The sequence below is a fragment of the Chelonobacter oris genome (assembly GCF_000772535.1).
Classification (GTDB): domain Bacteria; phylum Pseudomonadota; class Gammaproteobacteria; order Enterobacterales; family Pasteurellaceae; genus Chelonobacter; species Chelonobacter oris.
Genome location: NZ_JSUM01000017.1, coordinates 1 through 45,113, shown reverse-complemented (window position 1 = coordinate 45,113; position 45,113 = coordinate 1). Strand labels below are relative to the sequence as shown.

Annotated in this window: 33 protein-coding genes; 14 read left to right on the top strand and 19 right to left on the bottom strand. The window is 44.1% G+C overall.

The genetic code is table 11. The features are described 5' to 3' along the window. Window positions 1–89: 89 nt before the first annotated feature. The 4 genes from OA57_RS11125 to OA57_RS11110 all read right to left on the bottom strand — a co-directional run bounded on the left by OA57_RS11125 (window position 90) and on the right by OA57_RS11110 (window position 5,612). A complete protein-coding gene (locus OA57_RS11125; RefSeq protein WP_034617828.1) occupies window positions 90–920 on the bottom strand; it encodes a MurR/RpiR family transcriptional regulator in 831 nt (276 codons plus the stop codon). Between the two features lie 310 nt (window positions 921–1,230). Next, window positions 1,231–2,469 carry a sigma-54-dependent transcriptional regulator gene (locus OA57_RS11120; protein ID WP_034617836.1) on the bottom strand — a complete coding sequence of 413 codons (1,239 nt, stop codon included), beginning with the start codon at window positions 2,467–2,469 and terminating at the stop codon, window positions 1,231–1,233. Then, window positions 2,456–4,408 (bottom strand): ATP-binding protein, encoded by a 1,953-nt coding sequence (locus OA57_RS11115; protein WP_034617825.1) that lies wholly within the window; start codon window positions 4,406–4,408, stop codon window positions 2,456–2,458. The genes OA57_RS11120 and OA57_RS11115 overlap by 14 nt, the downstream gene beginning before the upstream one ends. Beyond that, on the bottom strand, window positions 4,392–5,612 hold the full coding sequence (locus OA57_RS11110; protein WP_034617822.1) for an ABC transporter substrate-binding protein: 1,221 nt from the start codon (window positions 5,610–5,612) through the stop codon (window positions 4,392–4,394). The genes OA57_RS11115 and OA57_RS11110 overlap by 17 nt, the downstream gene beginning before the upstream one ends. A 464-nt stretch (window positions 5,613–6,076) precedes the next feature. On the opposite strand from OA57_RS11110, the gene OA57_RS11105 reads away from it, so the two are divergent. Then, the gene (locus OA57_RS11105; RefSeq protein WP_034617819.1) at window positions 6,077–7,441 is read left to right on the top strand and encodes an MFS transporter; all 1,365 of its coding nucleotides are present in this window, start codon (window positions 6,077–6,079) and stop codon (window positions 7,439–7,441) included. Between the two features lie 173 nt (window positions 7,442–7,614). Here OA57_RS11105 and kdgK read toward each other — a convergent pair whose 3' ends face one another. The 4 genes from kdgK to OA57_RS11085 all read right to left on the bottom strand — a co-directional run bounded on the left by kdgK (window position 7,615) and on the right by OA57_RS11085 (window position 12,477). Further along, window positions 7,615–8,544 (bottom strand): 2-dehydro-3-deoxygluconokinase, encoded by a 930-nt coding sequence (gene kdgK, locus OA57_RS11100; RefSeq protein ID WP_034617818.1) that lies wholly within the window; start codon window positions 8,542–8,544, stop codon window positions 7,615–7,617. A gap of 9 nt (window positions 8,545–8,553) precedes the next feature. Continuing rightward, entirely contained in the window at window positions 8,554–9,957 is a 1,404-nt protein-coding gene (gene uxaC / locus OA57_RS11095; RefSeq protein WP_034617815.1) for a glucuronate isomerase, read from the bottom strand. A gap of 3 nt (window positions 9,958–9,960) precedes the next feature. Next, window positions 9,961–11,409, bottom strand: a complete 1,449-nt coding sequence (locus tag OA57_RS11090; RefSeq protein WP_034617813.1) for a mannitol dehydrogenase family protein — start codon at window positions 11,407–11,409, stop codon at window positions 9,961–9,963. Between the two features lie 78 nt (window positions 11,410–11,487). Next, the gene (locus tag OA57_RS11085; RefSeq protein WP_034617811.1) at window positions 11,488–12,477 is read right to left on the bottom strand and encodes a TRAP transporter substrate-binding protein; all 990 of its coding nucleotides are present in this window, start codon (window positions 12,475–12,477) and stop codon (window positions 11,488–11,490) included. Window positions 12,478–12,723: 246 nt separating this feature from the next. Here OA57_RS11085 and OA57_RS11080 point away from each other — a divergent pair, with 246 nt between their 5' ends. Genes OA57_RS11080 through OA57_RS11055 form a run of 6 tightly spaced genes read left to right on the top strand, consistent with a single transcriptional unit; the run spans window position 12,724 to window position 19,607 of the window. Beyond that, window positions 12,724–13,200 carry a TRAP transporter small permease gene (locus OA57_RS11080; protein ID WP_034617809.1) on the top strand — a complete coding sequence of 159 codons (477 nt, stop codon included), beginning with the start codon at window positions 12,724–12,726 and terminating at the stop codon, window positions 13,198–13,200. Between the two features lie 31 nt (window positions 13,201–13,231). Then, a complete protein-coding gene (locus OA57_RS11075; protein WP_034617806.1) occupies window positions 13,232–14,533 on the top strand; it encodes a TRAP transporter large permease in 1,302 nt (433 codons plus the stop codon). Window positions 14,534–14,550: 17 nt separating this feature from the next. After that, window positions 14,551–16,935 carry a glycoside hydrolase family 31 protein gene (locus OA57_RS11070; RefSeq protein ID WP_034617803.1) on the top strand — a complete coding sequence of 795 codons (2,385 nt, stop codon included), beginning with the start codon at window positions 14,551–14,553 and terminating at the stop codon, window positions 16,933–16,935. Between the two features lie 12 nt (window positions 16,936–16,947). Next, window positions 16,948–17,697, top strand: coding sequence for an FCD domain-containing protein (locus tag OA57_RS11065; RefSeq protein WP_034617799.1), 750 nt, complete (start codon window positions 16,948–16,950; stop codon window positions 17,695–17,697). A gap of 20 nt (window positions 17,698–17,717) precedes the next feature. Then, window positions 17,718–18,902, top strand: a complete 1,185-nt coding sequence (gene uxuA / locus OA57_RS11060) for a mannonate dehydratase (RefSeq protein ID WP_034617795.1) — start codon at window positions 17,718–17,720, stop codon at window positions 18,900–18,902. Between the two features lie 57 nt (window positions 18,903–18,959). Continuing rightward, window positions 18,960–19,607, top strand: a complete 648-nt coding sequence (locus OA57_RS11055; RefSeq protein WP_034617793.1) for a bifunctional 4-hydroxy-2-oxoglutarate aldolase/2-dehydro-3-deoxy-phosphogluconate aldolase — start codon at window positions 18,960–18,962, stop codon at window positions 19,605–19,607. Between the two features lie 77 nt (window positions 19,608–19,684). Here the strand turns inward: OA57_RS11055 and adhE are convergent, their stop codons facing one another. Next, window positions 19,685–22,306, bottom strand: coding sequence for a bifunctional acetaldehyde-CoA/alcohol dehydrogenase (gene adhE / locus OA57_RS11050; RefSeq protein ID WP_034617792.1), 2,622 nt, complete (start codon window positions 22,304–22,306; stop codon window positions 19,685–19,687). A gap of 245 nt (window positions 22,307–22,551) precedes the next feature. Here adhE and rraB point away from each other — a divergent pair, with 245 nt between their 5' ends. Both rraB and OA57_RS11040 read left to right on the top strand, forming a co-directional pair. After that, on the top strand, window positions 22,552–22,983 hold the full coding sequence (gene rraB / locus OA57_RS11045) for a ribonuclease E inhibitor RraB (RefSeq protein ID WP_034617790.1): 432 nt from the start codon (window positions 22,552–22,554) through the stop codon (window positions 22,981–22,983). Window positions 22,984–23,327: 344 nt separating this feature from the next. Beyond that, complete coding sequence (locus OA57_RS11040) at window positions 23,328–26,234, top strand: S8 family peptidase (RefSeq protein ID WP_034617788.1); 2,907 nt, start codon at window positions 23,328–23,330, stop codon at window positions 26,232–26,234. A gap of 50 nt (window positions 26,235–26,284) precedes the next feature. Here the strand turns inward: OA57_RS11040 and shiA are convergent, their stop codons facing one another. Beyond that, a complete protein-coding gene (shiA, locus tag OA57_RS11035) occupies window positions 26,285–27,610 on the bottom strand; it encodes a shikimate transporter (protein ID WP_034617786.1) in 1,326 nt (441 codons plus the stop codon). A 212-nt stretch (window positions 27,611–27,822) separates the two neighbouring features. Further along, complete coding sequence (locus OA57_RS11030) at window positions 27,823–28,440, bottom strand: MarC family protein (RefSeq protein WP_034617783.1); 618 nt, start codon at window positions 28,438–28,440, stop codon at window positions 27,823–27,825. 69 nt (window positions 28,441–28,509) lie between these two features. Here OA57_RS11030 and OA57_RS11025 point away from each other — a divergent pair, with 69 nt between their 5' ends. After that, entirely contained in the window at window positions 28,510–30,411 is a 1,902-nt protein-coding gene (locus OA57_RS11025) for an ABC transporter ATP-binding protein (RefSeq protein WP_034617781.1), read from the top strand. Here the strand turns inward: OA57_RS11025 and OA57_RS11020 are convergent. From OA57_RS11020 to recA, 3 genes are all read right to left on the bottom strand, one after another. Then, window positions 30,408–30,902: a GNAT family N-acetyltransferase gene (locus OA57_RS11020; RefSeq protein WP_034617779.1), complete on the bottom strand. Its 495-nt coding sequence runs from the start codon at window positions 30,900–30,902 to the stop codon at window positions 30,408–30,410. The genes OA57_RS11025 and OA57_RS11020 overlap by 4 nt on opposite strands. Before the next feature lie 126 nt (window positions 30,903–31,028). Next, entirely contained in the window at window positions 31,029–31,463 is a 435-nt protein-coding gene (recX, locus tag OA57_RS11015; RefSeq protein ID WP_235424671.1) for a recombination regulator RecX, read from the bottom strand. 108 nt (window positions 31,464–31,571) lie between these two features. Beyond that, on the bottom strand, window positions 31,572–32,621 hold the full coding sequence (gene recA / locus OA57_RS11010; protein ID WP_034617776.1) for a recombinase RecA: 1,050 nt from the start codon (window positions 32,619–32,621) through the stop codon (window positions 31,572–31,574). 223 nt (window positions 32,622–32,844) lie between these two features. Between recA and mutS the strand changes: the two genes are divergently transcribed. After that, window positions 32,845–35,448 (top strand): DNA mismatch repair protein MutS, encoded by a 2,604-nt coding sequence (mutS, locus tag OA57_RS11005; protein ID WP_034617834.1) that lies wholly within the window; start codon window positions 32,845–32,847, stop codon window positions 35,446–35,448. A gap of 38 nt (window positions 35,449–35,486) precedes the next feature. Here the strand turns inward: mutS and OA57_RS11000 are convergent, their stop codons facing one another. Then, window positions 35,487–35,714, bottom strand: coding sequence for a DUF2892 domain-containing protein (locus tag OA57_RS11000; RefSeq protein WP_034617773.1), 228 nt, complete (start codon window positions 35,712–35,714; stop codon window positions 35,487–35,489). Between the two features lie 227 nt (window positions 35,715–35,941). Continuing rightward, window positions 35,942–36,862 carry a recombination-associated protein RdgC gene (gene rdgC, locus OA57_RS10995; protein WP_034617770.1) on the bottom strand — a complete coding sequence of 307 codons (921 nt, stop codon included), beginning with the start codon at window positions 36,860–36,862 and terminating at the stop codon, window positions 35,942–35,944. Between the two features lie 75 nt (window positions 36,863–36,937). On the opposite strand from rdgC, the gene proC reads away from it, so the two are divergent. The 3 genes from proC to clpB all read left to right on the top strand — a co-directional run bounded on the left by proC (window position 36,938) and on the right by clpB (window position 41,607). After that, window positions 36,938–37,753, top strand: a complete 816-nt coding sequence (gene proC / locus OA57_RS10990) for a pyrroline-5-carboxylate reductase (protein WP_034617767.1) — start codon at window positions 36,938–36,940, stop codon at window positions 37,751–37,753. Next, on the top strand, window positions 37,753–38,919 hold the full coding sequence (locus tag OA57_RS10985; protein ID WP_052122481.1) for a 3-phenylpropionate MFS transporter: 1,167 nt from the start codon (window positions 37,753–37,755) through the stop codon (window positions 38,917–38,919). The genes proC and OA57_RS10985 overlap by 1 nt, the downstream gene beginning before the upstream one ends. 105 nt (window positions 38,920–39,024) lie before the next feature. Next, the gene (clpB, locus tag OA57_RS10980; RefSeq protein ID WP_034617764.1) at window positions 39,025–41,607 is read left to right on the top strand and encodes an ATP-dependent chaperone ClpB; all 2,583 of its coding nucleotides are present in this window, start codon (window positions 39,025–39,027) and stop codon (window positions 41,605–41,607) included. A 244-nt stretch (window positions 41,608–41,851) separates the two neighbouring features. On the opposite strand, the gene OA57_RS10975 is transcribed toward clpB, so the two are convergent. The 3 genes from OA57_RS10975 to OA57_RS10965 are packed head-to-tail and all read right to left on the bottom strand — an operon-like array spanning window position 41,852 to window position 44,594. Continuing rightward, window positions 41,852–43,156, bottom strand: a complete 1,305-nt coding sequence (locus OA57_RS10975; protein ID WP_034617761.1) for a TRAP transporter large permease — start codon at window positions 43,154–43,156, stop codon at window positions 41,852–41,854. Then, complete coding sequence (locus tag OA57_RS10970) at window positions 43,146–43,610, bottom strand: TRAP transporter small permease (RefSeq protein WP_034617757.1); 465 nt, start codon at window positions 43,608–43,610, stop codon at window positions 43,146–43,148. The genes OA57_RS10975 and OA57_RS10970 overlap by 11 nt, the downstream gene beginning before the upstream one ends. A gap of 15 nt (window positions 43,611–43,625) precedes the next feature. Continuing rightward, the gene (locus OA57_RS10965; protein ID WP_034617754.1) at window positions 43,626–44,594 is read right to left on the bottom strand and encodes a TRAP transporter substrate-binding protein; all 969 of its coding nucleotides are present in this window, start codon (window positions 44,592–44,594) and stop codon (window positions 43,626–43,628) included. Between the last annotated feature and the right edge of the window lie 519 nt (window positions 44,595–45,113).

Below are 45,113 nucleotides of genomic sequence, written 5' to 3'. Positions count from 1 at the left end.
CAATGGATTAACACTGAAGCCTATGCCGATAAATTTAAGTAATCGCAACCACCGCACTTTGAAAGAAATCGAAGGGCGGTGGTATCATATTATTCTTGCTTGCGCTTAAATGCCAATGAAATTGCCAGCGTTTGCACCAACGTCATGGTGGCGCATTGTGAACGGAAGCCGCTGACCTGCGCCTCTTTCACAATAAAGGCTTCATCGCTGAAACTGATCAACGGGCTGATTTGGCTGTCGGTTATCGCAATTTGTTTTACCCCGTTTTTGGCGGCGGCATTCATGATATTCAGCGTTTCTTTGGCATAAGGGGAGAAACTGATCGCCACCACCACATCGCCGGGTTTGATCAGGTTCAACTGTTCTTCAAACATGCCGCCCAAGCCGTCGATAATGTAGGAATGGCAGTTTAAATGATGCAATGCATAGTTCAAATAACTTGCCACGCTGAAGGAACGTTTCAGACCGATAATAAAAATATTATTGGCCGAGTCCAGAATATCCACCGCACTTTCCAACTGTTCACGGCTAATTTGCGTGCTGAGCTGCAATAATGCCTGATTGTTGGCTTGAGCAAAAACGCTTAATATTTCATTCGGTGCGCCCTGGGTCGCATTCTCCGGATCAATTTTATCGAACAGCAACGCCCGTTCACTATAATTGACGGTTTCTTCCATCAAATTTTCACGAAATATTTGTTTCATTTCATTAAAACCGCTGTAGCCGAACGCATTGGCGAATCGGATTAACGTTGACGGCGGCACATCAGCCCGCTCGGCAATCACTGCGACGGTATCAAAAACAATGCTGTTTGAGTTATCTAGAATATATTTGGCAACCTGCTTCAAACGTTTGCTCAAATTGTCATAACGATCCCGGATTTGACTTTCCAGCTGCTCCAGCGCTAACGATTTATTCATGTTCTTTTCTCAATAGATGGACTTGTTAATATTATAAGAGCTTTTGTGCCTAATTATAAGTCATTAATTGCTTATTTTTTAATAAAATTGGAAAATTTATTTCATTAGATACCGCTGTTTGAGAAATTTTCCCGGAAGGCTAGGGTAAAGTGCAGTGTAAGCACCCGATCCGATTATTGCCGACAAAATTAGCGATAACTTCCACCATTTCAGTAAACAGTTTGACAGATAATAGTTACAAAATAAATCACCAGCGGTATTTTTCAATTCAGAACAAAATGAGTAGTCAATATTTTTTTATGTTTATGCACTATTCTTTATAATGTTTCTTATTAAGCCCATACTTTTTCATTCTCAAATAAAGTTTTTTACGTGGAATTTGTAAATAATCAGCTGTCGGTTGTACCTTTCCTTGAAAGCGATCTAAAATTTCAATAATAACTTTTTTCTCATATTCATCAACCAGCATATCGAGTGGCAACGTATTCTGTTCATTTTCAGTAATATACACTTGATTATCAAGAACAACCGCACCAACGGCAAATAATTCTGCGGCGTGTATTAATTGATGGACATTTCCTGTCCAATTCTGGATTAATAGATTATGTAAAATATCTTCATTAATAATAGGCTTTTTCTTACCGATCCGTTCACAGGTTATTTTTACAAAATGGCGAAATAAAACCTCTATATCATTCAAGCGTTTTGATAATGGCAAACATTCTAATTGAGTCAAAGAAAATAAATAGCAGAATTCCGGTAATAATTTCTTATGTTCTAATAGCTGACCAAGAGAATGTTTACTGATAAGAATCAAGCGAAATAATTTTTCATTATGCTCATTACGTAATAAAAATCGTTGTGCGGAATCAGATAAGTATTCACTGTTTTTAATAACCAAGGTAGCGTATTGTCCAATTGATAACTGATCTTGTAAAGATTCGAGTGAGCAATAATTAAATAATTCAATTATTTTAATAGGATCGGCAACTCCTGAAATTCGGTGTAAGTATTTTGCAGACAGTGTTTTCCCTGTACCGGATGCACCAAAGATAAAAACAGGCAATAGCGTTTCAGCTAATTGTTGTAAATGCTGCCTATGCGATTTTGCCCAGCCGCTTATCCCAATAAAATTTAAAGCTAATTCTTCTTGCTGCCAAGATTTCCGTTGAATATATAAACAACGTTCATTCAGTGCGCTACGAATACAATTTATCAATTGTTCCGGATTAATCGGTTTTTCTAGAAAATGGAAGGCTCCTTTTCTAACAGCCTCTATCGCCATAGGCACATCACCATGACCGGTAATTAAAATAACAGGTAGGTTTTTATCAAACTGCTGTAATTGCGCCAATAATTCCAAGCCGGAAAGCTCCGGCATAGAAACATCGGTAATAATGACGCCAACCCAATCATCCATAATTTGATTTAGAACCTTGGTCGGATTATTTTCTATACATATGGCATAGTCTTCTTCTAACAGACTTTTGTAAGCGTACAGTACATCAAGATCATCATCAACCAGTAGAATAGTATTATTCGCTATCATTTTGAGCCACACTGTTTTGAAAAATAAGAATAATTTGCGCATGTTTATCTAAAGTAGAAGCAATATACAATTCTCCGTTACATTGCTTTAAAATAGTTTGACAGACTGATAATCCTAATCCGAGCCCCATTTTTTTAGTTGTCATAAAAGGTTTCAGCAGATGCTCGGCATGAAGCAAGCTCCAGCCGATACCATTATCGGTTACGAATACTTGAGTTATATTAACCTCACGCCGGATCTCTATAACCAAATGGGGAACGACGGAATGGCAGGCTTCTAACGCATTACTAAAAAGGTTAACAAAAACTTGTTCAATACGAATGGCATCAGCCAGAACTGTACTTTCACCTTGTATATCTAAGCGGGCATTTTCAATTTTATGTTGTAATTTCAATAGATTCCAAGCAGTCATAATACTTTCTTTTAAATTGAATTCAGCCAGCGTGTTATTACTATCGCTACGCTTGGTAAACTGACGTAACTGCTTAATAATATAATTTATTCGTTCAATTAATAATGCCATTCTGTTTAATTGCTCATGTACTTTAGTGTTATCCTCTTTTTTATGGATTAACTTATTAATATTAAAAAGATAGATGGATAATGCGTTTAAAGGTTGATTAATCTCATGTGCTAAAATTGTCATTGTTTTACCGACCATGGCTAATTTTGCCGATTGAATTAATTCATCTTGTGTATCACGCAAGTTTTGCTCAATCTCGCTACGCTCTTGAGTCATTTTCAGAAATATCTGTAAAAATTTAGCAATTCTGGTAATCTCATCATTACCGTCTACTGTAATTTGAGTGGTTAAATTTCCTTGGCTTAACGATTCTACCGATCGGCTAAGTGCGGTAAAACGTTTAATCAAATTTCCTTTAATATAGGTTTTATTAAAAAAGTATAGGAATAAAAGAGAGAATATAATAGACATTAAAATCAATCCGCCGCTGATATACGTTAACTTTTTTAATGATTCATTTAATAAATTTAAATTTGTATAATTAATTGAAACTTGTTTTCCTACAATTTCTTTTGCTTTATCTAATAAAATATCCTTTTCCTTAATAATTTGGTTAAATTCCTGTTTTGATTCTTGATATTGGGAAAACACAAAGGGGACACCATCCTCTTCTGATAATAATTCAAAGAAAACGTTTAATAGTTGATGCAACGTTACTATACTAGGGTAATTATCAATATATCTGTCGTTTAATATCTTTTTAAGATCCGCTATTGAATCAGAAAAAGAGTGATTTTTATTATAGTTATTTGGGTCTGCATTAAGTAATGTTAATAGTTCACTTCTTAAGTTTTCTTTAATATAAGATAAATTATGGATATGCTGTAATTCGAGCTGTAGTTTGTCCAATTCATTATTCATTGGATTCTTGTTATTGGAATAGCTTTCAAAAATACTAGATTGCTGCCAATTTATTTCTTGTATTAATGACAATGCCTCACTATTAAAATCATCATGCAGCCAATCTATTTTAGTATTAAGTTCATTCATTTTTTGTTTTAATAAAATGGTTTTATAAATATTTCGATCCATAATAGAGAGTATTTTACTTAATTCTTCTGATTGTTCTAATAGTCTAATTTTACTATCTTCATCACTAATGTTACCGGCTAAATATTGAATATTATTCACTTTATCCAGTAGTTTTTGGTGGATTTTTGTTCTGGAAATATTGCTATTCACATTCGTAAGGTGGTTAAAATCATTGATAAAAGCGTTGAAGCCGTCTTCTAACTTAAAAATGAGTTTATCCTGCGGTAGATAATTTTCCAAAATATAGTTAACCTGCCTATTCTGCTGATACCATGAAAGTAATCCTGTTAATCCGACAATAATCGTTAATATCGTGCTGAATCGTAAAGCCTGCCGCAATTTATCTACGATTTTGCTTTCTGGTTTTTTATTCAAAATTTTCAAGATTTTTTATTGCCTCATCATTTTTATTTTGAAAAAAATTAATCCATTCAGACTCTTTTTTAAAAAAGAAGTTCTTATCTTCCTGAACTTTAATTAAGAAATCCTGATTAATATCATCTTCATTAATCGGCATTTGAGTTAATAACTTCCTAATATCAAGTAAACCATGTCCCTGTAGCTTCTCTTTTTTATATAATTCATGCCAAGAATCTTGCAACTGCTTTAATCTAAAAGTAATAGCAAGATCAAATAACTTTTTTACTATAGCTTGTCGTTGCATTAATAATAAATGATTTAATTTTGGTTGTTGTAATAGTCTTTGTTGTGGAAGAAATAGGGAGTTGTTTTTCGATAGATTATCAATTGGGAATTTACCGGAATTTGAATTAAAAATAAAACACTGTCCTTCTTTACTCAATAGAAAGTTGATAAATTCATTTGCTAATTTCTTATTGTGAGATTTCTCATTGATAGCGACAAATGTCGCGGAAGCGATAGAATTCGGAAAATAGTTAAAACCTAGATTTTTATTCTTCAAAACAATATTGGCGTAGCTATCAATGGTTAACCCGGCAGAATCCAGTCCCACTTTTACTTTCTCTGCTACGCCGAAGCTACGGGATGAAATCGTTGAAAAATTAGATGCCATTTCTAACATGGTCGCCCAACCTTGCTGCCATCCTTGTTGCTGTAACAACATCTCCAACATCAGATGAGTTGTTTCTGAACGTGAGGGAGAACTAATAACAAGACTGCCGCCGTATCGCGGATCCAATAAATTATGCCAATCCGTCGGTATATCCAACCCCCTGCTTTTTAACAAGGATTTGTTATATAAGATACCGAAACCGGAAAATGCGACCACCACAGAATGATTTTGTAGTGACTCCGGAACTAACGCATTGTTCTGGCTATTTTTTATTGTATTTCTTGCCAATATCCCTTTATTTTTTAAGTTTTCTAATAAAATAGGAGAAGAACTAAAAATAATATCAATATCATTAGGCTGCATTAAACGTTTTTCTAATGAGAAGGCCGTACGGTTTACTGTTTTTACTTTACTGCCGGAACTTGTACTTTGCCATTCTTCAATCAAATATTGCAATGAATCGACAGACAGTGTTGTGCCGATAGTCAAGACCTCAGATTTAGCCGGCAATATTAAAAATGATAATAGGCAGATTAAAAATCGATATACCGTCATGCCGCTTTCCCTTCTTTAGTTGTGATTAAGATCACAATTTATCAAATTATTTCTGTTTCAACTTTATATGAGAATTCATGCCGGCAACTCGAATTCAAGGTTAAGAAAAAATTTCTCTGCCAGAATCCATAATAATTCTTAGAATTGACACTTTATTTTTTATAAATGAGTCAAAATTGACTCAATATAACCCGGTTGCAGTTAATTCTCAAAACATTAATATAGCCGAAAGTGACATGATTTCAATCTATTTTAAACATAATTAAAGGCGTTTCATATCGGCATATTCAATTTTTTACTGGCTAGACGCTATCGGTTTTCTATTCTATGCCTTTGTTATAAGAATTTTTATTAACTGTAATTTTATCCAGCTGAAAAACAGATATATTTATACTAATTTATAACAGTATATTATTTCTGTTTGATAATAAATACACTACATCTTATTTAATACGGAGTTCAAAATGATTTCATTACTAAAGTCTAGACCGGGAATACCTGTTGCAGATAAAAATATTCTAGTGGAATATAATCGATTAAAATGGAGGGCATTATTTGGAATTTTTATTGGTTATGTCGCTTATTATATTGTGCGTAATAATTTTATTCTATCCACCCCTTACTTGATCAGTGAATATCATTTCACAAAATCCGATATAGGATTGATGTCCGGCGCCATGCTGATTATTTACGGATTGAGTAAAGGCTTCATGAGCGTGTTGGCAGATAAAGCCAATCCGAAGCACTTTATGATTTTTGGTTTGGTACTATCCGCTATCGTTAACCTACTGATGGGTTTCAGTAATGCATTCTGGATGTTTTTTATCTTAGTCATGTTCAACGGTTTGTTTCAAGGTATGGGCGCCGGCCCCGCCTATGTAGTCTTGGCAAACTGGTTTCCTCGTAAATCAAGGGGAATTACAACCGCACTTTTTAATATTTCACATAATGTTGGTGGTGGTTTAATTGCACCGATTGCCGGTGGTGCAATAGCTTATTTAGGCACTGACTATTGGCAAGCCGCCAACTTCACGATTCCGGTGATAATTGTATTTATTATTGCCGCGATTTTTTATTTTTTTGGCGTGGGTAAAACGTATAATGAAGGTCTTCCAGCATTAGTTGATATTCTAAAAAATGAAGATGAAGAGCTCGTTATCAATAAACAAGATACATCATCACTGACCTCTTGGGAAATATTCAAAAAGTATATTTTAAGAGATATTAATGTATGGTTTGTTTCTTTTATCGATGTTTTTACGTATATGATTCGATTTGGCGTACTGACTTGGTTGCCTCTGTATCTATTGGAGACGAAAGGTTTTACCAAGGGAGAGATGTCCATTGCATTTGCGATTTTTGAATGGGCAGCCATTCCTTCAACCATCTTGGCCGGCTGGATAACAGATACCTACTTTAAAGGAAAAAGAATGCCGCTGGCAATCATCACGTTAATCGGTGTCGGAATTGCCATTTTCGCTTATTGGGGAGGGCAGGATTTGTTAACGGTGACAATTGGAGCCGGCGTTATCGGTTGTTTAATTTATGTCCCGATGTTTTTGTCTTCTTTGCAAACCATAGAGCTGGTTCCCCCATTTGCGGCAGGATCAGCCACCGGATTACGCGGGCTACTAAGCTATGTTGTCGGCAGTTTTTCAGGAACCGCACTCTTTGGTATTTTAGCGCAAAAATTTGGTTGGAATGCCGGCTTTTATTTACTGCTCTTTGCTGTTTTCGGTTGTATTTTCTGCTGTATTATGACTCACAGAGGTGTAATAAAGTTAGAGCACAAAAAAGCAGAACGTTTAAACGGGCTAAACGATAACTAATTTTCTGCCGTTAAATTGTATAACAGCCGAGTAACTGGTGGATTTTAGCAAATAAAGCGTTCTATTTGATAATTAACGAACAGTAACTCGGCTGAAATAGAAAACCGTTACGTTTATGTGTAAGGTAAAAGCGTAAATAAATAACCCTGCCATAGTGGCAGGGTTTTGCTTGATTACATCACCTCCAACGGAATAATCGCCCCCCGATGTTGAATCACTGTACTGGCGAGACGATGTCCCTGTTTTGCCGCTTGTTCGGCGGATTCACCGCTTAAGCGTGCTGCCAGATAACCGGCACTGAATGAATCGCCGGCGGCAGTGGTGTCGAGTATGTTTTCAGCGGCGATTTTATTTGCCGGAATATCAAAACGCTGTTCACCAAATGCGACGATGCAGCTTTCCGCTCCCCGTTTAATCACGATTTCAGCGACGCCGTAACCTTGCGTGCGTGCGATAATGTCCTCAACCGCACTTTGCGATTGCGCAGCCCAAAGTGCGGTTTCATCGTCCAATGTTAAAAAAGCAATGTCGGTCAATGACAAAATCCGTCGGTACACTTGTTGTGCCGTGGCGACGTCTTGCCACAGGCGCGGGCGATAGTTGTTATCAAACATGAGTTTGCCGCCATTGCGCTTAAATTCGGTAAGAAAAGCATATAACGTTTCACGGCTGGATTGATCCAAAATCGCCACGCTGATGCCGCTTAAATACAGGTAATCAAAGCCGAGCAGTTGTTGCAGCAGTTGCGCACTGTCGGCGGTTTTCAGCAGATAGCGAGCCGCCGAGTCATTGCGCCAGTAATAGAAACTGCGTTCGCCTTGTTCGTCGGTGACGATTGAATACAAGCCCGGCAATTTATCCGCCAGTTGCTGCACAAGTGCGGTTTGAATGCCTTCCTGCTGCCAATTTGTCAGCATTTGTTCGCTGAACGGATCTTGCCCGAGTGCGGTGACATAATAAATATCAACCGCACTTTCACGTAGTAATCGGGACAAATATACTGCGGTGTTTAAGGTGTCGCCGCCAAACCCGAGTTTGGGTGACTGTGTATCTTTCAATGCCAGCTCAAGCATACACTCGCCGAGAATCGCTATTTTTTTCATGCAAACACCTTATTTAAAGTAGTTTTTTGCATTATTAAAACAAATGTCTTGCACCATATTGCCTAATAAGCTGAGATCATTCGGTGCTTCACCTTTTTCCACCCATTGTCCCAACATTTCGCATAAAATACGTCGAAAATATTCATGGCGGGTATATGATAAAAAGCTGCGTGAATCAGTCAGCATGCCGACAAACCGGCTTAACAAGCCTAGTTGCGAAAGTTGTTGCAGTTGCCGCTCCATACCGTCTTTTTGATCATTAAACCACCAACCTGAACCAAACTGAATCTTGCCTGCAACACCGCCGCCTTGAAAATTGCCAATCATACTGGCGATCATTTCGTTATCTCGTGGGTTTAAGCAATAGATAATGGTTTTCGGCAGTTTGCCGTTTTTATCGATGTTGTCCAATAAACGAGATAACGGTTCGGCAAAAGTGCGGTCGGCGATGGAGTCAAAGCCGACATCCGCGCCTAACAGCTTGAACATTCGGGTGTTATTATTGCGTAGTGCGCCAATATGCAGCTGCATAATCCAATTCAGGCGATGATATTGTTCACCCAGCCACACTAAAACAGCCGTGCTGAATTGTGCGATTTGCAGTTCGCTTAACGGCTGATTATTTCTGCGTAATTTCAGAATATTATCCAGTTCGCTTTCTGCCGGAATAGGTGCATAACGTAAAATTTCAATACCATGATCGGCAGATTTGCAGCCGTGTAAATCAAAATGTGCCAAGCGACTCAATACGGCTTGTTGCAAATCGGCAAAGGTTATAATCTCCACTTCACTGACCGCACTAAGTTGCGCTAAATACTCATTAAATTGCGGTAATTCGATTTTGAAGATTTTATCCGGACGGAAACTCGGCACGACTTCAATATCAAAAGAAGCATCGTCGGCGATGTCTTTATGATATTGCAGCGTATCAATCGGATCATCGGTTGTGCCAGCCAGTTTAACATTCATTTGTTGCATAATGCCGCGTGCCGAAAATCGACTATCTTGCAGCATTTCGTTGCATTGCTGCCAAATTTTATCGGCATTTTGCGGATTAAACAGAGTATTGTTAATACCGAACGGACGGCGCAGCTCTAAATGTGTCCAGTGATAAATCGGATTGCCGATACACTGCGGCACCGTTTTTGCCCATGCTTGATATTTCTCATAATTGCTTGCATTGCCGGTGATCAAACGTTCTTCTACACCGGCAGTGCGCAATGCACGCCATTTATAATGATCGCCCTCTAACCAAATTTCGCTTAAATCTGCAAATTGGCGATTTTCAGCAATGTCTTTTGGATTTAAATGACAGTGATAATCGAAAATTGGTTGTTCGGCGGCATAATCATGATACAAGCGGCGCGCAGTTTCGGATGACAGTAAAAAATTTTCACACATAAATGCTTTCATATTTTACTCCTGCACTAAATAGGCAGCCACCGCTTGACGGGCACCTTGTTCAAGCAACGTTTGGTATGCCATGTGTACTTGTGCGACAAAAGTCGGATTGGCAGCCAAATCAGCAGGGAAAATATTCTCCAATTTCAGTAATTCATCCACCACCGCGACATTCAAACCGCACTTGGCATAAATCGCTGCAAACTGTTCTGCCATTGGATCTTTAACTTCAATTGGCTGATTATTTTCATCAGTGCCGCTGACATAACGAATCCAACCTGCGACAGTCAGAGCCAACAATGGGAATGGCGTTTGGTTTTCCAGATGAAAAGCGATGGATTCCAATAAGCGCGGCGGTAATTTTTGGCTACCGTCCATTGCAATTTGCCAAGTGCGGTGCTTCAGACTCGGGTTGGTGAAGCGCTCGATCAGTAAATCGGCATAACGGCGCAAATCGATGCCTTCCGGCATTGAAAGCGTCGGCGCCTGTTCATTCAGCATTAGGTTTAATGCTGCCCGCCGATAATGAGGGTCTTGCATGGTATCGGAAATATGTTGATAGCCGCCCAAATAGCCCAGATAGGCCAAGAATGAATGGCTGCCGTTTAGCATACGTAATTTCATTTGCTCAAACGGACGCACGTCTTGTACCAGTTCGGCACCGACCCATTCCCACTGTGGGCGACCGGCAACAAAATTATCTTCAATGACCCATTGTTTGAATTCTTCACAGGCAATGCCGCACGGATCGTCATAGCCTAAAATATCAGCAATCTCTTGCAAGGTTTCTTCCGTTGCCGCCGGTACAATCCGATCCACCATGGTGCAAGGGAAAGTAACATTCTGTTCAATCCATTGTGCTAACGCATTATCAATTTGGTATGCCAATCCTAAAACCGCACTTTTGGCAATATGCCCGTTTTCCATCACATTGTCGCAAGACATTACAGTGAACGGTTCGAGATTGCGTATTTTACGGCGGCGCAGCGCTTCGACAATATAGCCGATAGCCGAGACTGGTTGTTGCGGATGGGCTAAATCCTGCTGAATCAACGGATTATTCAGATCCAGTTTTCCGGTCGCCAGATCGGTGCAATACCCTTTTTCGGTGACGGTCAGCGACACAATGGCGATCTGCGGCTCCGCCATTTTTTCCAACACGGCTTCAACACCGTCCAGTTGCGCGTGTAACGCTTCACAAACCGAATTGATGATTCTTGCAGTACTTTTGCCGTTGCCTTTTTCCAATACGCAATATTGTAGATTCTGCTTTTTCAGTAAGTTGATCAGGCTTTCGCCACCAATTAAATTTACTTCGGCATAACCCCAATCACTGTCTGAAATCCGTGCCAGTTGATCGGCAAATAACGCTTGGTGCGCACGATGGAACGCCCCGAAACCGAGATGGAGGATTTTGCTTTGCAGGCTGTTTTTAGCATAGGTCATTTGTTGGGTTTCATTCATACCATTTCCTTAATCCGTTGTTTTATAAAAAGAGGATACTGTTCTAAAAATCAGTATCCTCTTGATATATTTTGTTATTTATTCCACTAGAGCATCAATTTTTTGGATGTATTCACCGATAGTCGGATTGCTTAACGCTTTATCGTGCATACTTTTTACCGCATCGATAAAGGGTTGCTTTTCAACTTCAACAAATTCAACTCCCATTTTATCTTTGGCTTCCTGAACATTTTCCGCAATCATTTTTATCCATAAATCTTTGTGATACATCATTGAAGCATCAGCAGCTTGTTTTAATGCATGTTGCTGTTCTGGCGTTAATTTAGCCCAGGCTTTTTCACCGATAACCAACACATCGGGAATCATGGTATGTTCGTCCTGACTGTAATATTTTGCTACTTCGCCGTGACGTGCCAACGTTAATGCCGTCGGGTTGTTTTCAGCGCCATCAACGACTTTCTGTTGTAAGGCGGTATAGAGTTCCCCGTAAGCCAGCGGCGTTGGTGAAGCACCCATTAATTTAATCATTTCAACCGCACTTGGGCTTGGTTGTACACGGATTTTCATGCCGACCAAATCCGCCGGAGAAAGAATCGGTTTATTGGCGTAAAAACTGCGCGCACCGCCGTCATAGTAAGTCAAACCGATAAATCCTTTGCCTTTAGAAGAGGCTAAGATCTTTTGTCCGATGTCATCATCGGCCAGAACTCGGTAATAGTGATCCGCATTACGGAATAAATAAGGCAGGTTATATGCGCCATATGCGCTTTCAAATGTTTCCAATTCACTGGCATTGGATTTTGCCATATCCAGCGAGCCGGATTGTAACAATTCCATTGATTCGCGTTGAGTGCCGAGCTGGCTATTCGGATAGATACGAACAACCACTTCGCCATCGGTTAATTTTTTGACTTCATCGGCCATATACTGCATGGAGATATGCACTGGATGTGTTTTATCGTTGTTATGGCTTAATTTTAATGTCGTTTTTGCGGCGGCACTGAAGGCGAGGCCTGTCGATAAAATGGCGGCTAAAGCACATGAAAGAATATTTTTCTTGGTAAACATAAAAGAGTCTCCGTTTTGGTTACTGCTCAGTATAGTTAAGCGTTTTGCCCACAATCCTGATCTGTTTCTTTGGTCGTGGTTAGCCGAAATCGTACAAGCTATTCTCAAGAGATCAAGCCAATATAAGCATATTGGTGAACCAGATCACAAAATAAATAATTTCCAATTGCCTAAAAATCCCCTTTCTGTATATTTTGGTATGCCAAAATAAAACAAAACTACTATTATTTTTTATTAAGGGATATTATGGCTAAATTCATATCAACAATAGATAAAGCGCTATCCGCCCTATGCGTTACGTTAAGCGTTCTTTTGGTCGTTTGTGTGGTGTGGCAGGTATTTTCACGCTACGTGCTGAGTCAACCGAGTACTTATACCGATGAGATTGCCCGCTTCTTGTTTATTTGGGTCGGGCTAATCGGTGCAGCCTATGCACTAGGGCAAAAAAAGCATCTTGCAATTGATTTGCTTCTAACAAAATTGGATGCATTTCCGAAAAAACAAAAATCTCTTAATCTCTTTATCCATATTGCCAGCCTATCATTTACGGTGCTGATTATGTGCTATGGCGGTGGAAAACTGGTATTGGATACGATGGGCGGGGGGCAAATTTCGCCCGTTTTAGGCATTCAAATGGGGTGGGTTTATTTTGCTATTCCGCTCAGTGGGCTTTTTATGCTGATTTATCTCATCAGAGATATTTTGAACGATCTACGCTTTTAACCCGTATCCTAATAAATAAAAGGTAAATAATATGGAATGGTCTACCGTTATTGTACTTTGCTCTACATTCTTTTTCCTTCTCTTTGCCGGCGTGCCGATATCGTTTTCTATCGGGCTCGCTTCTTTAATCACCATCATGCTGTCAATTCCTTTTGATGCTGCGATTACCGTTATTTCACAAAAAATGGCTTCAGGTCTGGATAGTTTTTCATTGTTGGCCATTCCGTTTTTTATTCTGGCCGGCAATATTATGAATCGAGGAGGGATCGCACTCAGATTAATTGAATTTGCCAAAGTAATAGGTGGTCGCTTGCCGGGGTCGCTGGCTCATGTCAATGTCTTGGCAAATATGATGTTCGGCTCTATTTCCGGTTCCGCCGTTGCCTCAGCCGCAGCTGTCGGCGGTACGATGGCGCCGTTGCAAAGAAAAGAAGGATATGATCCGGCTTTTTCCGCGGCGGTCAACATCACCTCTTCCCCGACAGGATTATTGATCCCACCGAGTAATACGTTTATCGTTTACTCTCTGATTTCCGGCGGCACGTCTATCGGCGCCTTATTCTTGGCCGGCTATATTCCGGGCATTCTGATGGGATTATCCATCATGTTGGTTATAGGGTTTATTGCTAAAAAACGAAATTATCCCGTCTCACCAAAACCCAGTAAATCGGAAGCGATCAAAAAAACCTTAGATGCCTTACCAAGTCTCGGCTTAATCGTCGTCATTATGGGCGGGATTGTCGGCGGTATTTTTACCGCAACGGAAGCCTCTGCGTTTGCCGTAGTTTATACATTGGTTCTGGCGGTTATTTTTTACCGGGAAGTCTCACTCAAGCAGCTCCCAAAAATTATTCTGGATTCCGTCGTCACCACATCGATTGTTCTTTTATTAATCGGTACGTCAATGGGAATGTCATGGGCAATGGCAAATGCCGATATTCCTTATACTATCAGCGATGCTTTATTGAATATCTCAGAAAACCCTATCGTGATTTTGTTGATCATCAACATTATTTTATTGGTGGTCGGTATTTTTATGGACATGACGCCGGCACTGTTAATTTTCACACCGATCTTTTTCCCGATCGTGACCGAATTGGGCATGGATCCGGTACATTTCGGGGTATTAATGGCGTTTAACTTATCTATCGGCATCTGTACTCCACCGGTCGGCAGCGCGTTATTCATCGGCTGCTCAGTCGGTGGCGTCAGGATTGATCGAGTGATCAAACCCCTACTACCGTTTTATGCAGTGCTGATCGTAGCATTGATGTTAGTCACATTTATTCCTGAATTGAGTTTAGCGCTTCCACGTATTTTCTTAGGATATTAATTGGGCGGGATATCAAAATGAAAACATTGAAAAATTGGCAGTTACTGAATCAAGACAATAATCGTATTGATATACAGTGCGAATACCATTGGAAATTACATATTTTTGTATTGGAAGACGATATCTTCCGTGTTGTATTTAGTCAGCACGATAATTTCAGAGTTCCACAAACCTGGGCGGTTACCCCAAATCAGACGGATATTGCGTGGCAAGGGCGTGATCGCTGGCTTCCGGATCACTTCTCACTGCCTGCCTATTCGGTAACCGAGCATAAGAGCGGTATTGCAATTGAAACCGGACGGCTTAAAGTGATTGTACACCGGCCTCTATGGCTAGAATGGCAATATAACCATGACGGTGAGTGGCGAACGTTTGTTGCGGATCGCAAAACGGGCGCTTACTTATTCGGTATTTCCAGTCCTCAAATTTCACATTTTTTACAGCGAAACGTATCCGAACACTATTATGGTTTGGGCGAAAAAACAGGCAATTTGAATCGCCACGGACGGCGTTTTGAAATGCGTAATTTAGATGCGATGGGTTATAACGCTGAAACGACTGATCCGCTGTATAAACACATTCCTTTTTATATTACCCACACAGAAGAGGTCAGCTACGGTTTGTATTATGATAATTTGGCCTCTTGCTGGTTCAGATTAGGCAGCGAAATTGATAACTATCATAGTTATTACCGCAGTTATCAAGCGGAAGACGGTGATCTTGATTATTATATGATGTTGGGGCCTCGAATTCTGGATGTGACCAAAAAATATACGGCATTAACCGGAGGAACTGCTTTTGGCCCTAAATGGAGTCTGGGGTATAGCGGCTCCACCATGCATTATACCGATGCCCCCGATGCGCAAGAGCAATTAAAAAAATTTGTTGATTTATGCCATCAACATACGATTCCGTGTGACTCATTTCAGTTATCGTCCGGCTATACTTCAATCGGCGATAAGCGCTATGTCTTCCACTGGAATCATGACAAAGTGCCGCAGCCGAAAGAGATGAGCGCTTATTTCCACAACGCCGGAATGAAATTGGCTGCCAATATCAAGCCTTGTTTATTACATGACCACCCCAAATACAATGAAGTTGCGCAAGCAGGTCTGTTTATCAAAGATTCTGAATCCGATCATCCGGAAATTTCTGTTTTTTGGGATGATGAAGGATCCCATTTAGATTTCACCAATCCGAATACTATTTCTTGGTGGAAGAATAACATTAAAAAACAGTTACTTGAATACGGCATTGATTCGACTTGGAATGATAATAATGAATTTGAAGTTTGGGATAATAACGCCAAATGCCATTATTTTGGTAAAGGATTGCCGATTAAATTGATTCGGCCTTTACAGCCGTTATTAATGATGAAAGCCTCTTACGAAGCGCAAACGGAATATGCCCCGAATATTCGCCCTTATCTTATTTCACGCTCCGGCTCGCCGGGCATGAACCGCTATGTACAAACCTGGTCCGGCGATAATCGTACCAATTGGAATACGCTACGTTATAATATCAAAATGGGATTAGGCATGAGCCTGTCGGGTCTTTATAATGTCGGCCATGATGTCGGCGGATTTTCCGGCAATAAACCGGATCCCGAGTTATTTGTACGCTGGGTGCAAAATGGTGTTATGCACCCGCGTTTCACCATTCACTCTTGGAATGACGACCAAACGGTTAATGAACCTTGGATGTATCCCGAAGTAACGCCGATTATTCGTGAAGCCATTAAATTGCGTTATCGGTTAATGCCATATCTCTATAATTTGTTGTGGAAAGCACACCATGAACATGAACCTATGCTAAGACCGACTTTTCTTGACCATGAATCGGACAGTAAAACCTTTGAGGAAAATGACGATTATCTTTTAGGACAAGATTTATTGGTTGCTTCAGTTGTTGAAGCGCAACAGATTACACGCGAAGTTTATTTACCGAATAATCAGTACGGATGGTATGATTTCTATACACATCAATGGTTTGCAGGAAAACAAACCGTCACGGCTGATGCTCCGCTTGAAAGAATACCCTTGTTTATTAAAGCCGGCAGTATTCTTCCATTATCGGGAATAAACCTCAAAAATACTCGACAAGACAATCAACGTGAATTGCTCATTATGCCGTTTCCGGATAAAGGCAGTACAACGATAACGTTATTTGACGATGACGGCACCAGTTTCAATTATTTAAAAAATGAATATCTCTGTTTGGAATTGAAGATGACTTGCTCCGAGAATAAGATAGATCTTACCATTCATAAAAAAGGCACTTTTATTCCCGATTATACGGAAATATCATTAACGCTGCCTGTTGGAGAAAAAAGAACACTGATTGTGAACGGCATCACAAGTTCGAATAATAAAATTAATCTTACGGATATCAAAAATAATTAAAGGTTGTTGGCTATGGAAAATGAACTACGCTCCTATAAAAAGATAGGATTACTATTAAAAGAACGGCTTGCTACGGGTATATATCATATCGGCGAAAGACTACCGACGGAACGTGATTTTGCCGAAGAATTCGGCGTGAGCCGAACGGTCATTCGCGAGGCCTTAATCATGCTGGAGCTTGAAAACCTGATTGATATCAAAAAAGGTTCCGGTGTTTATGTTACCGCACTTCCGATCGCTGCAAATGATGAAAAAGACAATATTTTCTCCGATATCGGCCCTTTTGAATTATTGCAGGCACGGCAACTGTTAGAAAGTAGTATCGCCGAATTTGCAGCCATTCAGGCAACCAAAAAAGATATTGATAAACTAAAATCCATATTAAATCAGGAAAGAAAAAATCTGGAACAGGGCGATGAAGATTATATTGCCGATGAGGATTTTCATTCGACCATTGCTGAAATAACACAAAATGAAGTACTGGTCAGAATGCAAAAAGATCTTTGGAAATATCGAACCGACAGCGAAATGTGGAAAGGACTGCATACGCATATTCCCAACCAAAGTTATCGCTATTTATGGTTGCAAGATCATGAAAATATTATCACGGCAATCCAGAGAAAAGATCCTGCCTTGGCAAGAAAAGCCATGTGGCAGCACTTGGAAAATGTCAAACAAAAACTGTTTGAACTGTCCGATGTTGAGGATCCTGATTTCGACGGTTATTTATTTAGCGTAAATCCGATTACAGTTGGAATTTAATTTATTTATAGGAGCAAAAAATGGAACAAACATGGCGTTGGTACGGACCGAATGATCCGGTATCGTTGAGTGATATTCGGCAGGCAGGGGCAACAGGGATTGTAACCGCACTTCATCATATCCCGAACGGACAAGTGTGGCGTGTAGAAGACATTGAAAAACGCAAAGCACAAGTCGAGCAGGCGGGGTTGGTTTGGTCAGTGGTGGAGAGCGTGCCGGTGCATGAAGAGATTAAAACACAAACCGGACAATATCAAATCTGGATCGAAAACTATAAACAAACGCTCAGAAATTTGGCAAAGTGCGGTATAGATACGGTTTGTTATAATTTTATGCCGGTGCTGGACTGGACTCGCACCGATTTGGCATACCAATTACCGGACGGTTCTAAAGCATTGCGTTTTGACCAAGATGCTTTTGCCGCATTCGAACTGTATATTCTGCAACGTCCGGGCGCAACTGAAACGTATAGCCAAACCGAGCAACAAGCGGCTAAAGCTTATTTTGATAAAATGAGTGAGCAGGATATTCAACAGCTGACTAATACTATCATTGCCGGCTTACCGGGTGCTGAAGAAGGCTATACTTTAGCTGAGTTTCAACAACAACTGGATCGCTATCAAGGAATTAGTAAAGAGCAATTCCGTCAACATTTAGCATATTTTTTACAACAAATTATTCCTATAGCACAAGAAGCCGGAATTAAGATGGCGATTCATCCAGACGATCCGCCGCGTCCGATTTTAGGTTTGCCGCGTATTGTGTCGACTATTGAAGATATGCAGTGGTTTGTGGAAACGCAACCTTTAGCAGCAAATGGTTTCACCATGTGCACCGGTTCTTATGGTGTTCGTTCCGACAACGATTTGGTCAACATGACCAAACAATTCGCCGATCGGATTTATTTCGCCCATTTGCGCTCTACTTGTCGTGAAAACAATCCGTTAAGTTTCCACGAAGCGGCACATTTAGAGGGTGATGTGGATATGTTTAATATAGTGAAAGCACTGCTGACCGAAGAATATAAACGCAAAGCAAATGGTAATACTCGTCTTATTCCAATGCGCCCTGATCATGGTCATCAGATGTTGGACGATTTGCATAAAAAAACCAACCCCGGCTATTCCGCCATCGGTCGTCTGAAAGGATTGGCAGAGTTTCGCGGCTTAGAGCTGGCATTGAAGAGAGTTTATTTTAATCAATAGGATAGTTAGAATACAGGGGCTGAATTTTTGCTCCTGTAACTAAACAAGGAGCTTTAAATGTCGTGGAAATTACAACCAAGTGCGGTTTTTGCCGCTTCTCCGTTAGTGCCGGTGATGGTGATTAAAAATTTGGATGATGCGCTGCCGATGGCGCAGGCGTTGTCGGACGGGGGAATTAATGTATTTGAAATTACCTTGCGAAGTGCGGTTGCGTTGGAAGCCATTAAACTGATCAGTGAAGCGATGCCGCAAACGTTGGTTGGTGCCGGCACGGTGATTTCACCACAGCAGTATGATGATGCGGTAGCCGCCGGAGCGAAATTTGTGATTTCGCCGGGGGCGACGGTTTCGTTGCTAAAACATGCCGTGCAAGGCGACGTACCGTTAATGCCCGGTACGTCAACGCCGTCGGAAATGATGACCGCACTTGAGTTGGGTTATGATCATTTGAAATTTTTCCCGGCGGAAGCCAACGGCGGTGCGCCTGCGCTAAAAGCGATTTCAGCGCCATTGCCGCAACTCACCTTTTGTCCGACCGGTGGAATCAGCCCAGAAAATGTCGAACGGTATCTGGCGTTGGATTGTGTAGCAACCGTCGGCGGTTCGTGGATTCTGCCGAATGATGCCATTGCTGCCGGAAACTGGCAGGAAGTCACGCGTTTAACGCAGGAAGCGGTGGCGTTTATTCAAAATTTGCGCCGATAAAATGCTTTTCCGGAAAAAGCCGCACTTTAGCATAGCGTAAAGTGCGGTTCGGTCTGTTTAATCAGCCGTTATGGCAACTATTCATCACCATGGTAAGCTTTAGCCAAGATTTCTTCCATATCTTCTACCATTGGTAAACGTGGATTGGCAGGGGAACATTGGTCTTCAAACGCCAGTAAAGCAATTTCACGACGGCTGTCCATCCATTCTTTTTCGTCCAGTCCCTGATCTTTAAACGCCATTTTGATACCGACTTTTTTCGCCAGTTCAGCGCAGGCTTTGGCAAAGGATTCTACCCCTTCCGCTGCTGTCGCACATGGCAGACCGAGCATTTTAGCGATATCCTGATATTTTATATCGGCTTTGTAGTAGTTGTATTTCGGCCAAGTTGCAGTTTTTTGCGGACGTGTTCCATTGTAGCGGATCACATGCGGCATCAAAATCGCATTGGTGCGGCCGTGTGGTGTGTGGAAACGTCCGCCGATTTTGTGCGCCAAAGAATGGTTCATACCCAAGAAAGCGTTGGCGAATGCCATGCCGGCAATGGTCGAGGCATTGTGCATTTTTTCGCGCGCTTCAGGATCCGAAGCCCCGTTTTTCACCGAGCGTTCCAGATATTCGAATACCAGTTTAATCGCTTGCAGCGCCAGCCCGTCGGTGAAGTCGTTCGCTAAGGTCGAAACATAAGCTTCGGTAGCATGGGTCAGTACGTCCAAACCGGTATCGGCGGTTACATGTGCCGGCACGCTCATGGTAAAGGACGGATCGACAATCGCCACCGTCGGGGTTAATGAATAATCGGCAATCGGGTATTTTTTATCGCCTTCGCTGATCACCGCAAACGGTGTGACTTCCGAACCGGTACCGGAAGTGGTCGGGATGCCGATAAATCTGGCTTTTCGCCCTAATTGCGGGAATTTGAACGCACGTTTGCGGATATCCATGAATTTTTGTACCAAATCACGGAAATCCACTTCCGGTTGTTCGTAGAACAGCCACATGACTTTTGCCGCATCCATTGCAGAACCACCGCCTAATGCAATAATGGTATCCGGCTGATAATTGCGCAGCAATGCCGTACCGCGGCGCACGGTTTCAATGCTCGGATCCGGCTCGACATCAGCGAATAATTGATAAGTGACGTGATTGCCGCGAGCAGTCAGCTGGCTGGCTATTTTTTCAACAAAGCCCAAATCCACCATCGTGCGGTCGGTGACGATAACCACCCGTTCCATGCCTTTCATGGATTGTAAATATTGAATTGAATCCCGTTCAAAGTAGATTTTTGAAGGCACTTTAAACCACTGCATGTTATTTCTCCGTCTGCCCACTCGTTTGATATTTAATAAATTCACCGCACTTACATTATTGCCGACGGAGTTTTTGCCGTAAGAACCACAACCGAGCGTCAATGACGGCAGGAAAGAGTTATACACATCGCCGATACCGCCGAAAGTGGACGGCGAATTCCAGATGACCCGAATCGCTTTAACCCGTTCACCGTATGCTTTAGCGATCGCTGCATCTTTGGTATGAATCGCCGCCGAGTGCCCTAAACCGTGAAAATTCACCATTTGTTCGGACAGTTCAAAACCATGTTCGGTCGAATCGGATTTTAAAATCGCCAGTACCGGCGAGAGTTTTTCACGGGTCAGCGGTTCTTTTTCACCGACCAGCGCACATTCCGCCGCCAGAATATTGGTTTTTTCCGGCACGCTGAACCCGGCTTGTTCGGCGATCCAGAATGCCGATTTACCGACCACATTCGGATTTAGCTTAGCTCCGGCACAGTTGGCACCGTTAGCTTTCACGCCGAAAATAAAGGTTTCCAGTAAGGCTTTCTCTTTTTTGTTGACGAAATAGACACCGTAAGATTTCATTTCGGCAACAAAGTCGTCATACACTTCTTTATCGACAATCGCCGCCTGCTCACTGGCACAGATCATGCCGTTGTCAAACGACTTTGACATCACAATATCATGGGTTGCCTGTTTGATGTCGGCGCTTTTTTCCACATAAGCCGGTACGTTGCCTGCCCCAACGCCTAATGCCGGTTTACCACAAGAATAAGCGGCTTCCACCATCGCATTTCCGCCGGTTGCCAGAATAGTGGCAATACCCGGATGTTTCATTAATGCCGCCGTGCCTTCCATTGACGGTTTGCTAATCCACTGTACGCAATCTTTCGGTGCGCCAGCGGCGACCGCCGCTTCATACACGACTCGTGCGGCGTGTGCTGAGCTCTCTTGTGCCGATGGGTGGAAAGCAAACACAATCGGATTACGGGTTTTCAGAGAAATCAGTGCTTTGAAGATAGCGGTAGAAGTCGGATTGGTGGTCGGCGTAATTCCGCAAACCACTCCAACTGGATCGGCGATTTCGGTAATCCCGGTAACATCATCATCATTGATCACACCAACGGTTTTCAAGTGACGCATATTGTTGACCACGTATTCGCAGGCAAACAGATTCTTGGTCGCTTTGTCCTCAAAGACACCGCGGCCGGTTTCTTCAACAGCGTGCATTGCCAGCACGCCATGTTGATCCAGCGCCGCAACAGAAGCTTTGGCGACAATATAATCGACCTGCTCCTGATTCAGCTTGCGAAATTCCTCCAGTGCAACCAAGCCGTTTTCAACCAGTTGATTGACTTCGGCCTGTGCCGGGCTAACAGCAACATCAGTTGTTGTTTTGTTCATGGTAGTTTCTCCTAAGTTTATAAATTAAAAATTTTCTGAGAAAAATTATATGCTCTTGAAGTGAATGTTTAAGAATTATTTACCTCTAAAGAGTGATCTGGATCACAGATCATGAAAACTCGAATTAAATCTTAACAAGCGCCTAACAGTTTGTTAAAAGCCGTAAAATTACATTGTGCTATTGTGGAGCGCACCTTACAATGTGCGGGAAACTCTCTCATTTTTATTTCAATCAAGGAGCGGTTATGAAGCCGAGCAAAGCCGAATTACACCAGGAAACCCGAGATATTATTGACGATTTGCTTAATGACGGCAGCGATCCGCAAGCGTTGTATATCATTGAACATCACGTTTCCCATCGGGATTTCAATCAATTGGAAAAAATCGCCGTCGATGCCTTTAAAGCCGGTTATGAAGTCGCCGAAGCGGAAGAGCTGGAAGATGAAGACGGTCATGATATTTTCTGCTTTGATATCATCAGTGAAATCGAGCTGAAAGCCGAATTAATCGATGCCCAGCAAAACGAGCTGATTCCGTTAATTGAAAAACACGGCGGTGCTTACGACGGTTGGGGCACCTATTTTGAAGATCCGAATGCCGAAGATGACGAATACGGCGATGACGGCGAATTTTTTGATGAAGAATATGATGACGAGGAGACGGAAACTCGCCACTAACCGCACTTTACATCATCAAGCAGCCCTATACTCAGGGCTGTTTTTCTTTTTACTCCCCTACGTTGTGTTCTTTACCGCCTGAAAGCAATGTTTTACGTCCGATTCGCTAATCCGACTTAAAAAACAGACATTGCGCAAAATAATATGACGCAAATACAACAATGGCGTAAATCATTGTTATTCTTTCTTTTTATCAAAGATAGTACCTTGAAGTTACTATTTCAATTGCATAAAGTATGCCGACGTTAAGTCTGATAATGATTATTAACTCCGTTTCGAGTTTGCATGATCAGCCTAAACCGCCGATTCCAGGCACAGCAATAACATCATTATAAGGATTCACCATGTTTCAATTTAAAAAGCCTTATCTCGGTTTAATGGTAAGTGCGGTTATATTGACCGCCAATGCCCAAGCCGCAGAGATGACGGATACCCAGAAAGTGCTGTTTGAATATTTAAAACAACCGAAAGAAGCGATCGGTTTGAGCGATGCCCTCACTGCACAATACGGCGGCAAAAATGTCACTGTCGGTGTGGTCGATTCAGGATTTTTTAACGGTCATGATTTACTCAAAAATAAGCGTAATCTAGTCGCCTTGCCTTTTGAGATGACGTTGCAAGGCAAAAATTATTATTTTGATCCGAACCGGCTGGCAATAGAAATGGATCCGAAGAGCGGAAAACTTATCTACGGCAGCCATGGCGGACAAGTCAGCGGCATTATCGCTGCCGCCGCCAACCCTTCGGCAACGGATCCGCGGCTGAACTATTTCGGCGGCGTGGCGAAAGAGAGTCGGTTGTATCAGGTTTCTTATGAACCGACCAATGGCTCGCTGCCGAGTAGCGGCGATGAAAATGAAGATAAAAAACTGCTGTTGGGCAAAGATCCGACAACCCGTATTGCGTTTGCCGCTGCAATCGATACCCTGCTCAACAATGCAACCGAGCTGAATATCATGAATCACAGCTGGAATGAAGATCCGGTTTCCGAGCGGCAAGCGGATATGGATCGCGAATACAAAGGCCGACTGGACTTATCCAACCCGTTGGTTAAAAGCCTGCACACGGCAACGGACAAAGGCATTTTGCAGGTTTTTGCCGCCGGTAACGAATCGAAACGGCAACCGGGTGTTTTGGCGGCACTGCCGCGCTATTTCCCCGATATGGAAAAATATTACTTGTCGGTGATCGCCGTAGACCCCAACCATCGGCTGGAAAGCTACTCCAACCATTGCGGCGTCAGTCGAAACTGGTGTATTGCTGCGCCCGGCACGATGGTATTACTGGCGGTACAAGGTGATCCGGCGATTGACAAAGTCGACTATACATTTGCTGTCGAACAAGGCACGTCGTATGCCGCACCGACAATCAGTGGCGCGGCAGCGTTGCTCAAACAGCGTTTTGAGTATATGAATATGGCGCAGGTGCGTGATGTGCTGTTGACTACCGCCACCGATTTAGGCGCCAAGGGCGTTGACGACACCTTCGGCTGGGGCATGGTGAATGTCGCCAAGGCAGTCAACGGCCCGGCACAATTACTCGGCGATGAAAGCTACACCTTAAACCGCGATGATCGCTGGGCAAACGGTTTGAGCGCCGGCGGACGTTTAACCAAACGCGGCAGCGGAACCTTAACGCTGTCGGGGGCCGGCAATCGACTGAAAGGCGTGACCGTTGCCGGCGGCGGTTTGCACTTACAGGGTGATACCCGGTTAAGCGAAAGTGCGGTTGTCGAACAAGGGGAATTGCGATTGGATAATAAACTGCACGCCGACAGCCTGCGAGTCGATACGCAAGGTCGCTTAAGCGGTCACGGGGTCGTGAATGCCGACGCGACAGTCGGCGGCACACTGCAAGCCGAGGGCATGACGTTTCTTAAAAAGCTGACCCTAGAGGAGAGTGCGATTTTCAATTTGGCGGCAGCACACGGCATTAGCGCAGAAGGCGAGGCGGCACAAGTGCGGTTAGGCGGACGGGTGGCTGCCGACGTTTCGGATTTCAGTCAAGCCGAAGCCGGTCAGACAGGGGTATTGTTGCAGCTGAAAAACGGCGCCGATTATACCGGCGCGTTTTCGGCGTTACTTCAGCCGCAAGCGCTATTGGCGAAAGGATTGCGTTATGATGTGCGCTTTAACCCGAACAGCGTGTTATTGGCGATCAATCCGCAAACATTACATGTGACAACTGCCAATCGTAATGAACGCCATGCGGCAGACGCCTTAAACCGCTTGCGCGACAGCCGTTTGGCTTTGAGCCGGAACAGCTATAGCCGCTGGCTCAGCCATACGCTACAAAGCGGTGATTGGCAGGGGCTACACCGCAATCTGGGCAATGGTATTTACGCCAACAGTGTCCACTATTTGCTGGAACAAGCCTCATTAAACCGCACTTTATTGCATAAACAGTTGTCTGCCGCCAAATCGCTGAACAGCGGCGAATGGCAGGTCTGGAGCGAGACCGGACGTGATCACAGCCAATATCGGGCGAATGCCGTCGGCAAACAGGTCGAATATCACGCCAAACAATTGACGCTGGGGGTTACCAAAGCGTTTTCCGCACAGACGGCCATGACCGCCACTCTGGCAAAAAACCACATTGACGTGACTCAGCCCAATGCCGCCGCCAAGAACGATGAAACCCGCATTTCCCTTGCAGGGCGACATTATCCGGCAAGTACTGCACAAGGCTGGTTTGTCGAAGGTGATCTGTCACTGGCAAAAATCCGTCATAAACAGCAACGCCATTTTAACGGTGTAGCAGCGAGCAGCAGCGGCAAAACGAACGGTTGGAACCAAAACGCCGGGCTGACTGTCGGCTATTTGTGGCAACAAAACGACTGGTCGTTCGAACCGAGTGTCGGTTTGCAAGTCAACCGGTTATGGTTAAAAGGATTTCGCGAACAAGGCAGCGATCTTGCCCTGACAAGCCCGAAAATCCGTAAAACTGAAACGGACTTGTTGTTGGATCTGAAACTCGACCGTACTTTCCGCCTTGCCGACTGGCAGTTGATGCCGAGCCTCGCAATCGGCTATGTACAGCATCTGGCTTCCCGTCCGGTCAATATCCGCAGTCGCTTGGCGGCAGTCGATATCGAACAGGCGGCAACGGCCGAACAGCAGGCGCATTTGCGTACCGATCTGGCGTTGACGGCGAAATACCACGCTTGGCAGGCAACGCTGGGCTGGCAGTATCACGGCTACCGACAACAAAAAGGAAATCAAGCTTATTTCAATGTCGGCTATCGTTTTTAGCCATCTTTGATAAAGCATATGCACGTTATTATTAATAACGTGCATTTAATTTAAGGCTGATGGCGGTTACTGCCCTGCATACTTAACGCCGCAAGTGCGGTCAGCAGACAGCCGACGATTAAGTAGGCTGCAACCGGATACCAGGCACCGTCATACCAAGTCACCAATGCGGCGGCAATAAACGGCGTGAACCCGCCGCCGACAATGCTGGCAACCTGATAACCGACTCCGGCGCCACTGTAGCGGTAGGCGGTACCGAAAAATTCGGTAAACAACGGTTGGTGTACGCTGACAACCATGTCGTGTGCGATATTAGCCAATAAAATCGCACATAAGTAGATCCAAAATACATTGCCTTGCTCCATCGCCAAAAAGAACGGAACCGCACTTAACGCACCGATAATACCGCCGCCGATACACATGATGCGATACCCTGATTTATGACGGGCGTAACGATCGGCAAGGCGGGCAAACAACGGAATGGTGAAACAGCTGATGGCGCCGACCATCAAGCCGATATTCAAAAACACACTGCTCGACATGCCCAATCGGGTAGTCGAATAATTCAAGGCAAAGTTCGTGACCAGATACATGGTCAGCAGCTCGGCAAAACGCAAGGCGATAATATACAGAAAGGCTTTCGGATGACGGCTGACCGCTTCGATAATCGGCATACGTTGTATCTGCCGCCCGCTTTTCACCACAGTTTGTTCGAATTCGGTCGATTCTTGTTGGTGGCGCCGAATCCATAGTGCCGCCGACAGCAAAATGACGCTGGCGACAAACGGAATACGCCATGCCCATTGATGAAATGCCTCGTTGCCGAAGATATGAATAATCAGGGAAACACTGCCGGTCGCCAACATTAAACCGACACCGTAACCGATTTGTACGCCGCTGCTATAAAAGGCTTTTTTGCCCGGCGGTGCGCTTTCTACCGCCATTAATGCCGCGCCGCCCCATTCCCCGCCGACAGCAAACCCCTGGACGGCACGTAAAACCACCAAAAGCACCGGCGCCGCCCAGCCTATACTGGCGAAATTCGGCAGCAGGCCGATTAACACGGTGGAGCCGCCCATTAAGAAAACCGTCAGCACCAGCATTTTCTTGCGCCCGATCCGATCACCGAAATGGCCGAATACAATCCCGCCCAACGGACGAAACAGAAAACCGATTCCGAAAGTGGCAAATGCCGCCAATGTCCCCATCGCCGGGCTGATATTCGGAAAAAACTGATGGTTAAACACCAATGCCGCCACAATGCCGTACAGCAGGAAATCATACCAGTCGACCACAGCCCCGATAAAACTGCTCAACGCCGCACGGTGCGCCCGCTTATTACTATATAACGATTGTTCTGCAACTGCACCGGACACGACAAACCTCTATTGATAAACCAAGTGTAAAAAATAAAACGGATATTGTCATAATTTTTATACGGAAAAATAAAAATCATACGTTCTGAGATTACCGAAAGTGCGGTATAAGGTCAAATGAAGTTTTGCGGTTATCAGGCGGGCAATTATGCCGCCGAAAAGCGGCACGACGGATCGGGGTGTCAGGCTTTTGAAACATCAGCCGGAGAAAGTCATTTCACATACATAAAGAAGTCACGTACCCCGACCAGAATATTATTGATGGCAACCGCCGCCAGAATCAGCCCCATCACCCGACTGATGATCGCCGCCCCGGTGGTGCCGATAATCCGTTGGATACGGTTGGCGGCAATGAACAGTAAGTAGGTAATCAATAAAATGATCAGCATAATCAGTGTGGTTAACATTTGTTCGCCGAAGTTAAAACGGTGATTGTCGGTCAGCAACACGATTGCCATCATTGCACCGGGCGAAGCAATGGAAGGAACCGCAAGCGGGTAAACCGCAATTTCATTCAAATTGGACGGCAAGCGCATTTCTTCACTCGGTTTCCCCTCACCGAAAATCATGGTCAGTGCGAACAGCAGCAATACCAGCCCCCCTGCGGTTTGGAACGCCGTAAGCGGAATCTGCATCGCTTCCAACAACAGTTGTCCGGCGACCAGAAAAAAGACCAGAATACCGGCGGAAATCAGGGTTGCATTCCGTGCAATCCGATGACGGGCTTCAACGGGCAAGCCGATGGTTTTGGCTAAGTAAACCGGCACCGAACCGATAGGATCGATAACCGCCCACAGTACCACAAATTGTACAATCAGAGAGTCAAACATTATTCGTCCTGAATACTAAAGAGTTATGTTATCATTGTGCAATAATTTATTAACAAAATAAAATTAAAAATGATCTTTTTTAGTGACTTGACATTAAAACGTGGACTGACCACCTTATTGGAACACGCCAATGCCAGCATTAACCCGGGACAAAAAGTCGGTCTGGTCGGCAAAAACGGCTGCGGCAAGTCTTCCCTGTTGGCATTATTGAAAGGGGAAATGAGCAGCGAGGGCGGCGAGGTCAAATTTCCGTCCGGCTGGTCACTGGCATGGGTTAATCAGGAAACGCCGGCATTAGACATCAGCGCACTGGATTATGTCATTCAGGGCGATCGCGACTATATTCAGCTGATGAACGAGCTGAAACAGGCTGATGCCGACAATGACGGCAATCAAATCGCACTGCTGCACGCCAAACTGGATACCATTGACGCTTGGACGATTCAATCGCGCGCCGCCACCTTGCTGCATGGGCTAGGCTTTGAAAACGAACAGTTGCAAAGTGCGGTCAAATCCTTTTCCGGCGGCTGGCGGATGCGACTGAATTTGGCACAGGCGCTGATCTGCCGTTCCGATTTGCTGTTGTTGGATGAACCGACCAACCATTTGGATTTAGATGCGGTCATTTGGCTGGAACGCTGGTTAAGCCGTTATCAGGGCACACTGATTCTGATTTCACACGACCGTGATTTTTTGGATCCGGTCGTCGGTAAAATTTTGCATATCGAACAACAACAACTAAACGAATACAGCGGCGATTATTCATCATTCGAAGTACAGCGCGCTACCAAGTTGGCACAGCAAAATGCCTTATTCCGCCAACAGCAACAGAAAGTGGAACATTTACAAAGTTATATCGATCGTTTCCGTGCCAAAGCCAGCAAAGCAAAGCAGGCGCAGAGCCGTATTCGTGCGTTGGAGCGTATGGAACTGATCGCCCCGGCTTATGTCGATAATCCGTTCAAATTTGAATTTCGCCCGCCGATTTCACTGCCGAATCCGATCCTCAGCATGGAAAAAGTCAGTGCCGGTTACGGTGAAAAAACAGTCTTGAAATCGGTGAAACTGAATTTAGTACCGGGATCTCGTATCGGGTTGCTTGGGCGTAACGGCGCCGGAAAATCGACGCTGATCAAACTGTTAGCGGGCGAAATTCTTCCGCAAAACGGCAAGGTGCAGCTGGCGAAAGGGGTGCAACTCGGTTATTTTGCCCAGCATCAACTGGATACCTTGCGCGCCGATGAAACCGCACTTTGGCATTTAGCGCGGTTAGCACCACAACAAACAGAGCAACAGCTGCGGGATTATCTCGGCGGTTTTGCCTTTCACGGTGATAAGGTCAAACAAGTCGTCGACAGTTTTTCCGGCGGCGAGAAAGCCCGCCTGGTATTGGCGCTGATCGTCTGGCAACGTCCAAATCTGCTGTTGCTGGACGAACCGACCAACCATCTGGATTTGGATATGCGGCAGGCACTGACCGAAGCGTTGGTCGATTATCAAGGCTCATTGGTGGTGGTATCGCATGATCGCCATTTACTTCGCAATACCGTTAATGATTTTTATCTGGTACATGATCACTGCGTTGAGGATTTCAACGGCGATTTGGATGATTATCAAAAATGGCTCGGTGACAGCGCCAATCAAAACCCGACGGCAACAGAAAATCAAACTCAAGAAAAAGCGGAAAGCACAGTCAATCGTAAAGAACAGAAACGGCTGGAAGCGGAGTTGCGTCAACGAACGGCGCCGCTGCGAAAGCAAATTCAGCAGTTGGAAAGCCGGCTGGACAAATACGGAGCACAATTAAGCGAAATTGAAACCTTGCTTGGCGACACCGCACTTTACAACGAACAAAACAAAATGCGCTTAACCGAGTTACTGACAGAGCAAGTAACACTTAAAAAGCAATTGGAACAAACCGAATCCGAGTGGCTGGACGCACAACAATTGCTAGAGGAAATATCGCGTTAGACGTTCTCACCGATCCGACGTTGTAGAATCGAATGTGCGCCGCGGGTATTGATAATCACCCGCCCGGCGGCTTGGAATCCACTGCGCAAATAAAGCTGATAGGCTCGTTGGTTCAACGGGTTGACCGCCAAGACAATTTCGTTGTATTTCGGCGAAAGGTTATAGACGAAAGAATCAATAATCGGCGCTTGCAGTGCGGCAGTGGCGATTCCCATACCTTGATATTGCGGATTAATTGAAAAAGAGCGCAGTAAAATGGCCTGATGATTGTTGGTGTAGGCTAATTTTTCTGCGCCGCGATCCAGAATAAAAAAACCGACTGCAAGCCGATCTTGTAAAATCGTGACGGCGGTCATGCCGATATCAAGCAGTAAGGTATGTCCTTCAAACCACTGCCAGGGTTGTCGGACATATCTTGCCTGTTCGGAATCCAGCTGGTAATCCAGCAAGCTGTCGAAATGCGTAACATTATATTTTTCAATACTAATCATAGTTAATCCGTTAAGCTATAAGAAATATTCTAACTATTTGAAAAGAAAAGCATTAGATGCGTCTGTCTATTTAGCCACAAAGTGAGGGAAGCTGCAACCGAAAGATTAAAAAATAGCCAATATTTTTTAATCCGGCTCAGCATTGATCAAGTGGCTGAAATGATCGGGGTTAAAGCCGCGGCTCAACATAAAGCGCCACGCTTTTTGTTGCAGGGCGGGCGTCCATTCCCGCCCTGTCATTTCAGAGTATTTTTTATGAAATGTTGTCTCGGCAAGTGCGAACCAATCAAGATCGCATTGCTGCAACTGTTCATGGATAAGCGGATTTTCAATCCCTTTTTGTTGCAGTTCCTGCCGGATTCGTGTCGGTCCGTAACCTTTGCGGCTGCGCGACGACAGATAGCTTTCACAGAAGCGCCGGTCGCTCTGCCAGCCCTGTTGTTGACAATGCAACAACACCTGTTCGATATCTTCCGCAGAAAAGGCTTTCTCCGCCATTTTATAACGAATTTCCATGGCACTGTAATCACGCCGTGCCAATAGCGTGAGAAGATAACTCAAAGCGATTCTATTCATAAAACGAGTATATGTTATGCCGATAAAAAGCAAGTGCGGTTTCACCGACCGCACTTGACTCCAATACTGAATTTTAATGCCGTCGGCTGACGGTTATGCTTCCGCTTCGAACCCGTCATCTTCAGTGTTAATATCGGCGATCAGCGCTTGTTCCGGGTGTGCCAGCAATTCGGTGCGCAGCTTATTTTCCAATTCATTTGCCGTATCCGGATTTTCAGTCAGCCATTTCATCGCATTGGCACGCCCCTGCCCGATTTTGCTGCCGTTATAGGCATACCATGCACCGGATTTTTCAACCAGTTTATGTTTTACTCCCAATTCGATCAGTTCGCCGAGTTTAGAAATGCCTTCCCCGTACATAATTTGGAATTCAGCCTGACGGAAAGGTGCAGCCACTTTATTTTTAACCACTTTAACCCGGGTTTCGCTGCCGATGATTTCCTCACCGTCTTTGACACCGCCGGTACGGCGAATATCGAGGCGCACCGAAGCATAGAATTTCAGGGCATTGCCGCCGGTGGTGGTTTCCGGATTACCGAACATCACCCCGATTTTCATACGGATCTGGTTGATAAACACCACTAGACAGTTCGCAGTTTTAATATGGCCGGTCAGTTTACGCAGGGCTTGCGACATCAAACGGGCTTGTAATCCCATATGGGAATCGCCCATATCGCCTTCAATTTCCGCTTTCGGCGTTAATGCCGCGACGGAATCGACAATAATCACTTCCACCGCACCGGAACGCACCAAGGCGTCACAAATTTCCAGCGCCTGTTCGCCGTTGTCCGGCTGTGAAACCAGTAATTCCTTGACATCGACCCCCAGTTTGGCGGCGTAAATCGGATCCAGCGCATGTTCGGCGTCGATAAATGCACAGGTTTTGCCGGCTTTTTGCGCTTGTGCGATAACCGACAGCGTCAACGTGGTTTTACCGGACGATTCCGGTCCGAAAATTTCGACAATACGCCCCATCGGCAAACCGCCGATTCCCAACGCCACATCAAGCCCGAGGGAGCCGGTAGAAATAGAATCGATATCCAACGTCTGGGTATCGCCCAATTTCATGATCGATCCCTTGCCGAATTGTTTTTCAATTTGCCCCAATGCCGCAGCCAATGCTTTTTGTTTATTATCGTCCATTTTAATCCCCTGCTTAAACACGATTTCTTCCCAAGAATTGCTGCTTATTATACTGTATGGTTATACAGTATCAAGTGAAATTTTGATCTTTTTAACAAGATCGTGTGGCGGATTCCGCAACCTGAAAATTTAAACCGCACTTTACACCGCTTTCGCACGGAAGCGATTGATCATCATCGGGGGATTCAGTATCATTTTTCTTTTTTATCCGTTAGGTAGCCCGATGACAGATTCATGTGACCGCCATTTTTCCGACCACACGCCGATGATGCAGCAATATCTGCGCCTGAAAGCTGAAAATCCCGATATTTTGCTGTTTTACCGAATGGGGGATTTTTATGAACTGTTTTATGACGATGCCAAAAGAGCGGCGCAGCTGCTGGATATTTCGCTGACCAAGCGCGGCAGTTCCGCCGGACAGCCGATTCCGATGGCCGGTGTGCCGTACCATGCGGTCGAAGGCTATTTGGCAAAACTGGTGCGACTGGGCGAATCGGTGGCGATTTGCGAACAGGTCGGCGATCCGTCAAGCGGTAAAGGCCCTGTAGAGCGGCAAGTGGTGCGGATTGTCACGCCAGGTACGGTCAGTGATGAAGCGCTTTTACCGGAACGGCAAGACAACCTGATTGCGGCAGTTTATCAAAGTAAAACACGATTTGCATTGGCAACGCTGGATATGGCGTCCGGTCGTTTCCAAATCAGCGAACATGACGACAAAACCACCCTACAAGCCGAATTGCAGCGGATGTCGATCGCCGAGCTGCTGTATGACGAAGAATTTGCCGACACGGCGATCTTGGAACATTGCCGTAGTCTGCGCCGCCGTCCGATTTGGGAATTCGAACTCAATACCGCACGTCAACTGCTAAACCGCCAATTCGGCACGCAGAATCTCAACGCTTTTGGGGTGGAAAACGCCACCCTCGGACTGTGTGCCGCCGGTTGTTTGCTGCATTATGCCCGCGAAACCCAGCGAACCGCACTTCCGCATATCAATGCGATCAGTTTGGTGCAAAACAGTGATTTTATCATCTTGGATGCGGCGACCCGCCGTAATCTGGAGCTGACGCAAAATCTGGCGGGCGGCACCGAATATACGCTGGCATGGATATTGGATCACTGTGTGACCCCAATGGGCAGCCGATTGCTGAAGCGCTGGATTCACCAACCGATTTGCGATGTGCGGCAGATTCAACAACGGCAAACCGCCATTCAAGCGATTTTACAGCACGATATGGTTGCCGATCTGCAACCGTTGCTGCGCCAAATCGGTGATATGGAGCGAATTTTGGCGCGTGTGGCGCTGCGTTCGGCACGACCGCGCGATTTAACCCGATTGCGCACCGCACTTGAACAGATTCCGCTGTTAAAAAACAACTTACTGCAAAGCCGAACGGCACCGTTAACCGCACTTTGCCGGCTGATTGACGATTTTTCCGCCTTATGCGAATTGTTGCAAAATGCACTGGTTGAAACGCCTCCGCTATTGATTCGTGACGGCGGCGTGATTGCCGAAGGTTATCATGCCGAATTGGACGAATGGCGTGAACTGTCCGTCGGTGCTACCCGTTTTTTAGAGGAACTGGAGATGCGCGAACGGCAGGCGACCGGCATCGACACCTTGAAAATCGGCTTTAATGCGGTACACGGTTATTACATTCAAATCAGCCGCGGACAGGCGGATCGTGCACCGATTCACTATGTCCGCCGTCAAACTCTGAAAAATGCCGAACGTTATATTATTCCCGAATTGAAAACGTATGAAGACAAAGTGCTGAAAGCCAAAGGCGCTGCGCTGGCATTGGAAAAACAGCTGTATGATGAACTGTTTGAACGCTTGTTGCCGCAATTGGCGGCGCTACAACTGGCGGCGCTGACGCTGGCGCAGCTCGATGTCTTCGCCAATCTGGCGGAACGGGCGCAAACGCTGAATTACAGCCGCCCGACATTTAGCGAGACGATCGGCATTGATATCCGCCACGGACGCCACCCTGTCGTAGAACAGGTTATGCATGATCCGTTTATCGCCAACCCGTTGCAGCTCAACCGACAGCGCCATCTTTTGATTGTAACCGGGCCGAATATGGGGGGTAAAAGTACCTATATGCGCCAAACGGCGCTGATCGTGCTGATGGCGTATATCGGCAGTTTCGTACCGGCGGAAAGTGCGGTAATCGGGCCGATTGATCGAATTTTTACCCGTATCGGCGCATCTGATGATTTGGCTTCCGGCCGTTCCACGTTTATGGTGGAGATGACCGAAATGGCGAATATTCTGCATCAAGCCGAGGAAAAAAGTTTGGTGCTGATTGATGAAATCGGGCGCGGCACATCAACCTACGACGGATTAGCATTGGCGTGGGCGTGTGCCGAATGGCTGGCGAACAAGCTGGGTTCACTCACTCTGTTTGCCACCCACTATTTTGAATTGACGGTGCTGCCGCAGCAGTTCGAGGGCGTGTTCAACGTACATTTGGATGCACTGGAACACAATGATACCATTGCTTTTATGCATTCGGTACAAGACGGTGCGGCCAGTAAAAGCTACGGCTTGGCGGTGGCGGCACTGGCCGGCGTGCCGAAAGCGGTGTTAAAACTGGCGAAACAGAAACTCAGTCAATTGGAACGGCTTTCGCAACAAAGCGGTGATCAAAAATTACAACAATTGCGCGAATTGAATCAGGTACAGGCGGCGTTGCCGCTGGTGGAAGAAGACGAAGGAAAAAGTGCGGTTTGGCAAATGCTGCAACAGCTTGATCCGGACGATTTGACCCCGAAACAGGCATTGACTTATTTGTATCAGTTGAAAACGCTGGTCAAAGCATAACCCGTCACAGTTGCGCAAATTGAGCGCTGCCGCCACGGCTAATCGGAACAATTTTTTGAGACGGGCGGTTTTATGCCCAATTTTGCAATCAGATAGCTACATGAGCAAAAGCCGATCAAGCCGCTGGTCACCATGTTCAAACCGGTGACCAGACTGAGTAATAACCAAAGCGAACTGACAAACAGCGGACTGTTGTCCAACCCTAACAACAGGGAAAGCAAGATAGACAGTCCTCGAATCAAATTGACCAATTGCCAATATGCCATAATCAACCTTTAACGCGTTATTTTAACGGTGAAAATAAAAAAGTGCGCTGAGTATAGCGTAAAACGGTTTATAAGAAATGTGATTAATGTCATTATTTTTTTATAAAAAATTTAACGGCTTATTTTTTAAGCCGAATAAGATTCAAAAATTAGCGCAAAGGGCAATCTTTGCAATATTTGCCCTTTTTCTTGTATTTCTTACAGCACTTGCTTTTTTTACCCATCGGTTACAATTGTTCCGCCAATGACAACTGCTCACCGCCAAACGCATCAAGCAGGCGCTCGCTCAATTGCGCCAAAATACCGGTCATCAGGATAAAATCGGCATCAAAACGTTGGGCATAATCTTCTTTCAAAATATCGTCGTTCTTCTCACGCACGTTATCGGCGAATTTCAGGCGTTTCAGGCTGCCGTCCTGCTGAAAAACAAAACTCAGATGCGCTTCCCATTCCAGCGCCAGTTTACTGATCTGCTTGCCGGCAGCGAAATGGTTTTGCATTTCGTCACTGTCCAAGGCTTGCTGTTTGCAACGGATCACGGCTTCATCGGTAGTGGATATCAGCTCGGCTTCGTCAAGTGCGGTCAGCCATGACGGCAAGGTGTCGTTGGCGATCCAGTCGGTCATCACCGCACTTGGATCATTGGCGAATGCCAACGGCACCACCGGCAGCGAGCCGAGCGATTTGCGCAGCAATGCCAGAGTCTCTTCCGCCCGTTTCGCCGAAGCGGCGTTCAGATAAATCAGATCGTTGACCGAGTCGATCCAAAGTGCGGTTTGCTGTTTTTTGCTGAAAGCGCGCGGCAACAGTTCATTGATCACGTCATCTTTCAGGGTTTGTTTCTCTACTTTGCTCAACTTACGCCGTTCTTTTTCTTCTAAAGCGTCAATCCGCTCGTCCAATGCCTGTTTGACTACATGCGACGGCAATATTTTTTCCTCTTTTTGTGCCAGCAGTAAAATCTGCCCATTGACGCAAAAATACAGCAGATCGCTGTCTTTTAATGGTTTTGCCCAACCAAACTTACTCTGATCATGGCTGCCGCACGGAAAAAACGCCTGATTCGGCAAGGCGGCATCCAGCGTCGGTGTTGTCCAGTCCAGTTTTTTACTCAAGCGGTAAGCCATACTATTTTTAAACCAATACATAAATCTGCGTTCCTGCTTTTCCTGAATCGATGTAGAATGAGTCGCATTGTAACTGAATTTGCAAAGGAAAAGCATATGCAACACAAATTAATTGCCTTTATCGGCGCCGGCAATATGACACAGGCCATTATTCATGGCTTGCTCAACAGCGGCTATCCGGCCGGGAATATTGTTGCCAGCAATCCCAGCCCCGCCAAGCTGGAACGGTTGGCGGCATGGGGCGTGCGCACCACACATGACAATCGGGCCGCGGCGGAATCCGCCGAGATGGTGGTGTTGGCGGTGAAGCCACAGTTGATGGCGACCGCTTGCGCCGATATTGCCGATCTGGATTTCAGCCGGAAATTGTTGCTGTCGATTGCCGCCGGTATTTCCGTGCAGCGCCTGACACAGTTATTGCCAAGTGCGGTGGCGGTGATTCGGGTGATGCCGAACACGCCGTCATTACTCTCCGCCGGTATGGCGGGGCTGTTTGCCAATGCCGCCTGCGGTCAGGCAGACCGCTCTTTTGCCGCTGACTTAATGCAGGCGGTGGGGCAGATCTGTTGGCTGGAACAGGAAAGCGACATTAACACGGTGATCGCCGCCTCGGGCAGTAGTCCGGCATACTTTTTCCTGTTTCTGGAAGCGATGCAGCAGCAAATCATCAAGATGGGATTAGACAGCCGCACCGCACGCGAGCTGATTCAACAGGCAATGGCGGGGGCGGCAAAAATGGTAATTGATAATCCGCAAACGGATTTATCGACACTGCGCGAACAGGTGACCTCTAAAGGCGGCACTACGGCGGCGGCGATTGACGTTTTTCAGCAACACAACCTCAATGAAATTATCGCCAAAGCAATGCAGGCGGCGGTAGCCCGAGCACAAGAAATGGAAACCTTATTCTGATGATCAAACTCTCTCCTTTTGTTTGGTTAATTGCCAGTTTTGTCGGCTATTTTGCCGCTTATGGCGTTTTTTTGCCTTATTTGCCGGTGTGGTTAAAGGCGTATCACTATTCCGATGAAACCATCGGCGTTGTGATGGCATTTTCATTTTTGTTTCGCTTCATCGGCAGTATGTTGTTTTCGCAATGGGTCAAACAGCCTTCGGCACTGATTGTTATGCTGCGACTTATCGGCTGGCTCAGTCTGGGCTTGATCTTAGCCATTACCGCCAGTGCGGAAATCGCTTGGCTGGCGATCGTGCTGATCTGGCTGTTTAATGCGGTGTTCGGCGCCGGTATGCCGTTGACCGATGCCTTAGCAAGCAACTGGCAGCGACAAGTCGGGCTGGATTACGGCAAAGCCCGACTTACCGGTTCGCTGGCGTTTATCGGCGCTAATCTGCTTGGCGGTTATATTTTGGGGATTTTCAGCGATCGCAGTATGGTTTGGCTGTTAGCGGCGTTACTGGTTGCTTATGTCGTCATGCAAACGTTGTCGCCGACAGTCTATCCGAGCAATACGGACAATCGCTCGTCGTTGCCGCCAAGTGCGGTCAGCTATAAAACCCTGTTGGCGAACAAGCAGATTGTTGTGCTGTTGACCGTACTTGCATTACTGCAAGGCAGTCATGCCGCTTATTATGCCTACGGCGTTCTGTATTGGGCGGATTTGGGAATTGGGGTGGAATTGAGCGGCTGGCTGTGGGGCATCAGCGTGGCGTCAGAAGTGTTGGTGTTTTTCTTTGCCGGACGTTTGTTAAAAAACAGTACGTTGTATCATTTGCTGATGTTTACTAGCGTTATTGCCGTAATTCGCTGGAGCGCAATGGGCGTAGCGGATCACTTTTGGCAATTCCTATTATTGCAGCCGCTACACGGCATCACGTTTGCGCTCTGCCATTTTGTAACTATCCGCTACATCGCCTCCTGCCCGCCGGATTACATTGCCAAATTGCAAGCATTGTACAACGGCGTTTGCAATTGCCTGAGTGTCGCCCTGTTTATGCTGTTTGCCGGAGCGATTTACCGTATCGAGCCGACCGCAGCATTCTATCTGATGGCGATTCTGGTATTGCCGGCGTTTGTATTATTGCCGCAACTGCGGGGGCTGAAAGCAATAGAACGTTAAGCAGAAAAGAGACGGAATACAGAAAAGTTTAAAAATAAACTTGACTTTTGGAAAAATGCCCTAATTTAATCCTCGTGAACGAAACTATCGTCAGGAGGATTTTTTATGAATATCGAAAAGTTTACCACCAAATTTCAACAAGCGCTTGCCGATGCGCAATCGCTTGCATTGGGCAAAGAACAGCAGTATATCGATCCGCTGCATTTGATGCTGGCCTTGCTTAATCAGCAAGGCGGTTCTATTCAACCGCTGTTGATCGGCTGCGGTATCAATGTTGCCGGGTTAAAACAACAGATCAACAGCGACATTGACCGCTTGGCAAAAGTGGAAGGTAACAGCGGCGATGTACAGATTTCACAAAGTCTGGTGCGTTTGCTGAACCGTTGCGATCAATTGGCACAAAAACGGCAGGATAAATTTATTTCGTCCGAATTGTTTATCTTGGCGGCATTGGAGGATAAGGGCGCGCTCGGCAACAGTTTGCGTCAAAGCGGGCTGAAAGCCGAAACCATTGAGACCGCCATTCAAAAAATGCGAGGAGGAGAGCAAGTGAATGATCAAAATGCAGAAGAATCCCGTCAGGCATTGGAGAAATTTACCATTGATTTAACCGCCAGAGCGGAAAGCGGCAAATTAGATCCGGTTATCGGGCGTGATGAAGAAATTCGGCGTGCTATTCAAGTATTACAACGGCGTACTAAAAACAATCCGGTGCTGATCGGCGAACCGGGTGTGGGCAAAACCGCCATTGTCGAAGGCTTGGCACAGCGGATTGTCAACGGCGAAGTACCGGAAGGCTTGCGCAACAAGCGAGTGTTATCGTTAGACATGGGGGCGTTGATCGCCGGTGCGAAATACCGCGGCGAGTTTGAAGAGCGGTTAAAAGGCGTGCTGAACGAACTGGCAAAAGAAGAAGGTCGGGTGATCCTGTTTATCGATGAAATTCACACCATGGTCGGTGCCGGCAAAAGCGACGGTGCGATGGATGCCGGCAATATGCTGAAACCGGCGTTGGCACGCGGTGAACTACATTGTGTCGGCGCCACTACACTGGACGAATATCGCCAATATATCGAAAAAGATGCCGCACTTGAGCGCCGTTTCCAAAAAGTATTGGTCGATGAGCCGAGCGTAGAAGATACGATTGCGATTTTGCGGGGATTGAAAGAGCGGTATGAAATTCACCATCATGTACAGATTACCGATCCGGCGATTGTCGCAGCCGCAACACTGTCCCACCGCTATATTTCCGATCGTCAGTTACCGGATAAGGCGATTGATTTAATTGATGAAGCGGCGTCCAGTATCCGTATGGAAATCGATTCTAAACCGCAACCGCTCGATCGGCTGGAACGACGGATTATCCAGTTAAAACTGGAACAACAGGCACTGCAAAAAGAAGATGACGATGCCAGCCGTAAACGTTTGCAAATGCTGGAAACCGAACTGGCTGAAAAAGAGCGTGACTATTCCGAATTGGAAGAGGTGTGGAAAAGCGAAAAAGCGGCTCTCTCCGGCACACAGCATATCAAAGCCGAGCTGGATAATGTGCGCACGCAAATGGAACAGGCGCGCCGTGCCAGCGATTTCGCCAAAATGTCGGAGCTGCAATACGGCGTGATTCCGCAGTTGGAGAAACAACTGGAACAGGCGGAAGCCTCCGAAGGCAAAGAAATGACACTGCTGCGTTATCGAGTCACTGATGAAGAGATCGCCGAAGTGTTATCGCGCGCCACCGGAATTCCGGTTTCACGCATGATGGAAGGCGAAAAAGAAAAATTATTGCGGATGGAGCAGGAGTTGCATAAACGGGTTATCGGTCAAAGCGAGGCGGTGGAGGCCGTTGCCAATGCAATCCGTCGCAGCCGTGCCGGACTTGCCGACCCGAATCGCCCGATCGGTTCGTTCCTGTTCCTCGGTCCGACCGGTGTCGGTAAAACCGAACTGTGCAAAACACTGGCGAATTTTATGTTTGACAGCGAAGATGCAATGGTACGGATCGATATGTCGGAATTTATGGAAAAACATTCCGTTTCCCGTCTGGTCGGCGCACCTCCGGGCTATGTCGGCTATGAAGAAGGCGGTTATCTGACCGAGGCGGTGCGCCGCCGTCCATACTCGGTAATTCTGTTGGACGAAGTGGAAAAAGCACACCACGATGTATTCAATATCTTATTGCAGGTATTGGATGACGGCCGCTTGACCGACGGACAGGGAAGAACGGTGGATTTCCGTAATACGGTAGTGATCATGACCTCGAATCTGGGCTCCGATTTGATTCAGGACAATGCGCAGGATTTGGACTACGGCTCAATTAAAGAGCTGGTGATGTCGGTAGTGAGCAGGCACTTCCGCCCGGAATTTATCAACCGCATTGACGAAACGGTGGTATTCCACCCGCTGGACAAAACCAATATTGAAGCAATTGCCTCAATTCAGTTGAATCGTCTGAGCAAACGGATGGAAGCTCACGGTTATCAAATCCAATTCAGCCAAGCGGCATTGGATTTCATCGGCAATGTCGGTTACGACCCGATTTACGGCGCTCGTCCGCTGAAACGCGCGATTCAGCAGGAAATCGAAAATCCGTTGGCGCAACAGATTTTGTCCGGCGCATTATTACCGGGTAAACCCGTTACCGTTGATGTTGTAGATAATCGGGTAGTGGCGACACAAGGAAATATTTAAACCAAAACTATTCCGTTTTAAAAAAAAGGATGGTTTAAACAGGATTGGATTGAATATAATATTGCATCCAATCCTTTATTCTTAGCTAATTTCTAGGATAATATAATACATAATCATGTTCTATTTTTCAAAATGGCAGAAATATGAAATTTATTCTAGTACTCTATTCTATACCTTTACAGTATAAAACATTCAGTTAGTTTCATAACTATTATAAAAGTTATGATGTTATCTAAATAATCTCCTAAATCAAACCTATAATTTTAGGAAGAGCTAAAGATATTGACGGAAAATATGTTATTAACATTATCATTAAGAATAATGCTGAATAAAATGGTATTAATGGTTTAATAATATCTTGTACTTTTACTTTACCTACAGAGCATCCAACAAAAAGAGCTGTGCCGACTGGTGGAGTACATAGTCCAACACAAAGATTTGCTGTCATAATTATCCCAAAATGAATTGTATTAATTCCTAAATCTTGTATGATAGGTAAAAAAATAGGTGCAAAAATAAGAACAGCAGGCGTCATATCCATAAAGACTCCCACTATTAATAATATTATGTTTATAATTAATAATATGATGATGGGGTTTTCAGATATATTCAATAAAAATTCACTTATCATAAAAGGAATATCTGCATTGGTCATGGCCCAAGACATCCCGACTGAAAAACCTATTAACAATAGAATTACACTTGTCATTATGACAGATTCTAGAATTAAATTAGGTAACTCTTTAATAGATATAGTTCTATATATTATTACAGATAGTATAAATGTATATAAAACAGCTATTGCAGATGCTTCAGTCGCAGTAAAAATCCCACCAACTATTCCTCCAACGACAAGAATTATTAACATTAAACTAGGTATTGCCTGCCAAAATATCAATATGGATTTCTTGAGGGTTATTTTATCTTTTATTATAGTATACTGTTCGTTTTTAAAACATATTCCCACAACTAACATTAAAGACAATCCCATCAAAATACCTGGTATATACCCAGCAACAAATAGGGCACCAACAGATACTCCGCCAGCAACAAGAGAATATACGATTAGAACATTAGAGGGAGGAATTAATAGTCCTGTTATACAAGATGAGATATTTACAGCAGCAGATAATCTTTCATCATATCCTTCTTTTTTCTGAATGGGAGCTAAGGTTCCTCCTACTGCTGCAGCTGATGCTGTTGCAGAACCTGATATTGAACCAAACATCATATTTGCTAGAATATTGACATGAAATAATGCTCCAGGTAATCTTCCTATTATTAATCTTGCAAGGTTAATTAACCGAATGGCAATACCACCTTGATTCATAATGTTTCCAGCTAAAATAAAAAATGGTATTGCCAATAAAGCAAAGCTATCAATACCTGTAGCCAATCTTTGCGATACTATAGAAATAGCAGTTTCGAATGGAAACATGATTATCATTGATAAAACTGTAGCAATTCCAATAGAAAAAGAAATTGGGGTTCCAATAAATACCAATATGAAAAAGCTTAAGAATAAAATTATTGCTATACTATTTTCCATATAAAAACCCCTTATATATATCTATAATTATGTAATAAACAATTAATATTGAACTAGCTGGTAGTATAATATAAATATATCCCATGGGTATTCTTAATGCAGGAGAAACTTGCTCACTAAGTAAAACATTTCTTACAAGAAAAATACCACCCCAAGTCAATAGTAAAGAAAAAATTAATATAATAATATTTATAATAAACTGTAGCCTGGACTGATTTATATCTGAAATAAAAGAATTTAAAAGATCTATTGATAAATGGCGTTTTTGCCCAACTGCATAACTAGCACCTAATAAACATATCCATATCATTAAGAATCTAGACAATTCTTCAGTAATTGTACTGGGGGCGCTCAGAATATAACGGCTAATAACTTGCCATATAACACAAAATGTTAATAAAATCATCATTAAGATTAGAATATTAGATATTAGCTTATTTATAAAATTCAACATAACTCCCCCTAATTCTTAAGGTGAAATATTTTCAATCTCATCCAATAGATCAGAATATTTAGAATTTTTTCTATATTCATCATAGATTGGCTGTACAACTTTTCTAAATTCAGATTTATCTGATGCAACTATAACTCCTCCTAAAGAAGAAGCTTGCTCTCTTGCTGAACTCATTTCCTCCGACCAAACTTTTGAATGCCATTGCTCTGAATTCCTCGCAGAATTTAGAACGATAGCTTGTTGCTCTGCTGTTAATTTATTCCAGGTTTTAGTGGATATTACTAAAAAATCAGGAACTGATGTATGCTCATTTTCTGAATAAGTTTTTGTTAGTTCAATGTGTCGAGTATTGACCCAAGTAGGAATATTATTTTCCGCTCCATCTATAATACCCTGCTGTAATGCCGTATAAATTTCATTAAAAGCAACTGGTGTAGGAGATCCGCCCATTAGCTCAACCATTTTTATACTGGTAGGAGATGGTTGTACTCTTATTTTCAATCCTTTCAAGTCTTCCGGTTTATGAATTGGTTTATTTGTGTAAAAACTTCTTGTACCTGTGTCATATGCAGATAATGCAAAAAAGCCTCCACTTTTACTTGATTCCATAATTTTTCGACCAATATCCCCATAAACAACAGCATCATGATGAGCCTTATCACGGAATAGATATGGTAGGCTAAATATAGAATAAATATCATCAAAAGCTTCCAAATTGCTAGAACCTTTTGTTAAGTCTAAACCTCCAGCCAGTAGTAATTCCATTGTTTCTCTGGCATTACCCATTTGGCCATTTCCATAAATTCGAACCTTAATATCTCCATTAGAAAGATTTTCAACTTCTTTTGCGAAGTAATTAAAAGCTTTACTTACTGAGTGATTTCTATCTAAATCATGAGCTAGTTTTAAAGTTGTTGCCGCAAAAATATTACACGATAAAAAAACAGAAGTGGTTATTGTTGCTACTTTTATAAAAAGTGACATAAGGCTTCTCCTTGTCAAACTTTGTGTATTAAGCATACTGACTCAATAGCCAATATACAAAAAAATAATTTCATATCAATAAATTTTGAAATTTAATTTTTAAAAATGTGACATGGATCATATCTATTTAATAGGTACAATGTTGTATTTTCTTCTCAAAATATTTAGAAAAATTTTCCCTAATTCAATATACCCTCAAAAATCAATCATTAATTAATTGTTTTAATTACATATTTCATTTAATAATATAGAGAATATTTTATAGTTCTTTGGCATTCATTTTCTCATCCAGAAAAGTATACAGAATAAAAATATGAAATTTTTATTCTTTGTTCAAGGTGATATAGTAATTTTATAATGGCTGGCTCAGGGACTTAATCCGACCGAACAGGCGGAAAAGGGTGCCAGTGACGGTAAAGATTTGATTATGAAAAGAGATTAAGCCGCCATCATCGGCGACTTAATCTCTGAGGAAATGTTACTTAAATTTATCGGCATAGACTTCAGTGTTAATCCATT

Coding starts and splice junctions, on each gene's coding strand:
- OA57_RS11125 (WP_034617828.1), bottom strand. CDS start 920: ATGAATAAATCGTTAGCGCTGGAGCAGCTGGAAAGTCAAATCCGGGAT.
- OA57_RS11120 (WP_034617836.1), bottom strand. CDS start 2,469: ATGATAGCGAATAATACTATTCTACTGGTTGATGATGATCTTGATGTA.
- OA57_RS11110 (WP_034617822.1), bottom strand. CDS start 5,612: ATGACGGTATATCGATTTTTAATCTGCCTATTATCATTTTTAATATTG.
- OA57_RS11105 (WP_034617819.1), top strand. CDS start 6,077: ATGATTTCATTACTAAAGTCTAGACCGGGAATACCTGTTGCAGATAAA.
- kdgK (WP_034617818.1), bottom strand. CDS start 8,544: ATGAAAAAAATAGCGATTCTCGGCGAGTGTATGCTTGAGCTGGCATTG.
- uxaC (WP_034617815.1), bottom strand. CDS start 9,957: ATGAAAGCATTTATGTGTGAAAATTTTTTACTGTCATCCGAAACTGCG.
- OA57_RS11090 (WP_034617813.1), bottom strand. CDS start 11,409: ATGAATGAAACCCAACAAATGACCTATGCTAAAAACAGCCTGCAAAGC.
- OA57_RS11085 (WP_034617811.1), bottom strand. CDS start 12,477: ATGTTTACCAAGAAAAATATTCTTTCATGTGCTTTAGCCGCCATTTTA.
- OA57_RS11080 (WP_034617809.1), top strand. CDS start 12,724: ATGGCTAAATTCATATCAACAATAGATAAAGCGCTATCCGCCCTATGC.
- OA57_RS11075 (WP_034617806.1), top strand. CDS start 13,232: ATGGAATGGTCTACCGTTATTGTACTTTGCTCTACATTCTTTTTCCTT.
- OA57_RS11070 (WP_034617803.1), top strand. CDS start 14,551: ATGAAAACATTGAAAAATTGGCAGTTACTGAATCAAGACAATAATCGT.
- OA57_RS11065 (WP_034617799.1), top strand. CDS start 16,948: ATGGAAAATGAACTACGCTCCTATAAAAAGATAGGATTACTATTAAAA.
- uxuA (WP_034617795.1), top strand. CDS start 17,718: ATGGAACAAACATGGCGTTGGTACGGACCGAATGATCCGGTATCGTTG.
- OA57_RS11055 (WP_034617793.1), top strand. CDS start 18,960: ATGTCGTGGAAATTACAACCAAGTGCGGTTTTTGCCGCTTCTCCGTTA.
- adhE (WP_034617792.1), bottom strand. CDS start 22,306: ATGAACAAAACAACAACTGATGTTGCTGTTAGCCCGGCACAGGCCGAA.
- rraB (WP_034617790.1), top strand. CDS start 22,552: ATGAAGCCGAGCAAAGCCGAATTACACCAGGAAACCCGAGATATTATT.
- OA57_RS11040 (WP_034617788.1), top strand. CDS start 23,328: ATGTTTCAATTTAAAAAGCCTTATCTCGGTTTAATGGTAAGTGCGGTT.
- OA57_RS11030 (WP_034617783.1), bottom strand. CDS start 28,440: ATGTTTGACTCTCTGATTGTACAATTTGTGGTACTGTGGGCGGTTATC.
- OA57_RS11025 (WP_034617781.1), top strand. CDS start 28,510: ATGATCTTTTTTAGTGACTTGACATTAAAACGTGGACTGACCACCTTA.
- OA57_RS11020 (WP_034617779.1), bottom strand. CDS start 30,902: ATGATTAGTATTGAAAAATATAATGTTACGCATTTCGACAGCTTGCTG.
- recA (WP_034617776.1), bottom strand. CDS start 32,621: ATGGACGATAATAAACAAAAAGCATTGGCTGCGGCATTGGGGCAAATT.
- mutS (WP_034617834.1), top strand. CDS start 32,845: ATGACAGATTCATGTGACCGCCATTTTTCCGACCACACGCCGATGATG.
- OA57_RS11000 (WP_034617773.1), bottom strand. CDS start 35,714: ATGGCATATTGGCAATTGGTCAATTTGATTCGAGGACTGTCTATCTTG.
- rdgC (WP_034617770.1), bottom strand. CDS start 36,862: ATGTATTGGTTTAAAAATAGTATGGCTTACCGCTTGAGTAAAAAACTG.
- proC (WP_034617767.1), top strand. CDS start 36,938: ATGCAACACAAATTAATTGCCTTTATCGGCGCCGGCAATATGACACAG.
- OA57_RS10985 (WP_052122481.1), top strand. CDS start 37,753: ATGATCAAACTCTCTCCTTTTGTTTGGTTAATTGCCAGTTTTGTCGGC.
- clpB (WP_034617764.1), top strand. CDS start 39,025: ATGAATATCGAAAAGTTTACCACCAAATTTCAACAAGCGCTTGCCGAT.
- OA57_RS10975 (WP_034617761.1), bottom strand. CDS start 43,156: ATGGAAAATAGTATAGCAATAATTTTATTCTTAAGCTTTTTCATATTG.
- OA57_RS10970 (WP_034617757.1), bottom strand. CDS start 43,610: ATGTTGAATTTTATAAATAAGCTAATATCTAATATTCTAATCTTAATG.
- OA57_RS10965 (WP_034617754.1), bottom strand. CDS start 44,594: ATGTCACTTTTTATAAAAGTAGCAACAATAACCACTTCTGTTTTTTTA.